Raw genomic sequence first — 57671 nt, 5'->3', positions numbered from 1 at the left:
ATTTCATCCATGGTCAGTATTTTGGAAGTTCCAATTTCTGCCATGATGGATAAACTGAAGTGGAGCCGTAAAAAAGCTGTTTCAATTATCGGTGGTGGTAGTGCTTTGGTGTCAATCGTACTCTTTTCCAGTGTTAACTCGATTAAATTGGTCGATATTATTGACCATTTCATTAATAACATCGGGATTATCGGCGGCGCCTTGCTTTCAATTATTAGTATTGCGTGGTTTAAGCGTTCAGCACTGATTGAAATTAGAAATCATGTCAATGCTATTTCAACGGTGCAATTGGGCAAAGGTTGGGATTTCACTCTAACCGTTATTACATCGTTGATTTTATTGATTACTTTGGGCATGACCATTTATAACTTATTATTAAAAGGTTATGGCGATTATAGTTTAAGTCTACAGTGGTTATTTGGTTGGGGCTGTGTGATGTTCTGTGCAGTAGTGGCCTTTATTTTATCTCGTGTTAAAGACCGCTAGGAGAGAAAAAGATGAATACTTCTGCAATCGTAATGATGGTGATCTCGATGGTGTTTTTGTGGGGTGGATTGGCTTTATCTATTCTACATTTAATGAAAAACCCAGAAGAATTGGATGATGTGTTAGAAGATGTAAAAGATCAGCATACGCTGTAAATCGAAAAAACGATCTCGGTCGTTCTAATAAAATATGCAAATGAAAGTCATTATCATTTATGATAATGACTTTCTTGTTTTTAAAATGGGGCATGTCTATGCAGATCATTTTATCCCATCAGGTTTTGATTGCATTTGCAGTGACCTTCCTTGCTGGATTGTCTACCGTAATTGGGGGTGCATTGGTTCTATTTTTTAAACAGCCGAGTTATCGTGTATTGTCTTTCGGCTTGGCTTTCGCGGCTGGTGCAATGATCTATATTTCATTGACTGAAATTCTGAATAAATCGATTGCTTCATTCAGTCAAGCTTTTGAACCCAAATATGGTTTTGCTTTGGGTACTTTTGCTTTTTTACTTGGAATGATTTTGGTGTTGTTATTGGATCGTTTGATTCCTAATCCACATCAAACACTTGAACCGAAACATGCTGCTAAAATTGAAAAACAGCAATTAAAGCGCACTGCTTTAATGACGCTGTTTGCGATTACTGCTCATAATTTACCTGAAGGCTTGGCGACATTTTTTGCCACGCTAGAAAGTCCGACTTTAGGTGCGCCTTTGGCTATCGCGATTGCTATTCATAATATTCCTGAAGGTATTGCTATCGCTTTACCTGTATACATGGCGACTGGACGTAAAGATTTAGCTTTGGGTGCTAGTTTCATTTCTGCTTTAGCTGAGCCATTCGGTGCAGCGCTTGGCTATTTTATCTTGGCGCCATTTATGAATTTTAGTATTTATGGCGCTGTATTTGGCATCATTGGCGGCGTGATGGTATTTTTGGCTTTAGATGAATTATTGCCAACGGCAAAACGTTATGCTCAAGGGCATGAAACAGTCTATGGATTAGTGGTTGGAATGGCGTCTTTAGCTTTAAGTTTAGTGATTTTTAAGTTGGTTATTTAAGATATAAATTAATGAGCTTTTATTTAAAAAATGCTAATTCTTTTTACAATTAATAAATGCTGCTAATTTTGATAGCACTTATTGATATTTCCTGTTCAACAAATAGTAAGAAACTAAATTGCTAAACCAACTTTACTTTGTTACCACAAGTAAAAAATTCTATTCCTTGAGCTCATGTTCTTATCTGGTTTTGCATCAAATAAATAAGTAAAACAATAACAACATGAAATTGTAATTTCGAGCTAACTTTTCAAAACGAATGGTAATAACACGAAAATGCTTTAAGCGAGAAAGTTAGTGATCAAGAACTATGTTTTGTTTTCTGCTGTTTTAATCTTCATTGAATCATAACAATCATCTTATTACTCCCAGCAACACGGCCCCTTTTGAATGATAGCCTTTATCCGTTCAGATAATCTGCTTCCCGACTAACTCAGCCAACGGACTTATAACTTGATTATCCTAGACCTTGTCTCCTTTTGATTTTCCAATTGCATATCTTTAGCATACCGAGTTCCACTTATGCTGGTGCGCATGAATGTAGCTTCCGTCAATGAAGCTCTATTCTTTCTATAAGAAGTTTCATAGTTTAAAAACTCTTTAATAGTCTTTTACTTTTTCAAAATTAAAACGATCGTAGGCCGGCTACCCTGAGTAAAGGTCCTCAGGAATACCACGCTAAGATGTGCCTATCAGAACTTTCCACAAAATAGCTTCCATAATATTTTGTTTTGTTACGTCGTGAATGATAGCAGTCATAAAATTGCATGCTTTATTGGATCTGTATCCAAATTTAATCTGTTATCACTTCACGTAGAATATCCGAAAACTAAGATGTTTAAATTGAATTGATGAGAACAATAAAAAATGCACATCAAATAAGGGCATATACTCGCCCATATCTTTAATTTTACCCTCGTAAAACTACTATAAACACTCTCTAATTGTTAAATTAAACTTATTAATGAATAATTATTATTTTTTTGTCAAAACTTAAAATATTTTTTTAAAAATATAAAATCTAGATGGTGTTTTTCAATAAAACTGTGATCGAATACATATTTTTTAGAACACAGAAAAATATGATAGAAAAAATTGATTTTTTCCATACTATTATTTTTATAAAAAAAGTTGTTAAAAATCATTTGTTTCTATCGATATGTGATGCTTGTCTCGTTATTTAATTTATATGCAATTTTTTTAAACCATTATGCATTTTATTGATAATGAATAAATTACAAAAGTAAAGGCTATTTTTGATCATTTTTGATTGTTTTTTTCTTTTTTTGTTGTCAAAATGTATTTAATTAGTACAAAAGTAAGTCAAAACTTATGATTATTCAATATCAAAAAAGCCTTTGTTTAGTTTTTCTTTCTATTTCTGCATTTACTTTAGCGAATAGTACTTATGCAAACACTCAACCTTTAAATGCCCAAATGAAAGTGTTTCAGATAGAGCTAAAACAGAAAAAAGAATTAAAAGCAACCGATCAAATTAAACCAAATACATTACTCGAATACAAAGTGGAATATTCAAATGTATCTGTTAATACTTTAAAAAATTTGAAATTAAATTTGCCTCTTCCAGAGCATGTCACTTACATCGGACAAAGTTTACCAAAGGATGTTTATGCTTCTGTAGATGGTAAGAACTTTGCTAAAGCACCATTAACTCGTATTGAAAATGGAAAAAAGATCAATATTCCGCTACGTGAGTATCGAGCTCTACAGTGGAATGTGGTGGAGCTAAACCCAAAACAAAAAACTGTGGTTTCAGCTCAAGTTCGTGTTAACGCTCCTGAATAATTTTTTAAATAGTCTTTAATAGGCTTCTCGTGGGTTTTTTATGAAAAATAATTTTCAATTAAGTAAAGTTGCTGCATCACTTGCAGTAATTGGTGGGGTATCGCTATTCAGTGGTCAGATAATGGCTGCTGTACCTTTAGCGGGTACTAATATTAGTAACGTTGCTACTGCATCTTATACTGATAATACTGGTACTGAGCGTGTTGTTACGTCGAATGAAGTCAAAACTCTGGTTGCACAAGTGGGTAGTTTTACACTTGAAGCCAACCGTAGTGCACAGACTACGCCAAATGGACAAGTCACTTTCTCACATATTTTAACCAATACAGGTAATGGTACAGATAAATTTGCCATTACACTTAGTGATGTAGATGATGCAACGACAACATTTGATTTTGAAAATGGTAAGTTTGCAATTTATATTGACCGCAATAAAGATGGCGTTGCTGACAGTAAAATTGCTTTAACGACATCGGATCGAATTGAACTGGCTGCGGGTGAATCTGTTGGTTTGGTTGTAGTAGCAACGACACCTAGTACTGCAGTAGCCAACCAGTTAGATAAGCTGCAAGTATCTGCTACTGCACAATCTACAACATTATATGATGCGTCAGCTTTAACTAAAACAAATATTGACACTACGACTATTACAACGGGTGCGGTGATGCAAATTACCAAAGCCGCAAGTGTAAGCGTGACTCAAGCAGGTCAAGAAGTTGAATATACTTTAACCTTCAAAAATACGGGTAATGCTTCAGCAACCAATGTTGCAATCTTTGACGTATTACCAGCTACTGTTCAATTTGTTGCTGGTTCTGCACGTTATAATGGTAGTTCTGTCGCTTTAACTGATGCAAAAGATGTTGCAGATAAATTTGAAGTCAGTGGAAATAAATTCCTTTTTAACATTGATAGTGTTGCTGCAAATACCTCGGGCAAGTTGACTTTTAAAGTTAAAGTGTTAGATACAACAAGTGCTGGCGATATTAAAAATACAGCGTATGTTGATCCTGATGGTAAAACTGGACCTTCAGGTGGTCCAAATATTCCATTAATTATTACGGATGTTCCTGATACAGCACCTATTGATCCGACTACTGTTCCATCGAATCCATCGATTGTAACTGTGACCGGAAAATATGATGGTTCAATCAATGACTCTGTATTAAATAGTTTTAAAGATGGAACAATTCCTGGTGCACCTATTGATGACCGTATAACTTTAGCAGGTAAGCAAGGTGTACCAGTTGTATTTGGTGATAGTGCAACTGAAGGGGACATGATTGTTGTACATAACCGTGGTAATACAACCGACTCTTATACCTTATCTGTAGATAAAACCAATTTACCAGCAGGAAGTATTGTTGAAATACTAAAAGTTGATGGTAAAACTCCTGTAACTTCAAATAATACTGGTCCGATTGCAGCTGGTGCATACGAAAAGTATATCGTTCGCGTGACTTTCCAGAATGGTGCAGTGGTTAGTAATAATCAAATTATTTTAACCAGCACTTCTGATGCGAACAAAGGAACGGATAGGCTCACTTTAGTTGTTTCAAGTTTACTCGCCAATGCCGTGGATTTGGTGAGCAAAACCCCAACTGCAGATCTTGGTATAGGTGCTGGTACATCTACACCGGTAAGTAGTGCAACTACTCCGCCAGCAACCCCAACTACTTTCGATATTACAATCAAAAATACTGGCAATATTCCAGATAACTATATCATTACTGTTCCTAATATTCCGACTGGCTGGATCGCAGAAGTCTATGAAAAGGACGTGAGTGGTAACTGTACAGCAACCAAAGTTACAAACTCTGGAAATGTTGCGAATGGGGCTGCAAAAAGTTTCTGTTTAATTGTGACTCCACCTGCTGGAACGCCTGCAGATACAGTGACTGGAAAAGATATTAAAGTCGAAATTTCTTCACCTGCTACAGGGACGAATGATGATATTACCTTTAATGTGAAAGTTGCAGAACAACGCCAGTTAACCTTCAGTCCAGATCGTCAAGGTCAGGTTGCACCAGGTGGTACTTTGGTATACAGCCATACCTTAACCAATACAGGTAATGTACTTGAAGGTGAGACAAAGTATCCAATTGAAATTAATTGGTCTTCTACGTTACTGGGCATGAATACTTCAGTTTATGTTGATCTCAATAAAAACGGTACGATTGATGCTAATGAATTGGTGACTGGCGCAACTGTAGCAGCACGAAATGCTTCTTTAACCGCTTTATTGGCACAAACCAATGGTGCAGGTTTATCACAAAATGAATCAGTGACTATCTTGGTTAAAGTCGAAGCTCCTGCGACTGCGACTGCGGGTGAGTCGGATACAACCATTGTGACCTTTAAGCCAACTGGTACTAATAAGCCTGCTGATATAATCGTTACTGACCGTACTGTGATCAATTTGGGTCAAGTTCGTTTGGTAAAAACTCAGGCTGTAGCAGAGTGTGCAACGGTTCCAACGGTTTATGGCACTACTGATTTACAGGCAAAACCTGGACAATGTGTGTACTACAAAATTGTAGCAACCAATGATGGTAATGCGAATGCAACCAATGTTGTGATTGCCGATATGGTACCAAGTTACACTCAATTGTATTCAGGTTCTTTGAAACCTGCTGCTGCAACACAAACAAATGGTCAGGTAAGTTATACCGTTAATACCTTGACTCCAGCAACATCAGCAACTTTAGAGTTTGCTGTGAAAGTTGATAATTAATAAGTTGTAATTTTTACTGATCCTTTTTTAAGGATCAGTTTTTATATTTTTTGTTTTGGGTTGGGGTTATGTCAAATAAAAAAGTCATGAATATAAAGATAGATACTTTATCTGTATCTGCTTTTGCTTCTGCTTTGTTTTTTGCACAACAAAGTCATGCTGCAATGCCTGCCGCTGGACAAATGATTCAGAATATTGCTTATGCGAGTTATGAAGTCAGTGATTCAAACGATGGGCAATTGTTAAAGACGACCCAATCCAATGCAGTAAATATAGAAATTGCAAAATTTTATGGTCTTGAATTATTTCCAAGCCAACTTCAACAAGTAGAAGCAGGTTCTAAAGTTATTTGGTTAAATCAAGTAACTAATACCAGTAATACAGATGCATGGTTTGATTTTAAAACCAGCAATGTTAAAGATTTAACAAATATAAAAATTTATTTTGATATGAATCAGAATGGTGTTTTTGACATTTCTGATGTTTTACTAGAACAGGGTATATCTTTACAACCCAACCAAACTATACATTTATGGGTGGTTGCGGATACATCATCTCAAACAACTGACCAAGCTAAGCTTGAATTACCTTTAACGGCCGAAATTCGAGAAGAATCCCAAATACAGAAAACTGTAAAAGATCTTGTTCAGGTTTTTCAACCAAAATTAAAAATAGAAAAAGCAGTCGATCAAGACCTCATTACTAGTAACAACTTATCTCAAATATTAAATTATACTTTTACCGTGACCAACTCTAGTTCTTTAGCGATATCTCCTGCGAAAGTTACAGTAGATGGGCAGCAGGAATCTTGGGTCATTGTGGAAGACTTATTACCTGCGAACACAATCTTTGAAAATATTCAAATAATAGACCATTCTTCTTCAGCTGTGATTTTACATAGATTAAGTGAAGGTCAATATTCTACCCAACTACCGAGTGATAAAACTCAAATTGGTTATGCTGTAGTTGCTTATAAACAACCTTTTGCGGGCGGGCAAAAAAGTCATATTAAATTGACGGTAAAAACTCAACCAACTATTAGTTATAGTACTGTGATGAACGAAGCTTATGTATTACATCAAGCTGGTCAGACTGCGCAAAAGACCCTCTCTAATAAAGTACAAACCAAAGTAGTTGGTAAGCCAATTTTAAATAGTACCACGGAAAATTTTCAACAGAATTTATATACGGGTAAAGTGAATGAACCGGTATATATTAAAACGAATGCTGCTGTTTGTAATGCTCATCGTTTCAACAAAGAGCAAGTACGTGTAAAGATTATTTCAAAGTTAACGGGTGATATTGTTTATGTTTCCGCACTCGAAAGTGGTGAAAATACAGGTATATTTCAATTTAGTTTAGATACTGAAGAAAACTCAGTGAAAAACTTAAATGATAAGGTTTTGCAAACTTTAAAACGCGATCAGGTGACGATAAATTTAGTTGAATGTCTAGATGCACAGGGCCAAGCAACCACAGCTATTCCAGACATTGAAACACAAATATTAATCGATCCTTATGGTATTGTTTTTGATGCTAAAACACAAAAGCCAGTCTCAGGGGCAACGGTTATATTGGTGGATGAAAATGATCAACCTGTGGGCAACAATGTGGCTTTTGACATTGATCGTGTGACAGGTGAATTACGTTCAATTCCTGCGAAACAAGTAACTGGGATAACAGGAGAATTCATTTATCCTCAAGTTATTCAAGGTAATTATAAGCTCTTGGTTGATACTTCGACTATCTCTGCGAAGCAATATAATTTTGTCAGTGACCAAGTAATATATCCGATCAGTTCATTTAATAATCTGGCAGTAGATTCACAATATTCATATGGCGGTGTATTTACATTAGCCTCGAATAGTCCTGCTTTGAATATTGATATTCCGATTGACCCTATAAGCAGTCAGTCGGGTTTAATGGTTCAAAAAACCGCACGTGATAGCACCGTTGAATTAGGGGATTTTACCAACTACAGTATTACTGTGCTTAATCAAAGTGATGTATTGGTTCGAGATGTAAAATTACAGGATACTTTACCTAGGGGCTTTAGTTATGTGGCCAATACTATGCGGATTGATGGTAAGCCTGTCGCAGATCCTGAAGGTGGAAAAGGTCCTTATTTAACACTAGGCTTAGGTGATTTAGCAGTAAGTTCTAGTGCAAAAATTGAATATCGAGTTTTAGTTGGGCCAAATGCTTTAAATGGCGATGGTATTAATCGAGCAAAAGCAATCGATCAAACGGGTTTAAGTTCCAATGAAGCACAAGCAAAAGTAAAAGTGCGCCCTGGGGTATTTAGTTCTGATGCTTTTGTAGTCGGAAAGGTTTATACCGATTGTAATCGTAACGGTATGCAAGATAAAGGCGAACTTGGCGTGCCCGGTGTTCGTTTATACATGGAAGATGGAAGTTATGTCATTACTGATCGAGAAGGTAAGTATGATTTTTATGGGATTTCACCTAAAACGCATGTACTGAAATTAGACCGTACTACCTTACCTGCGGGTGTAGAATTAATTAGCCAGTCAAATCGAAATGCGGGTGATCCATCGAGTCGTTTTGTTGATGTAAAACGTGGTGAGTTACATCGTGCAGATTTTGCAATCGCAGATCAGGCTGGAGCATGTTCAGCACCTTTAAATGAGGTGGTAAAACAGCGTCAGGACAAAATTAATACTCAAAATCTGAACCTTGAAAAAGCAATTAATAAGCAACTTTCAATTGATGCACCTTCTTATCTTCAAACCAGTGTCCGATCAGAAAATACCAATGGCTGCTTAGCCAATGATAATGATCAGAATTGTCTACTGAATCAAAATAGTACAGACACTCTTAAACAGAAACAATTGCTCATTGATCCAGTCAAACCAACAGTATTGATAAATCTGGAAGACTACTTAAAACGTAGTGATAGTAATGCCTTAGAAATATTAAATTTAAAAGATGGACAAGTTTTACCCTTTGCTCAAACTAGTATTCAGGTTCAAGGTGCAGCAGGAGCGACACAACGAATCTGGGTCAATGATCAACCTGTAGATGAAAAACGCCGTGGTAAATTGGCAGTACTTGCCGAAGAAAAAAAGCAAGGTATTGAGTATGTAGGTATTGAGCTTAAAACAGGTAAAAATAACATTCGTGTTGAACAGCTAGATTTTGCAGGAAATGTAAGGGATAGCCAACAATTAGATATTATTGTTCCGGATGAAATTGATCAGCTTAAGGTTGAACAGAGTCTTGGCAAAGTTATGGCCAATGGGCGTGACATTTTACAATTGGTGGTTCAATTACAGGACAAACAAGGTATTAAAGTTGCTACACGCACTGCAGTCACTTTAGAAAGTGATTTGGGGATAATTGATCTTCAGGATTTGAATCCGAATGAACCCGGTATTCAAACGTTCATCGATGGTGGTGAAATGATTGTGCCAATCATTGCACCAAATGTACCGGGTCGTGGAAAGTTACGTGTAAGTAGTGGATTGTTAAAACAAGAAGTAAATATTCAATTTGAAGCTGACCTACGTCCATTAATTGCTGTTGGTTTAATTGAAGGAAGTATTAATTTTAATAATTTTGACAATAATAAGTTACATAGTGTTAATCGTAATGATGGTTTTGAAGATGAATTAAATCAAATTGCAAACTGGGGCGATAGTACTTCTTTAACTGGGCGTGCAGCTATGTTCCTTAAAGGTAAAGTCAAAGGTGATTATCTTTTGACTCTTGCTTATGATTCGAATAAAAGTGCTAAACAAAGACTATTTCGTGATATTCAACCCGATGAATATTATCCAGTTTATGGTGATGCTGCGGCCAAAGGATTTGATGCACAATCAACCAGTAAGTTATATGTTCGTTTAGATAAAGGTCGTTCTTATGCTGTGTATGGCGATTATATTACCCGTACAGAAAAGGATGAAGGTTTAGCATTAGGCCAATATAATCGTTCTTTGACAGGGATTAAAGTTGGGCATGAGGGAGATAAATTACAGGCTTCAGCATTTGCTGCCGAAACTAAATCTCGCCAAATTGTTACAGAAAATCGTGCCATGGGAATTACTGGGCCTTATAGTTTAGGTGCAATTTCAAATGATCAAATTTTAGAAAATAGTGAAAAAGTTGAAATTTTAACCCGTGATCGCAATAACCCTGGGTTAATTATTTCCAAGCAAGCACTCACACGTTTCTCAGATTATGAAATTGATACCTTCAGCAACAGCATTTATTTAAAACAAGCAGTATCAAGTGTTGATCCAGATCTTAATCCAAATTTTATTCGTATTACTGTAGAAGCAGATGAAATTGGTGAAGAATATCAGGTAGGGGGCTTAAGCTTTAGCTATGCCATGCAAAGCCATTTAAAAATTGGTGGATCTTTTGTCCAAAGTAATGACCCTTTACAAGAAGAACAAATTGCCAGCTTAAATACGGTCATAAAAGTGGGGCAATATGGCAAATTGATTGCAGAAGTAGCGCAGTCAAAAAATACCGATTCTACAGCAGACCAAATTACACAAATTAGTACTGACTCAAGCAGTCATAAAAATGAAGGCACAGCCGCACGTATTGAATTTGAATATGCACCTGCTTTTGCTAATGTACGTGCTTATCACCAACAAGCAGAAGAAGGTTTTCAAAATGATGCCGCTACAATTAGTGCAGGTCGTACAGAAAGTGGTCTAAAAGCCTCAGTACCGATTGCGAAAGTTGGTCTGGCGCGCGTTGAGGCCATTCGTACAGAAGATCAAAATAACGAGGGAGTACGTACGGGCTTTTCTGCAAGCCTTGAGCGTAATTTTTTCAAAATATTGGCAGTAGAGGTTGGGTTGCGTCATTATGATGAAACTATTGCAGCAGCAACTTTAGCAACTGAGAATGTAGGGCCTTATAACGGAACAACTGCTCGTATAAAGTTCACAGGGAATTTACCTTGGAAGGGTGCTAGCACATTTATTGAATATGAGCAGGATGTCGCTGATTCAGAAAAACAAGTTTTAGCATTAGGTGGTACTGTTAAAGTTTTACCAAATACTGAAGTTTATGCCCGACATGAAGTAATTTCGGCTATAGATGGTTTGTATTCAATGAATAATACACAAGAAACCAATAGCACGATTTTTGGTATTTCTAGTAATTACATGAAAGATGGTTCTGCATTTAGTGAGTATCGTGTTGCAGACGGTATGAGTAATCGTGAAGCAGAAGCAGCATTAGGTTTGCGTAATCGTTGGCAAATAAAACCACGCGTGTATTTAAATACGAGTTTCGAGCGTATTCAAAGCTTGTCTCAAAATACTGAAAATGTAAGCCAAGATTCAACTGCAGCAAGTCTAGGCATTGAATATCTTGTGCATGAAAATTGGAAAGCGATGACACGTTTAGAGGGTCGCCGTTCAGATACGTCAGACACTATGATCAATACTATTGGTTATGCTTATAAGTTGTCGGATGATGCCACTGTATTAACTAAAAACACACTCAATTTTATAGACAATAAAACACAAGATCAGGGTGATCATTTCCGTAACCGTTTTCAGTTAGGTCTTGCTTGGCGTGATTTTGATGAAACCAAACTGGATGTATTATCAAAAATAGAATATTACTATGAAAATAATGCAACCGATTTGGAAGCAGAATTTCAACGTGAGGCTTATGTAACCTCTATTCATACCAATTACCATCCTCAGCGTAAATTAACATTATCTGGTCAGTATGCTGCGAAATGGTCAAAATTGGATGAATATCAAATAAGCAGTGATGCATTAACCCAACTTTTAAGTGGTCGTGTGATTTATGACATAAATGAACGTTGGGATATGAGTGTTCAAGCAGGTTCTTTATGGGCAAATCGCGGAGCAGGTACACGCTATTTGATGGGAGCTGAGCTTGGGTATTTATTGGCGACTAATCTTTGGGTTTCAGCAGGTTACAATTTCCTAGGTTATCAAGATGATGAGTTGGCAAATACCAGCTCGACAGGTGAGGGTGCGTATTTAAGATTTAGATTTAAGTTTGATGAGGATCTGTTTGGTGGTCGTTCAGCAAAAACAAACTTTGCTTTAGAGCCAGAACAGGGACGATAGAATATGAGATTACGTACATTGTTAATCGCCAGTGTCTTCATGGTAAATACTGTGGTTTATGCCAATAGTGCTGAACAAGTAAGTTTACGCAAGCAGATACATATATTATCTGAAACATTAAATCATTCTTCATTTCCAGATCATTTAAGTCAATATCATGCCTACAAAGCGAAAATGTGGCTGAATTATGCAGAAAATGAAATATCTGAACACAGTTTATCTGGTGCTGGAAAAGAAGCGGTTCAATATGCGCAAGTGCTTGTAGATGGCTTACAGAATAATCAAAGTTTAAGTTTAACCACACCGATATTAAGTACGTCACAAGTGATGCGCCGTGATTTATGGGAACATATTGAATATTTAAAACAACATGGTGCAATTGAAAAAGCACCAGAAACTTTAGCCCATGCTGAAATTATGTTAGTTTGGGCGGCGGCTGAATATTGCGAGTTAGGTTGGCGCCATTCGAATGAATTGTTTAAATCTGCACAAAATTCTTTATATCAGGTGATGCAAGCGACAGGATTAACAAAAAAAAATGTTGAGTTAAAAAAACAATTACCATCATTATCACAGTTAAATCGACAAGGTTGTACGGGAGTAAATGCAGAATTTTGGCCTCTAATTAAAATTCAGCCAGATACACCTACTCAGCATTTAACGCTAAAAAATGTAGTACATTTTGCCTTTGATCAGGCTGAGTTAAGTTCAGAGAGTCAGAAAGTTTTGAAACAATTGATTCCTATATTAAAATTATATCCAGAAATGAATATTATGTTATTAGGCTATACAGATGATCGTGCAAGCCAGTTTTATAATTTACAACTTGCACAGCGTCGTATTCAATCTGTACAGCATTATCTGCTTGCGCAAGGAATTGCAAAAGAGCGAATTCAATCTGAAGCAAAAGGTGCGAAAGATTTGCAGACGGACATAAAACCCCAATTAGCATCTGCCAAAAGCCGCCGAGTCGTGTTGCAGCTAAGTGAGCTCGAGCAAATTCAAGTGACTTTAGAACCACAGTGGCAGGACTTACAGCCAGAATTTAGCCAGAAAAAACTGAAGGTGAACTAAAGTGATAAAACGATATTTAGGTCATATTCTGGCATCTTCAGTTTTATGGACAAGCGCTATATCTCCACTCTATGCGGCAGATACAGCAGCAGATACGGCAAAAGTCAAAATTCAGCGGAGTTTTGTCAATTTAGGTTTTAATCAACCGGCTCTTTCATCTAATAATACTACTGATCAATTTGCGGAAACAGCCGTTGAGGGCTGGTTAACAACGCATCCTAATCCTAAACTTATTGAGATTTGGCGTGGTAGAGGTGCTGCATCTACAAGTTATAGTAACTGGAGTACGATTAATAACTCTCCCAGTGCCAATCAGTATGCAGAGTTAAACGCAAGTGCTCAATCTGCTCTTTACCAAAATGTGTGTCTATTTAAAGATGAGGAATTTATCTGGAACTTTAGACATGCCGCACGTTCTAGTACAAATGAGCAGGCAACATTCTATATTGGAAAAGTTTCGGCCGATCGTTTCAGTTTTTCAAAAGATCAAACAATAGGAACCAGTCAGTCAGTTTCTAATCTATTTGAATGGAAATTTGCCAATCCCAATGGAAATAAGGCCAAGGTCAATGTACAGAGTGGTATCTATCAATTTATTTTTGATGCAACACGCTATGGGAGTAACGCAACTCTCGGAAATTTCATTGATGATATAAGTTTAAGCTTAAAGCCAGCAGTCGAGTTTAGTGCTGACTCTGGTCGTTTTTATGAAGGAAGTGAGACAACAGGTCAGAATTATTCAGTTCCATTTAATATTGTTGGACAAATTTTAAGTAGCGCTGATATGCCTACATTACAATTTAAAATTGAATACCCAACGGCTTATACACAAACAAAAGCTGTTTATGGCACTCACTATCGACTGTATAAGCGGATTGGTTCGAATCTAGTTGAGTTAAACTCATCCGATGGTTTAGTGACTTCAAATGCCAATAAAGTGACCTTTAATTACACTCCAGTCTACAACTCCAATTTGGACTATACCAAAGGAGTTCAAGTGAATGACTTGGTGATTAAAATTTTGGGTAATACTCAGACCAATGGGGATGTCACACTACCTTTTTCTTTTGCATTGGATGCCACTAGCAAAGCAATTGCAACCTCATTAAGTGCCTGTGGAAATGTAAGTGCAGATGTTACATTTGACTTAAAAATTCAAGAAGATGATATAGACTTATCAGTTGTTAAAACATTAACTCCAGAATCTGTCATTCAAAAAGACAGCTTAGTGTCTTATAAATTAGATGTTACGAATAATACTGCAGTACAAGCAGATGGTGTGGTATTACGCGATAATTTTAAAAATTTACTTAGAGTCACAACGGGGGCAGTTGCAAGTCAAACCGCTCTAGTATGTGAAGATTTAACAGATGGTACTAGTAAAGCTTGTCCTGCAATATGGACGGACACAAATGCACTTACTTCACTTTTTACTACGACTTCAGGAAGTGGCTTAAATTTAGGAAATATTCCAGCTTATGCTAAATACAGATTTACGATTAAAAACTTAAAGGTAACAGATACAGACACTAGCATTACAGGATATGTAGAAAATACAGCTATTATTGAATCTACAAAAATGTATGACCTAGATTCTACAAACAATACGTCAACTGTAAAAACGCTTATCGCGACTAAAAGTGATTTATCTAATAATACAACAAGTGCACCTACATCCGATGCCGCCGCAACGGGTGTAGGTATGTTTGTCATTGGAAAAGAGGGTAGAACAGGTACTACGCCGTTGTGGACACAAAAAGCAATTGCAAATACAAAAGTCTATTTTCCTCTAAACATTCAGAATTATGCCAATTTAGCCCAAGACTACCAATTATATGCATCAAGTACAGCAGTTTCGCCAACGTTAAGTTCAGGAGATTATTCAACATTAGTAAAAAGTGGAATTAATCCATTTAGTTCTGGATTAAAAGTTGAATTTTTTGCTCTAGGCAATGCTCAGTGTAAAGTGGGTACATCTGGTGGCCAGCAAATTACACAACTCACTGTGCCTGCCAATACTACTGGAGAAGTCTGTGCTGTGGCTACATTATATGGATCAGCAAATGCAAAACAAGATATTTGGTTTGCAATTGAATCCATGCAGTCTGGTTTAGGGGATGTAATTCGTAATGCTATAACATCTGATCATTTACAACAGCGGTTACTTGAGCTGCTTAATGACCAAACAGCACAGGTCAATGCTGGAGGAACATATGTTTTCTCGCATCGATTACTCAATCGAGGTGTTATAAGCGAACAAAATATAAACTTTAAACTGATACCATTTACTAATGATGGTTTTCTTTATACCTTGTTTGAAGATGTCAATAAAAACGGCATATTAGATGCAGTAGATCGTATGATCTCAAATCAAGCTTTTTCTATTGCAGCAAGTGCAGAACTGGCTTTACTGATTAAAGTTCAAGCACCAGCAATCGCTACTAATGGTATGAGTAGTCAAGTTAAATTAGAAGCAGTACCAGATAATAATGGTCAAAGCATTATTTTGGCAAGTTTAAGTAATACAGATAATATTATTGTCAGTTCAAATCAACTGCACATTCAAAAGATGCAGTACAAGCAAGCCAATTGCACTGCAATGGATAACTCAGCAGTCAAAAATGCAGTTTATTCAATCCAAAACGTAACACTTAAATTGAATGATTGCCTGATCTATAGAATTACAGTGAAAAATATAGGTGATTCTGAGCTGAAAAATGTTTCAGTCAATGACATGTATCCTGCTTATACCATTCCATGGAAACCGAATGCTGTGTTGCCTATGACCAGTACAGGGGACAATGTGCAAGATGATGGGGCAAAAGTAAAAACTATTTTGCCTAGTCTATTGCCTCAAGCAGAGAAATCACTTTATTTTGGGATTAAGATGCAGTAGCCCATAATCAAAAAGGTGGCTTATGAGCCACCTTTTTTATGTTTGAAACTTAAAGTAGAGATTACGCTATTTTTGTTATTCGACAATAATAGAAACCATCACCTTGACCAGCGTGTGGCAACAATTGACGACCATGAATTTGTTCAATGCCCCAATCAGCCTCAATTTTTTGTTCCTGAGCATCGGCATGTTGGGCAAAGAAATCGACCATTTGCTGCTCATTTTCAGCTTTTAAAATTGAGCACGTCACGTAAAGCAGAGTGCCACCCACTTTGAGTTGTTGCCACATATTATCCAAAATTTGTTTTTGCAACTGAACCGTTTTGGCAATATCACCCGACTGACGCAGTAAACGAATATCTGGATGGCGACGGATCACACCAATGGCGGAACAAGGGGCATCCAAGACAATGCAATCTGCAAGTTCAGATGAACTCCATTTCACCGCATCTGCTGTGACAATTTCCACATGTTTACCATCGAGTACGAGACGTTCCAAATTTTCAGACACACGTTTTAAGCGTTTTTCATCTTGGTCGAGTGCAATCAATTTTTTGGGTTGATATCTTTCTAAAATATGTGCAGTTTTACCGCCTGGGGCTGCACAGGCATCAATCACAAACTTGCCATTCAGATTAGGCAATAAAGTTGCGCAAAGCTGAGCATGCTCATCTTGTACCGAAAAACCGCCCGCTTCAAAACCGGGAAGGCTTGGAATATGCAGACTTTCATCCATCACAATGCCGACCTCAGAAATGTCGCAACGATGTGCGTCGATGCCTTCATCTTCTAAAATGTCGAGATATTCATCTCGGCTGACTTGACGGGTATTTACGCGCAAAGTGAGTGGCGCCACTTGTTTAAGTTCATAACTTAAAGCATCAAAGTTTTCGCCCCAATCCTTTTTTAAGCGTTTTGATAACCAACTTGGTAAATTTGAGGCTTGTTCAAGCACATCATAGAACTGCTCAGTTTCACGTGTTGCGCGGCGCAAAATGGCATTGACCACACCACTTAAGCTTTCCATGCCCAATTGTTTTGCGGCTTCAACTGTTTCAGAAATAGCGGCATGAGCGGCAACACGAGTACATAATAATTGGTATAAACCAACGTATAAACAAGTTTCAACCACTTGATTTTCCAGTGGTTTAGCCAGTAAAGGTAAGGTTAGTTGTTTAAGCGCATGCCATTGGCGTAAACAACCCAGCACTAATTCATGATACAACGCACGGTCTTTATCAGAAACAATAGACATATGCTGCTGAAGAACTGATGCCAGAGATTGACCATTTTGGACAGCCAATAACGTTTTCACAACCTGAGCACGTAAGTTGAGGTTTTTACCTGAGGCGTGGGGAGATTGCTTCATTATAAAATTTGTCCAATAGTCAATTTTTGGGTTTGTAAAATTTGTACAGCATTCAGTGGTTTGCCACCTGGCCATTGTAATGCAGTTAGTATAATGATGCTTTGATTTGCACAGGCCACATGTACTCCATGTTGATCAATCGCGATAATTTCACCAATTTGAGCATTTGCTGCTATTTGATTGGATAACTCAGAATTCCAAACTCTTAAATTATTTTGCGCATCGAGAACAATAAAAGCCACTGGCCAAGGATTAAACGCACGAATATTACGGTCTATTTGCATGGCCTCGATAGACCAGTCAATTTGAGCTTCGGCTTTAGATAATTTATGTGCATAAACAGTCAGGGTTTCATCTTGAACTTCACGTTTTGCCAAATAATTGAGCAGCGTTTGTTCAGACTCTAAAACGGTCACAATTGCGCTTGCACCTTGAAGGGCTAATTTGTTATGTAAGCGTGCAGAAGTATCATTTGCTTCAATCGGACACCGGGTTTTATACATCATGTCGCCTGTATCTAAACCTGCAGCCATCTTCATAATGGTTACACCCGTTTCGATATCACCTGTAGCAATCGCGCGTTGGATGGGCGCCGCGCCGCGCCAGCGTGGAAGCAGTGAACCATGAATATTTAAACAGCCATATTGAGGCGTATCTAAAATCACTTGCGGTAAAATTAAACCATAAGCTGCAACGACCATCACATCTGCAGCAAGGGCTGCCAATTCTTGTTGTGCTGCAACCCCTTCCTCAGTCGAGGATTTAAAATGTAAGGGTTGATAAACTGCAATATTGTTCGCTAAAGCCAACTGTTTAACCGCGGATGCGTGAAGTTTTTGCCCCCGACCTGCTTTGCGGTCAGGTTGAGTATATACCGCTACAATTTCATGTTCAGTTTTTAACAGCGCCTCTAAAGCAACTGCAGCAAATTCAGGCGTGCCTGCAAAGATGATTTTCAAAAATGAAATTCCAAATAAACTTAAGTTATTATAAGCCAAAAGTACACAGAGACCTACGATGCTGTAAGCAAACTGATAAGCAACTGAAATTAAAAAAGGATTGGATTTTTAAGGAATTTTTTATAGAGATTAATTTCTAAAATAATAAAATAAAGTAATGCAAAATTAAAAAATTATTCATGAAAGTTTTGTATTTAATTTGATGGGATAGCGTTATATTAGTTCCCAATTTCATTTTTTATGACACCAGTCGAAATCTGAATAGACCTTACTGAGCTGATTAGACAACGCATCTGATTCAATACCCAAGCCCGAGTAAGATGAATTATTTTCGACTGCTTTAGTCTTATCTATCCGTCATATTCAGCCAGAATGAATCCTAGAATTCATTTCAAGCACATACTTTGTTGGAAATACACAATGCCTGACTATCGTTCAAAAACATCGACACACGGAAGAAATATGGCTGGTGCACGCGGCCTATGGCGTGCAACAGGAATGAAAGATGAAGATTTTGGTAAGCCCATTATTGCCGTGGTCAATTCATTTACACAGTTCGTACCCGGTCATGTGCATTTAAAAGACTTGGGTCAACTGGTCGCAAGACAAATTGAAGCATCAGGCGGTGTAGCTAAAGAATTTAATACGATTGCGGTCGATGATGGGATTGCAATGGGTCATGACGGGATGCTGTATTCATTGCCTTCACGTGACCTGATTGCTGACTCGGTTGAATACATGGTGAATGCGCATTGTGCTGATGCGATGGTGTGCATTTCTAACTGTGACAAAATTACCCCAGGCATGTTAATGACCGCTATGCGCCTAAACATTCCCGTGGTGTTTGTTTCTGGCGGCCCAATGGAAGCAGGTAAAGTCAAAATCCGAGGCAATGAAAAAGCCATCGATTTGGTTGATGCTATGATTGTGGCGGCAGATGATAGTTTTAGCGATGAAGAAGTGGCTGAATATGAGCGTTCAGCCTGCCCAACCTGTGGTTCATGTTCAGGTATGTTTACTGCAAATTCAATGAACTGTTTGACTGAAGCTTTAGGCTTATCACTGCCAGGCAATGGTTCGACTTTGGCAACGCATGCTAACCGTAAGAAATTGTTTGAGCGTGCGGGACAATTGATTGTTGAACTTACAAAACGTCATTATGAACAAAACGATTACAGCGTTTTACCACGTTCAATTGCCACCAAAGCCGCCTTTGAAAATGCCATGACTTTGGATATTTCAATGGGTGGTTCAACCAATACTGTTTTACATTTATTGGCAGCTGCACATGAAGCAGAAGTTGATTTCACCATGACTGATATTGACCGTCTGTCTCGTCAAGTACCAGTATTGTGTAAAGTTGCACCTGCAAAACAAGATGTACATATGGAAGATATCCACCGTGCTGGGGGAATTATGTCCATTTTAGGTGAGCTTGATCGTGCAGGCTTGCTCGATACTTCTGTACCGACCGTACATGAAAAAACACTCAAAGATGCCTTAGATAAATGGGATATCATCCGCACGGAAGATGAAGAAGTTTATCAATTTTTCCGTTCAGCACCCGGCGGTGTACCCACCCAGACAGCTTTCTCACAAGACCGTTACTATGCCCGTCTAGATGGCGATCGTGATAATGGCGTGATTCGTAATTTCGCCAATGCCTTTTCGCAAGATGGCGGTTTGGCTGTACTTTACGGCAACATCGCTCTCGAAGGTTGTATTGTAAAAACTGCGGGTGTGGATGATTCTATTTTAAAATTCAACGGCACAGCACGTGTATTTGAAAGCCAAGATGCTGCGGTAGAGAGTATTTTGGGTGGTGGTATTCAAGCGGGTGATGTGGTAGTGATTCGTTATGAAGGTCCACGCGGCGGGCCAGGCATGCAAGAAATGCTCTATCCAACCAGTTACTTAAAATCGAAAGGTTTAGGTAAAGATTGTGCATTACTCACCGATGGTCGTTTCTCAGGCGGTTCATCAGGCTTATCGATTGGTCATGTATCACCAGAAGCTGCGGAAGGTGGTGCAATTGGTTTGGTTGAAGATGGAGATCTCATCGAAATTGATATTCCGAACCGTACTATTCATTTGGCGGTTGATGAAGCAACGATGGCAGCACGTCGTGCAGTGCAAGAAGCCAAAGGTTGGCAGCCTGCGGAAGTACGTCCACGTAAGGTTTCTAAAGCCTTAAAAGCCTATGCCATGCACACCACCAGTGCTTCAAAAGGTGCGGTACGTGAACTTTAATGTATCTTTTCTTTGATAGATAAAAAAAGCACTCCATTTGGGGTGCTTTTTTAATATTTTTAGAAAATATCACGATCACATCGTGCTTTGAAATTTTAAAATGGCAATGCGTAGATGATCTTTGACTTTTGAGAGAGCAAAAGTAACACAAATCTTTCGTTGCCCTCATGCAGCGTCCTTGCTGCATGAGGGCAACAGCGACATCCATATCGCTAGATCATGTGATTAAATTTCAGTGAAATAGGTCTAAAAGATAAATTTACTTAAGCTGCGTTAGACGTTTACATATCAACTGCTTTCTATACAATCAAAATATGAATAAATTGCCAAGATGTAGGGTTTAAATCCTCATCATCGCCAAGGAAGAAAATAATGAGTAAAGACAATATCCGCGAACATTCAGCGCCTGTTTATGAAGGCATAGAAAATGCTCCAGCACGTTCTATGATGCGCGCCACTGGCTTTAAAGATGCTGATTTTGAACGCGCCTTTATTGGCATTGCTTCGACATGGGCCAATGTCACGCCTTGCAATATGCATATTGATGGCTTGGCACGTGAAACTGAGAAAGGCGTGAATGCAGCAGGCGGTAAAGGCATTATCTTTAACACCATTACCATTTCTGATGGAATTTCCAATGGCACAGAGGGCATGAAATATTCACTGGTGTCACGTGAAATCATTGCTGATTCCATTGAAGCCGTGGTGGGCTGTCAGGCTTATGATGGGGTGATTGCGATTGGCGGTTGTGATAAAAACATGCCGGGTTGCATTATGGGCTTGGCACGTTTAAACCGTCCGGGTTTATTTATTTATGGTGGAACCATTAAACCGGGCGCAGGCCATACCGATATGATCTCTGTGTTTGAAGCTGTTGGTCAGCATGCCAAAGGTGAAATCAGCGCCATTCAAGTCAAGCAAATTGAAGAAGTGGCATTACCGGGTCCTGGGTCTTGTGGGGGAATGTATACTGCAAATTCAATGGCATCTGCGATAGAAGCACTTGGTATGAGCTTACCAGGTTCATCGGCGCAAGAAGCGGTGTCTGACGAGAAGTTACTCGATTGTAATCGTGCGGGTGAAGCAGTCATGAATTTGTTACGTTTGGATATCAAACCACGCGACATTATGACCAAAGCGGCTTTTGAGAACTCGATTAAAGTGCTGATTGCACTGGGTGGTTCGACCAATGGTGTACTGCATATGCTCGCGATGGCGCATACCGCAGGCGTTGAACTGTCATTGGATGATTTTGTGCGAATTGGTCAGGACATTCCCGTGGTGGCAGATGTGCGCCCATCGGGTCAATATCTCATGTCAGAATTGATTGCTATTGGAGGGATTCAACCGCTCATGAAACGTATGTTAAATGCGGGTATGTTGGATGGTTCATGTTTAACCGTGACTGGTAAAACGCTGGCAGAAAACTTGGCCGATGTGGAAGATTACCCTGAAGGGCAGCAGATTATTTTGCCGTTTAATGCCCCGATTAAAAAAGATTCGCATCTGGTGATATTAAAAGGCAATTTATCCCCTACAGGTGCTGTCGCTAAAATTACCGGTAAAGAAGGTTTGTATTTTGAAGGTCCAGCTCGTGTATTTGAAGGCGAAATTGGTGCCATGCGTGGGATATTGGATGGAGAAGTACAAGAAGGTGATGTCGTTGTGATTCGCGGTGAAGGTCCGAAAGGCGGGCCAGGTATGCCAGAAATGCTGAAACCCACTTCTGCTATTATTGGGAAGGGTTTGGGTAAATCGGTCGCATTGTTAACAGATGGCCGTTTCTCTGGCGGTAGTCATGGTTTTGTGATTGGTCATGTCACCCCAGAAGCTTATGAAGGCGGGCCAATTGGTTTAGTGAAAAATGGCGATAAAATTTCCATTAATGCCGAAACCCGCGAAATGACCTTACATATTTCTGATCAAGATATGGCTGCACGTAAAGCGGCTTGGATCAAACCACAGCCTAATTATCGCTATGGCGCATTGGCAAAGTTTGCTAAATTGACCACAGGGGCCGAAAAAGGGGCGGTTACAGACCTAAATTTAGATGTATAATTGATCATTCTCTAACAAATTGTTATAAACCCTTGTAGCACTACAAGGGTTTTTTTCGAGGCCAATCTCATGTCACTGTTACGCCGTTGGTTTGACCCCCTTCGATCGCGTTGGTTTTATCAAAAACCGAGTCGTCAAGCGGTACTATCTACGGAACAGGGTTTAAGTATTCATTTACGTTTAGATGATGTCTACAGCTATTTGGCAGCACAGCAGTTACCCGAGCTTGAAGAAATTTTAAGTGATGAACTGAAACCATTAAAAGTGATTATTTCAAGCCAAACAGCCGAACCGCCAAATCATATGACTGCGCTTGAGTGGCAACATTATTGTTTAAATGATGCAAAAATTTTATCCAAACAGCACCGCTTTAGCTTTCATGAAACGCCAGAACAACCGCCCTTAGAAGCGATACAACAAGCTGAAATTGTTTTGCGTCATACCCCTTTGCGTGGGCAAGATTTTTTGTATTTGTTAGAAGACGTGTTTCATATGCTGTGGCAAAAGCAGTATGGCAAATTACGGACTTTACACGCCATGGCCAGTCGGCATCATCATGTGCAAAATTTTCCAGAACGTATTTTTAATGATGACGCGATATTGGCGAGCTATTTTGAATTTGGCGAGCGTAAGTATCAGGCTGTTGATGACTTATTACGTTTGACCCGCCGTTTAAAACAGCAAAAATTACTGACCGGAAATCCGATTTTTTTAATTAATCATATTGATTGGCGCGAGCATCTAATCAGTGATGCCGAAGAACTCAATAAAATCCAAGCGCTTGATCCAGAGCTAGATTTATATATTGCACTTGAAGACCCCGTTTCATGGTTGCTGCTGGCTTATATTAAAGAAGAGCTGGCGAATTATTATAATATTCAGCTGAATGTTTATCCTTTGTCCTACCAAGGACGTGATCTTTTTGATTGGGGCTTGGCGACACGGTTGTCAAAACGGACACAGGTCAAATTTACCCCATTCTGCCGCCCTACCCAGCAGGCGACTCATGCAATGGCGACCTTGTTTTACAGCGTGCCGAAAGCACAACGAATTGAGACTATGCATGACATTTTGCAGGCTGTTTGGACGCAAGGAAAGGATCTTTCCTTTCAATCACATTTTAATCAAATCAAACAAAATTTAAATATTGATACATTAATGACTGAAGATATTGCTGCCAAACTCAAACAAAATGACATACTTTGTGAAATGAAATCACAACCTGATTTTCCCGTGCTTGAGCTTCGGATTGATGGTCAAAGTTATGTCTTCAATAGCTTGTATCGAGTTTGGATGATTGAAAGTATTTTTTCTAATGTGTTAGAAGAACAATATAAAAGTGAAAATGATGATAACCACAATGAACAAAGAAAAATGTGAGTCTTTAGAGCAAGCACGTGAAAAGATTGATGCGATTGATACTGCACTGATTGAAATGATCGCAACACGTCAATTTTACGTCGATCAGGCAGTGCGTTTTAAGAAAAGTATACAAGATGTACAATCTCCAGAGCGTGTTGAGCAAATCATTCAAAAAGTTCGTGCACAAGCGGTTGAATTAGGTATAGATCCAGATTTGGTCGAACAATTATACCGTGCAATGATTCAGCAGTTTATTCAACGTGAATTAAAAGAAATTAGACCTTAATACGTATTGATCAGGCACTCAAAATTATAAAAAACACTTTAAAAATATCTGATTAAAAGAGATTAAAAAGCGCCTCATCATTTTATTCTTTCGCCGATGTGCGCAGTAAGTGTTTCCATTTAAATGAAACCATTTTTGAGAAAAAGCATAAATCACTTTTTTAAAACTAGCCTCAATTTTTGATTGAGGCTCAATCCGGAAAACAATGATTTTATAATCTGCCTACTTGACCTAGCATGAGTTTCACGGTTGAACGAGTGTAGTCGATGATTGGTTTTATAATAGGCGTATTTGCGCTGGCAGGGATGATTAAAGGTACGATTGGACTGGGTCTGCCTGCAGTCTCTATGGGCTTGTTGACCATTTTTATCACGCCATTTCAAGCAGCCACCTTACTCATAGTACCTTCAATGGTGACCAATATTTGGCAACTCTTTGCCGAAGGACATGTGCTGAAATTAGTGCGTCGTTTTTGGCCGTTATTATTGGGGATTATTGTTGGTTCGGTCTGGAGTATTTTTCCAACTTTGGCTCATGGTGAATTTAAAAGTGAAGCATTACTGGGTGCTATGCTTGCACTCTATGGACTCTACGGTTTATTCGCTCAAAATATGCCAAATTTGGGCGCCTATGAAAAATGGTTATCGCCCATAGTGGGATATTTAGGGGGTGCTTTAACCGTTGCAACAGGCGTGGTGGTGATTCCAGTGGTGCCTTTCTTACAATCATTACATCTAAAACGTGATGAATTGGTACAATCCTTAGGTTTGGCTTTTACTGTTTCAACGCTGTGTCTGGCGGTATTTCTACAGCAAAATCCAATTGGAAATATTTCTGTTGACTATAAAATGTCATTGATTGCCTTATTCCCAGCCCTGCTTGGGATGTGGCTTGGAACTAAAATTCGTTATCGTATTTCTGAACAAAAATTTCGCAAAGTTTTCTTTTTCGGTCTGGTTGTTTTCGGCAGTTATATGTTAATCCATCAGTTTGGGATCATTTAAAGCTTAAATTGAGCAAGTGCGCTTAAATTCAAAATGATAATTTAGACTTTTTTGAAAGTAAGAACTGACTAAAATGCTGATAAGAAACGGGCAAATCATTAAAATTTTTGGCTGCCAATAACAGCTTACGGTTTGCCCATGCACCTGTTAATTCAATATGGTGCAAGGGATAATCAGAACTCAAACGTGTAGCTGCGCGTTTGGGCATAATCGCAATACCAACACCATTGGCGACGACTTGGGCAATGGCTGCAAAATTGGGTAAACGTAAACGGTAATTAATATTGCAACCTAATATTTTGGCTTGAGTTTCAATTGATTGTTGTAAAGAGTGATATTGCATTAAACCGACAAATGGATAATGCAAAATATCGACCAATTGCAGTGCAGACTGATGTTTAAGTTCATGATCGATTGGACTAATCAGCACCAAAGGGTCATCTAAAAAAGGCAAAGTGTGTAAATGATCAGAATTAAAAAAACTTGAAATCATGCCCAGTTGTGCTGTGCCTTTGTCTAAAGCCTGAATAATGTCATTGCTTTCTGCTTCTTTTAAATCTATCTGTACGTGAGGGTTTTCAAGTAAATATTGAGGCAATAAAAAAGGTAGATATTCACTTTGTGCAGATGAATTGCACCACAGTATTATCTTTGAATGCAGTCCTTTTTGATAAACTGCCATCACCTGTTGCAATTGATGCCCTTGTTGAATTAAAGCTAAAGCGTGTTCTGCAAAAGTTTGTCCTGCAATACTCAGTTTAACCCCAGAAGAATGACGGATAAATAAAGTCACGGCAAACTGATGTTCGAGTTTCTTGATTCGTTCACTGGCAGCCTGTAAAGAAATGGCAGAGCGTTCAGCACCTTTGGTCAAACTGCCAGTATCGACAATATTTAAGAACAGTTGCAGATCAAAAAAGTCGAGACGCATGGAAGATATCATTGCCATAAAATGTCTTTCATCATACTAAAATTTTTTAAATATAAGCCAAAAAAAAGCAGCCAGTCGGCTGCTTAAAAATGACGTTTATATTTATGATGGATCGGCCAGACTAAAGAACCAATTAAGAATGAGCGCAGCAAAAGTTGCAGTGCCAATTCCTCCCAAATTAAAGCCTCCAAATTGCAAAGCAAAGTCACCTGTACCTAAAATAATGGTTACCGCAGCCACCATTAAATTTTTATTTTTTGAAAAATCGACTTTATTTTCGATCCAAATTTTTGCTCCCGCAATGGTAATTAAGCCAAACACCACAATCGATGCACCGGTTAAAATTGCAGTGGGAATGGTGTGGATAATCGCGCCAAACTTAGGCGACAAACCCAGAAAAATTGCGAAGACACCCGCAAAGACAAAAATAATTGTAGAGTAGACGCGTGTTACTGCCATGACACCAATATTTTCACCATAGGTGGTCATGCCTGGTGCACCGACACCACCGGATAAAGTCGTGGCAATACCATCAGCAACAAAAGCTTTACCAATCTGTGGATCCAAATTTTCACCTGTCATGGCACTGACTGCTTTGATATGACCCAAATTTTCTGCCACTAAAATGAGCGCAATCGGTGCAATAATTAACATGGCATTAAAATCAAATACAGGCGAATGAAAAGTCGGTAAGCCTAACCAAGCAGCTTGTTGAATGGGGGTGAAATTAATTGCCGTTCCATAACCCATCACATTTGAAACGATGTAATAGATGAGATAAGCCAATAATAGGCCCACCAATAACAACAGTCGTTGCAGTAAACCTTTGGTAAAGACCGCAATCGAACCCATACACATCACTGTAACCAGTGACATCCACATATTAAAGTTATTGCCAGCGACTCCTTTGACGGTGACAGGGGCAAGATTTAAACCAATAATCATCACCACTGCGCCAGTGACGACTGGCGGCATGAGTTTTTCAATCCAGTTTGTCCCTGTTGCCATGACAATAAAACCAAAGATGGCATACAGCACACCACAAGCCATAATACCGCCTGCTGCCAAAGCCAGATTGGCATTCGGCGCACCTGTACCAGAAGCTGCGTAACCTGTGGCTGCAATCACCACACCAATAAAGGCAAAACTTGAACCTAAATAACTCGGAACACGACCACCTGTGATCAGGAAAAATAAAATGGTACAAATCCCTGACATTAAAATAGCCAGATTGGGATCGAAACCCATTAAGAAAGGGGCAAGGACGGTTGCACCAAACATGGCAAATGCATGTTGTATCCCCAAAACCACACTTTGGGCAGGCGGAAGATATTCGTTTGTACCTACAGGGCGTGCGTCAATACTGCCTTCATAGGGGCGCCATTTCGGAAACCAACTGGACATAAAATGAGCACTCAAATCGTAAATTGTGCACATCATACTCCTGTTTTTAGAGAATTTAATCTAGATCAATTTAATTTTATTCAAATTAATAGTATGAATTTATTTATTATTTTACCAATTGGTAAAAATTTAATGATTTAAAATGAATGTGAAATCAGCCTATTAATGTAAAGTTAAATCAGGTTTAGCATTCATAACCATTTTTTATTTTACTGATAAATAATAGTCTATTGAGCTTACGAGTTTGAACAAAAAAAGAGCATATTCACATATGCTCTTTTGAACGAAAATTCAAAAACTAACCCGTATTACGAAGCCCCGCCGCGATGCCGGCAATACTGACCATTAAGGCATGATCGACAGGGGTATGCTCTGCCTGACATTCTGCCAAATAGCGCCGACGACGTTTCATCAGTTCAGCTTGTAATAAATGCAGCGGCAACAAGTAGGGTTTACGCACTTTCATGGACTGATCCAAGACCTCATTGCTGCTGAGCAATTGCGATTCACCTTTTAAAACCAATAAGGTTTGCACGGCATCTTTTAAGCGTTGACGCAGTTGTTCACCCAATATTTTTAAATCTTCATCATCAGTTAAATGTGATTCGTAATATAAGGCCACATGACTATCTGATTTTGAGAGTACCATTTCCAACATATCAATTAAGGTTTGGAAATAGGGCCATTGTTGTAACATTTCATCCAGTAAAGGCTTTTGTCCTTGATCCAGCATTTGATTAATTGCCGCTCCAGTCCCGAGCCATGCAGGTAGCATTAAACGAATTTGTGTCCAAGCAAATACCCAAGGAATTGCACGTAAAGACTCAATCCCACCGCTCACTTTACGTTTTGCGGGACGTGAACCTAACGGTAACATTTGTAATTCAAGTTCAGGCGTGACGGTACGTAAATATTTCACAAAATGTGGATTTTCACGCACGGTTTGACGATACACCTGTACTGATAAATCGGTCATGCTGTGCATCAGCTGACGCCATTCCTCTTTTGGTACAGGTGGCGGCAACAAGGTCGCCTCTAAAGTGGCTGCGGTATAAATTTCTAAGTTTTGCAGTGCAATACCTTCAAGTCCGAACTTAAAGCGAATCATTTCGCCTTGTTCAGTCACTCGAATAGCACCCGAAATAGAACCTGGGGGTTGCGAGAATAAAGCCTGTTGGGTGGGTGCACCACCACGGCTAATTGAACCACCACGACCATGAAACAACGTCAATTGCACCGCGTGTTTTTTTGCCACAGTAGTCAGTTCTTCCTGTGCACGATATTGCGCCCAGTTGGCCGACATAAAGCCTGCATCTTTTGCCGAGTCAGAATAACCAATCATCACTTCATGTTTAGCCTGAATATGCTGTTTATACCAATGCATATTGAACAAGGTATTCATGGTGTCAGCTGCACCATCTAAATCTTTCAGGGTTTCAAATAATGGAACCACACGCAAAGCATGTTGAATGCCTGCTTCTTTTTGCAACAGTAAAACAGCCAGAACGTCACTTGGATACTCCGCCATGGAAATAATATAGGCCCCCAAGCTTTCTTTCGGCTGTTCGGCCAAAGTACGCATGGTCGCGAACACTTCTTGTACATCGGGATGTTCAATCAGACTTTGTTTTGGTTCATTCAAATGTTTCGGTAGTAATGGACGTTTGCTTTGTAGTTCCTGCAATAAGAAGTTTTGGCGTGCTTGTTCAGTCCATGTTTCAAAGTTGCCTAAGCCTAAATATTCAGTGATCGCGGAAATGGCTTGGCGATGACGACCCGATTCCTGACGAATATCCAGTTTGAGCAATTCAATCCCAAAGCAATTGACCCGATGGATGAAATCGAGCAGTTTGCCATTTGCAATGTCGGTTAAATGACAAGCGATGAGCGAGCGATAACACAACAACAAAGGCTGTAATAATTCATCTTTGCTTTTGATGACCGCACTGTCATCGGCATCGAGCCCTTGTAGTTTTTGGGTTAGCCAATGTCGTGTGGCTTTTAAACGCTCACGAGTATCACGTAAATATTCACGATAAGGTTCAGCATGTGCATGTCCAAGCGCATCCGTCAGTTCTTGACTACAATTTTGAATCGACAATTCCCAGCGTAAATCTTCGATATCACGTAAGTACAAATCTGCTGCTTTCCACCGTGACAACCACAGTACTTCTTGAGTAATACTATGGGTGACATTGGGATTGCCATCACGGTCACCGCCCATCCATGAGGCAAAACGTACTGGCGCAATGCTTAAGGGTAACCGCTGACCACAATGATCTTCGACCATTTCATTGAGTTCGCGGATGAATTTGGGTACGGCATTCCACAGCGTTTGTTCTATAGTGGTAAAGCCCCATTTGGCTTCATCGACAGGCGTTGGGCGATGTTGACGAATCTCGTCCGTTTGCCAAGCGGAACAAACCAGTTGTTTTAATTCTTGCAAAATTGTTTTGCGTTCACGCGGTGTCAGTTTTTGTTGATCGGCTTTAAATAGACAGTCATTAATATCATCATATTTTTGAATTAAGGTACGACGGCTGACTTCGGTTGGATGTGCAGTCAGAACCAGCTCAATATTCAGTTCACAAATTTGCTGGAATAAGGTATTGGCTGAAATATCATGGTCTTTAAATTTTTGAAAAAGATGATCGAGTGGATTAGGGGACGGTCCCTGTTCATCAAACTCGCTTTTGCGACGATTACGTACCACATTATACTGTTCAGCAATGTTGGCAAAGTTCAGAAAATGGGTAAATGCACGCGTTAATGGCAGAATTTCATCATCTTCAAGGGTTAAAAATAATTGTTCAAGTTGTTTTTCTGCTTCGATTTGACCATCGCGCGCGCCTTTAGAAAGGGCACGAATCTGTTCAACCTGATTAAACAAATCTTGTCCTGCATGCTCCTTTAGGGTTTCACCCAATAAGTTTCCGAGTAGACGCACGTCTTCACGCAGTGGAGCATCAATTTGTTGAATCATTTTTTTACTCTCCCATTCTTGTTATTTCGACTATATCGCGAAATACCTACATTCCTAGTAGGGGCATACAAAAGTATGTAAAGTTTTGCCGAATTAAACAGCAATCATATCTCTATGAAGTATGCCTGAAGCTTGAGCAATGCATTATTTAGAATCTTAATAGCGGGAGAGAGGACTATATTTCATCAGGAATAGATCGATACTGTTTAAAACAATTTGTCGCTTTTCCTCTTGATTTGGAACTGCACGAATTCCAAGCAGTACTTCATGATGACGCATACCGAGTAACAAAGATAAAATCAGCAAGTTTAGCGTTTTTAAATTTTCATCCCGAATAAAGCCAAGATCAATCGCTTGCTGAAAAAAGTTTTCCCAAACTGCATTCATTCGCAGATGTGAGGCATTGTAAAATTGTTCGGCCAATGGACTTTGTTCAGCCGCCAGCTCCAGTAATAATAATTCTAATTTTATGGCCTCTGGTAAATTTATAACATTTAGAGCCAATTCACAGGCATGTATAAATTCTTTTTTAAAATCACTATTGGCGTCTAGTTTTAAGGTACGTGCTCGGATGGATTCTTCACAGGTTTGTTCAATCGCACAGACAAACAAATTGGCTTTATCTTGAAAATGATTATAAATGGTCAGTTTAGTCACAGCTGCTTCTTGAGCAATCTGATTCATGCTTGAACCGTGATACCCACATTTTAAAAAAATACATTTTGCCGCAGTTAAAATTTGCTGACGTTTTTCTAAATCTTTCGGACGACCGAGTTGTGTTTGCACAATTTTTTCCAAAAAAATGAAAAAGGTCATTGATTTGACCCTAGAATTATAATTAATGTACCACTAGGTATATTAATTAAAAAATAAACAATTTAAGATACATCTTATTTTGCCTTAAAAATCATTTTTAAATAAGAGCGAACTTCATGAGCACAATTCAGACTCTCGTGACCAGCATGGTGATCATTTGCAGTATAACCTTAACAGGATGCAGCAAAGATGTAGCTGAAACGGAACATATTCCCTTTGTCATGGTCGCTCAACCTGAGACCACGCACAATGAACAAAAAAGTTATGCAGGTGATGTACAGGCACGTCAACAGACGGCTTTGGCATTTCGGGTCGGTGGACAAATTATTGAACGCTACGTTGATGTCGGTGATCAAGTTAAAGTGGGACAAGTTTTAGCGAAACTCGATGTAAAAGATGCACAGTTACAGCTTAATGCTGCTCAGGCTCAACTGGAAAGTGCACAATCTACATCTAAAAATGCTGAAGCAGAGCTGAAACGTTTTAAACAATTATTGCCCATGAATGCGGTGAGTCGTTCGCAATATGATGCAGTTGAAAACCAATATAAATCGGCAATGTCAGGCTTAAAACAAGCACAATCGAATTATGACGTTAGCCGAAACCAGACGGGTTATAACCAGTTGCTGGCCAATAAGAATGGGGTCATTACTGCACGTAATATTGAAGTGGGGCAGGTGGTTGCTGCTGGACAGGCAGTGTATCAAATTGCGATTGCCGGTGATCGTGAAGTGGTCATTGGGGTACCTGAACAAGCCATTGCAGACATTAAAGTCGGTCAAACTGCATGGGTGACTTTATGGAGCAAACCGCAAGACAAATTTTCCGCTTATGTGCGTGAAATCTCACCTGCAGCAGATCAGTCGCGCACCTTCAGTGTAAAAGTTGCCTTACGTGAAGGAAATTCTGCCATTCAACTAGGACAAAGTGCGCGAGTGTTTTTTAATCATACTGAACAGAACGTGTTGAGCGTACCTTTATCCAGTGTATCTGCAATAGAAAAACAGGCCTATGTTTGGGTGGTTAAACCTGATCAAAGTATTCATAAAGTTTTTGTCAGTTTAGGTGCTTATGGCCGTGACAGTGTGCCTGTGTTATCCGGCTTAAAAGCGACAGATTATGTGGTGATTGGTGGCGTGCATTTATTGCGTGAAAAACAAAAAATTCAGCCAATTGACCGAGAAAATCGTGCCGTAAACATTCAGGCAGGAGCACCTTCATGAAGCCAACGATTAAATCGGCCATGAATTTTAACGTATCTGAGTGGGCACTTAAAAATAAAGGTTTGATCCTTTATTTCATGTTGCTTTTAGGCATTGTTGGTATCGTATCCTATTCCAAATTGGCGCAAAGCGAAGATCCGCCATTTACCTTTAAAGTCATGGTGATTCAAACATATTGGCCCGGTGCAACGGCTGAAGAGGTTTCATTACAGGTCACGGACCGTATTGAAAAAGAACTGATGAGCACAGGCAAATATGAACGGATTATGGCCTACTCGCGTCCAGGTGAGTCGATGGTTACTTTTGTTGCCAAAGATTCTTTACCTGCGAGTCAAATTCCGGATGTCTGGTATCAAGTCCGAAAAAAAGTCGGTGATATTCAGCAGCAATTGCCTACAGGTGTTCAAGGTCCATTTTTCAACGATGAATTTGGCGATACTTTCGGTAATATTTATGTGCTGACTGGACATGATTTTAGCTACGATGTTTTAAAGGAATATGCAGACCGTTTACAACTCCAACTTCAACGGGTAAAAGATGTCGGTAAGGTCAATTTGGTCGGGTTACAAGACCAAAAAATCTGGATTGAATTGTCCAATACCAAAGCTGCGCAATTGGGTATTCCTGTAACGGCCATCCAACAAGCGCTGCAACAACAAAATACTGTGGCCAGCGCAGGTTTCTTTGAAACAGGTACGGACCGTATACAAATGCGGGTCAGTGGACAGCTTAAAAGTGTCGATGAACTAAAGCAAATGCCACTTTTGGTGGCAGGCAAAACCATTCAATTGGGCGATGTGGCTGAAATTTATCGTGGCTTTAGTGAACCTGCTCAACCCCGTATGCGTTTTATGGGTGAAAATGGTATTGGTATTGCAGTTTCCATGCGTAAAGGTGGCGATATTCTGGCCTTAGGTAAAAACCTCGAAACCGAATTTGCACAATTACAACAGTCTTTGCCTTTAGGCATGCAGCTGAAAAAAGTATCTGATCAGCCTGTGGCTGTGAAACGTAGTGTCAATGAGTTTATGAAGGTTTTGGCTGAAGCCGTCATTATTGTTTTACTGGTTAGCTTTTTTTCTTTAGGTTTTCGTACTGGATTGGTGGTGGCATTTTCAATTCCACTGGTGCTCGCCATGACTTTTGCAGGCATGCATCTGTTTGATGTGGGGCTGCATAAAATTTCCTTGGGTGCACTCATTTTAGCCTTAGGCCTACTGGTCGATGATGCGATTATTGCCATTGAAATGATGGCGATTAAAATGGAACAGGGTTATAGCCGCTTAGAAGCTGCTGGTTTTGCATGGAAGACCACCGCATTTCCCATGTTGACGGGAACCTTAATTACCGCTGCTGGATTTTTACCAATTGCTACTGCAGCTTCCAGTACAGGGGAATATACCCGTTCTATTTTCCAAGTGGTGACTATCGCACTGATTGTGTCATGGTTTGCAGCGGTGCTGTTTGTGCCTTATCTAGGGGATAAATTGCTGCCCGATTTTAACAACTTGTCCCAAAAAGCCCCTTGGTATCAAAGGCTTTGGGCGCGTTTACGTAAACAGCCTGCTCCGCAACCTGTTGTGCATCATGCAGGCGAAGCCCATGACCCGTATCAAACTCCGTTTTATCGAAAATTTAGCAGTTGGGTCGATTTTTGTTTGACCTATCGTAAGACTGTGATTGGGACTACGATAGGTATTTTTGTGTTGTCGGTTCTCATGTTTAAACTGGTACCCCAACAGTTTTTTCCTCCGTCAAACCGTGCAGAAATTTTGGTCGATTTAAAACTGGAAGAAGGTGCATCGTTAACTTCGACTGAAAATGCGGTAAAAAAAGTGGAGAAATTCTTATCAACCCAAGAAGGTATTGAAAATTATGTGGCCTATGTAGGTACGGGTTCAACCCGTTTTTATCTGCCACTCGATCAGCAATTGCCTCAAGCCAGTTTTGCTCAATTTGTGGTTTTGGCTTCATCCTTAGATGACCGTGATGAAATTAGTCATTCTTTAGATCAGCAAATTCGTCAATTATTGCCTGATGTACGTACACGCGTCTCACTGTTAGAAAATGGTCCGCCTGTGGGTTATCCACTGCAATATCGTATTTCAGGTGAAGACTTACATTCTGTCCGCGAGTGGGCACAAAAAGTGGCTGCCGTGGTGGGGGATAATCCCAATACCAGCAATGTGCATTTAGATTGGGGTGAACCAAGCAAAGTCATTCGTTTGAAAATCGATCAGGATCGTGCCCGTCAATTAGGGGTATCGAGTGTAGATTTAGCCAATTTTTTAAATAGTTCGATTAGTGGCGCAACCATCAATCAGTATCGTGAAAAACGCGAACTCATTGAAATTCGTCTACGCGGAGACCAAACTGAGCGTTTGGAAGTGGCGTCATTGTCCAGTTTAGCCGTACCTACCGCAAATGGTAAATCTGTACCCTTGGCACAAATTGCCCAGATTGAATATGGTTTTGAGGATGGTTTAATTTGGCATCGTAATCGTTTGCCGACTATCACGGTTCGGGCAGATATTCGCAGCAAATTACAACCTGCGAGCGTGGTCGATGAGCTGGATGAAAAAATACAGCAACTACGCGCGACATTGCCAAGTGGATATTTGGTCGAGGTGGGCGGAACAGTGGAAGAGTCTGCACGTGGACAAAACTCGGTTAATGCAGGCATGCCGTTCTTTTTGGCGGTGGTCATGACATTATTAATGATTCAATTAAAGAGTATGTCACGTGCCACGATTGTTTTATTAACTGCACCCTTGGGCTTAATTGGAGTCGTGTTCTTTTTATTATTGTTCAATAAACCCTTCGGTTTTGTAGCAATGCTCGGTACTATTGCACTTTCGGGCATGATCATGCGTAATTCATTGATTTTAATCGATCAGATTGAACAAGATATTCAAGCTGGTCAGGATTCGTGGTCAGCCATTATTGATGCGACAACGCGTCGTTGTCGTCCAATTGTACTGACTGCATTGGCTGCGGTTCTCGCCATGATTCCATTATCACGAAGTATTTTCTTTGGGCCGATGGCCGTGGCGATTATGGGGGGATTAATTGTGGCAACGCTATTAACCCTGTTCTTCTTGCCCGCTTTATATGCACAATGGTTTAAAGTGAAAAAAAATACGCATCCAGTATAATTTTTTATCAATAAAAGGTGCGAAATATTGAAAATTTCAATATAGTAGCATCTTATATTTTTATACATTTCTATAAAGTAATTTACTACATATTAAAAAACTAACCATGTAGTAAATGGGGTTTAGATGCACATGAAGCAAGACAACTTAATCCGACTTCGCCGTTCCATTGCGATTTCCTATGTCTTCATGTTTCTAGCTTTGTTTACTGTGATTGGTGGTGCATTTGCTTATTGGTATGCACGAAAAATCACGCAAACAGAGAATGCCGAAGTATGGTTACAAGCCCAAGCTTTATGGATTATGCGAAATGTGGCTATTTATTCTATTTTGATCTGTTTTGCTGCACTTTGGTTTATTCCATTGATTTTTTTCTACTGGAATAGCGCGCTCTGGGTCACTGCTTGTATGGTGATGGGTGTGGTATTTACTCTGATTGCCTTTTTGTTTTTACTCAATGCTTGGCTGAAAGGCCTCTCTCGTTTTTTTAAAAACAAAGCTGTTTTTTAAAAGAACTGCACTTTTTTTCTTAACTGCCCTTGAAAAATTTGGTTTGACCCCCAATTTCAGACCACAGTTAAGTATTATCAAAATTCCGTGAGGAGCATCGCCAGACATGGCTAAACGTGATTATTATGAGGTTTTGGGCGTCGCTAAAACCGCTAGTGATGATGAAATTAAAAAAGCCTACCGTAAGTTGGCGATGAAATATCATCCAGATCGTAACCCAGACAACCCAGAAGCTGAAGATAAATTTAAGCAAGCTGCTGAAGCTTATGAAATTTTATCGGATAGCGAAAAACGCAGCATGTATGATCGAATGGGGCATAGCGCCTTTGAAGGTGGTATGGGCGGCGGTGGCGGCTTTGGCGGTGGTTTTAGTGCAGAAGATATCTTTAGCCAGTTTGGTGATATTTTCGGTGGCGCTTTCGGTGGGGGCGGTGGACGCGGTCAACAACGTGCGCGTCGTGGATCAGACCTTCGCTATGTTATGGAATTAACGCTTGAAGAAGCGGTCAAAGGCATTAAAAAAACCATTACCTTTACGGCACCAGCACCGTGCGATAGCTGTGATGGCAAAGGTTCAAAAACACCAAATGATGTCCAAACCTGTAAAACTTGCCATGGCGCAGGTCAAGTGCGTATGCAGCAAGGTTTCTTTTCGGTACAGCAAACCTGTAGCACTTGTCGTGGGCAAGGTAAAATCATTAAGAATCCATGTAATACATGTCATGGTTCAGGTGTAAAAGACCGTCAGCAAACGCTTGAAGTGACTATTCCTGCAGGCGTAGACAATGGCGATCGCGTTCGTTTAACGGGCAAAGGCGAAGCCATTGGCGATGGTCAGTCAGGCGATTTGTATGTTGAAGTCGTGGTACGTGAACACGAGATCTTCCAGCGTGATGGTGCGGATCTCTATATGGATGTGCCTGTCAGCATTGCCGATGCTGCTTTGGGTAAAGAAATTCAGATTCCAACCTTAGATGGTCGTGTCAGTTTAAAAATTCCTGAAGGGACTCAAACGGGTAAAATGTTCCGCTTACGAGGTAAAGGTGTTAAACCTGTGCGTACCAGTATGCAAGGTGATTTACTCTGCCGCGTTGTAGTTGAAACACCCGTGCATTTAACTGCCCGTCAACGTGAGTTGCTGAAAGAGTTGCAAGAAACGATGGATGGTGAAGACAGCAAATCATCACCGAAGAAAAAATCATTTTTTGGTTTGTTTGATTAATTCAAACCGCGAGATGTAAAAAAGGGTGGTCTAAAGACCGCCCTTTTTTTATGCTTATTTTTTAAATTTATGCTTATATTTTAAATAGCACTAGAAGAATGATCTTGAAGGATCAGTACTTCATGTCTGTTTACTCAAAGATCGGTGCATCAATTTCTTTTACATCGACTACATTATTTTCAGGTTCAGTTGGCTGTTCAGTCGAACTTGGCATAGTTTGTTGAAGCGGTTTGTTTTCAAGCATCATCGTGGTGGACGGCGTAACTGTGGTACGAATCTGGACCTTAGATAAACTTTCCAAGGTATCGCCTGCTTGTAATGCAGGTTCTGCCCAGACATTCGTCATGAAAGCTACAGTGAAAAGACCCATTAAGAATTTGTGAAGATGCATGTTGATTCCCTGATCATGATTTTTTGCATTGGTGTTGCGTAGTTTGCGCAGTGATGTTTACAGAGATATGAAAATAGATCCTCTTCCAGCATTATTTTTAAGGTTTTGTTTTCTAGGATGACTTCAGTTTTAAGAGCGCTTCATCATGCGCATATTTGCCCCTGATCATCTATGATAAAGCCACAAAATACAGTTTTTCGTTAAACTTTTTTCAAGTAGAAACTTAGTCTCGCTACAGAGTTTTGCTATAGTAAGCACAATTTAGAATCAACATTAGGAATATGTTATGTCAGCAGCTCCACGCATTGGTGTATTGGGTGCAGGCGGTCGTATGGGACGCATCCTCATTCAAGCCGTTCAAGAAGCGGGTTATCAGCTTGCAGCTGCCGTTGAGCGTCCTGAAAGTAGCTTAATTGGTGCTGATGCGGGAGAAATTGCAGGGATTGGAACTGTGGGTGTCAAGGTTGTGGGGAGCTTGCAAGATATATTAAAAGATTGTGATGTCATTATTGATTTTACGGCGCCTGTAGCGACCCAGCAGCATTTAAAATTATGCCGAGAAGCTGGCGTTGCGATTGTCATTGGTACGACTGGCATGAACGACGAACAAAAAGCTTTTTTAAATGAAAGCGCAGCACAAACGCCAGTCGTTTATGCAGCTAACTATTCTGTTGGGGTAAATGTGTCTATTAAGCTGTTAGAGCTGGCGGCTAAAGTTTTTGGTGATACAGTCGATATCGAAGTGATTGAAGCCCATCACCGTCATAAAGTAGATGCACCATCGGGCACCGCATTGATGATGGGTGATGCCATTGCCGATACTTTGGGACGCGATTTAAAAGAGGTGGCTGTATATAGCCGTGAAGGTCATACTGGACCGCGTGATCGTCAAACCATTGGTTTTCAAACCATTCGTGGGGGCGATATTGTGGGTGAGCATACTGCTATGTTTATTGGTGATGGCGAACGTGTTGAAATTACCCATAAAGCCACCAATCGAATGAATTTTGCATCAGGTGCGGTGCGTGCTGCGGCTTGGGTGGTTGGACGAGATGCAGGAAAATATGACATGAAAGATGTACTGGGATTTAATGATATTCAGCTTTAAAATAGTTAAATAGAATGGATAACGCCTCCACCCAATTAAAATAAGAAGTTCAATGGAATGAAAAAAGTGATCTTGATGGTCTGTGCCGTAGCTATGTTTGCTACAGCACAGGCAAAAACGGCCGAGCAGACCTTGAGTATTAATAAAAATAATATCAAAGTGTGGACTTATCAAAACAGTCAAAACCCAGTGTTTTCTTACAGAGCTGAAACGGTATATGACACGTCTATAGAAAAAGCCGTCAGTTTGGTTTTAGATGTAGAGAATGCTGTCAAATGGGTACCCTACATGGGCAGTGTGAAAGTACTGTCTCGGGATGATAAAAAAGGTGAATTTTTGCTCTATATGGTGCTAGATTTTCCTTTTCCGCTAAAAGATCGTGATTTAGTGGTGCAAGGTAAAATACAAAAAAATGCCCAAGGCATCATTAGTATTAAAAATAAAGCGATTGATAAAGGCTATGCAAAAAATCCGAATTATGTCCGTTTGAACGATTATCAAGGCGATTGGACTTTTCAGAAACTGGCCAATAATAAAGTCAAAGTTTCGACCTATGGTTATGCCAATCCAGAAGGCTCTATTCCCTTAAAATTCGTTAATTTGTTTGTGGAACAGCAGCCTTATCAGATGTTGCAAAAAATGAAGACAGAGCTTGGGAAAAGTTCAAGTGTTCCTGTTTTACCGGAAGCCTTACGTTAGATTACGCCTGAAAAAGTCTGCAAAGGTGGACTTTTAAAATTGTTATACTCGGGGAAAGATAGCACTTCATCTCTCATTTTTTAGGCTTTATGATGGGAGAGACGACAGTTGTTTCGCCAAATTTTTGATATTCAGCTGAACACATTTTAAAAGTATGTATTTGCATAAAATATGCTTTAGATCATTGTAGGGTGATTAAAAAAGTCTATGAATTTGCATGAAATATGATCGGTTAGACGTTGATATATGGGATAAAGATGAAGTCGACAATTGAAGAGTTACATGCGTTTGTTACCATTGTCGATACTGGTTCTATTGTGATGGCGGCGGAACGTTTAGAGCAAACCACTTCAGGCGTAAGTCGTGCCTTAAAGCGTCTTGAAAATAAATTAAATGTCACTTTGCTTGAGCGCACCACCAGAAAACTCAAACTTACCCAAGAAGGGCAGTTATTTCTTGCAAAAGCCCGTAAAATTTTAAACGATTTAACTGAAGCTGAAGATGGGTTATTAAAAGCCGATGCGGATACTTCAGGTCTAATACGAATTGATTCTGCTACACCTTTTGTGCTGCATGTGATTGTGCCGTTGATGCATGAGTTTATGCAGCTCTATCCTAATATTGAAATTGAACTCAACAATCATGATCAGGTAATTGATTTACTTGAATATAAAACTGATTTAGCGATTCGTTTCGGTGAGTTACATGATTCTAGTTTACATGCCAAATTGCTGTGTCGGAGCCGCCTATATATCGTGGCGAGTCCTGATTACTTGGCACAATATGGAACGCCACATTCTTCAGCAGAGTTATACAGCCATACATTATTGGGTTTTAGCCAACCGACGCACTTAAATACTTGGCCACTTAAGTTTAAGGGCGAAGATTTTATCGCCCATCCGAAAATTAAAGCATCCAATGGTGAAACTGTTCGCCAGTTGGCTTTACAAGGTGTGGGGATGACTTGCTTATCACGTTTTTTGGTCGAAGACGATTTACGTGCAGGGCGTTTGGTGGCTTTATTTGAAGAGCAGATTCGTATTGATTATCAACATATCCATGCTGTTTATTATCGACAAGAACATTTACCCAAACGTGTACGGTTATTTATCGAATTTATGACCCAGAAATTGTCCAAATATCTTTAAGTGATTTAAATACTTCATCTTTAAAAACTCTGCCAAACGATGCATCGCTTGGCAGATAAAAGGTCTTAAACATACATAAGTTAAGATTTAAATAAAATCAGCTTTTAATACAATGCGGTAACGCGCTTTGCCTGAGTGTAAATGTAGAAGGGCTTGATTCAATTGTGACATTGGAAACACTTCAATTTGCGGTGCAATATTTTTACGAGCTGCAAATTTTAATAATTGGCGTAAAGCAGCAGGTGAACCTGTAGGCGAACCCGTGACCGATTTAGAACCGCCAATTAAGCTGCCTGTATTAATTTTTAAAGGTTCAAGTACTAAGCCCAACATATGAAGGGTGCCGTGCGGTGCAAGGGTCTGAATAAACGAGGCCCAATTCAACGTTACGTTGACTGTACTGAGCAATAAATCAAATTTTCCATATTGTGCTTTAATCGCACCAGTATCACGACTATTGACGATATGGTCAGCTCCCATTGCCTTGAGTTCATCACTTTTATCTAAACTGGAAGTAAAAGCGGTAATCTCACAGCCCCATGCTTTTAATAACTTAATCGCCATATGACCTAAACCACCAATTCCAATCACACCAACATGATGTGTAGCCTGAATTTGATGTTGTAAAAGCGGATCAAATACAGTAATTCCACCACACAGTAATGGACCAGCACTCTCTGGATCTAAATTTTCTGGTAGGGGGATAATCCATTGCCAGCCAGCGCGAACTTTATCTGCAAAACCACCTGCATGACCTACAATCGTTGCCGTAGAGCCACCGGTACACAGCACTTGTTGTCCTGAAACACAGGGATCACAAGCTTGGCAACTTTCTGCCGTCCAACCTAGGCCAACACGTTGACCCACTGTTAAGCCTTTTGCTTCGCTCCCCAGTTGAGTAATCGTACCGATAATTTCATGGCCTGCCACCACAGGATAAACCGAAGAATTCCATTCATTATTAATAACGGAAACATCCGAATGACATAATCCACAATATTCAACTTTGAGCTCGACTTGATGCGGCTGTAGTTCTCCTGCATCAAATTGATAAGGCTCGAGTTCTGCACCTGCTTGCATGGCTGCGTAGGCATGAATGATATTATTACTCATAAGAGAATCCTTTTATTATCGTTGTAAATTATGTCACTGTTTTAAATGCACAATGGTTTTCATGATCATCGACCATGCCCACGGCTTGCATAAAAGCATAACAAGTGGTTGGACCGATGAATTTAAAACCATGTTTCTTTAAGGCTTTTGACAGTGCGACGCTGGTTGGTGTTTGAGCAGGTGCATGGCGATAGTCCGCCACATCGTTACGTAAAGGATGTTGTTCAACAAAATTCCATAGCCATTCAACCACATTAATATGATCTTGCTTTAATTTTTGCCATGCTTGGGCATTGTCACGAATGGCTTTGAGTTTAGCTCTATGTCGAATCAGACCAACATCTTGTAGTTTAAGTTCGAGTTGATCATCTTTCAATAGAGCCAATTCTGCAATTGGATATTGAAAAAAGTGTTGCCGATAGCACGCACGTTTTTTCAGTACCGTAATCCAAGAGAGGCCTGCCTGCTGTCCTTCTAAACACAACATTTCAAATAAATGTGCTTCATCACGACTGGGTTTGCCCCATTCATGGTCATGATAATCGAGATAAAGCGGATCGTTGGAGCACCAACCACAACGTTGAATCGACATGTTTGCTGCTCCTGAAATTGTTTTAAAGTTTAAATTCGGCCCATTGGTCGTGTTGATTATCCCAATAATAAAGCTCGGCTTGCGGAAGTTGGCTAAATTGGATCCATTTATCTTCGCCCGTTTTTTCAGCAAAACCAGTACTGATTAAAAGTGCTTCTTCAGTAATTTCCATCACCCAACCTTGATGGCTTTGTCCAGCCAAGACAATTTTCTGCTGATTACCCGATTCGGCAAACTCAACAAGACGGTTGATTAATGCTTCTGACATGAATAGTTCCTAAAATTTAACGTAAAAAAGGATAGGGATTGACCGCACCACGACCTTTACCATTTAAGTAAATGCCATAGTGTAAGTGTGGCGCAGTATGTCGTGCATTGCCAGTGTTGCCAACATAACCAATCAGCTCACCTTTTTTGACATAATCTCCGACCGTTAAGCCACGTTTATGCTCATCAAGATGAGCGTAATAATGCCAACTGCCACCCGGTCCCATGATCCAAATGACTTTACCACCCAAATTGTTATTGCGTAAGTCAGCAATTAGCCCTTCTGTGGCACTCATTACTTTTGTTCCACGTGGAGCCATAATATCAATGCCTTCATGAAGACGACCATGACTACGCGAGGCTGCCCAAGTATCACGTAATTGTTTGGCTTTTATATGTTGTACTGGTATAGGCAGGGAAGATTTAAGCTGCATATTTTTAAGTTTTTGTACTTGAGATGCAGGCAAGACGACAGATACAGGTTTTTTTGGGCTAGAAGTACATGCTGCAAGCCATAAAATGCTAAAACTCAAGAACAAAATATAAATTAAACGTCGCACGAATCATCCTTTTTGTTTTTTAGAGCCTAAAAGTGTTCCGTATTCCCGTGTCTGACTATGTCATAAAGTTATAGCTGAGATCAATTTTTTCATGGCAGTGGGAATCCCCATTTCTGTTGCAAGCTGTGTCGTTAACCACGTTCCATTCAGTTCAATGGCAAGATGTTCTTGCTGGTCAGGTTCTACTTCAAAGCAAATGGCTGCAAGCTGCCAAGTAAAATGAGTAAAACTGTGACTAATTTGAACATTATGCACAACGTGCTTGAGGCCCAAAGACTGACATAATGGTTCGAGTTCAGCTGGATTTTCAATAATGGGTAAACACCACAATCCCCCCCATAAACCACTATGCGGGCGCTGTAGCCACAACCATTGTTCAGCACATTGTATGACGACAACCTGAGCAGATTTTACAGGGACAGCTTTTTTGGGTTTTTTAAACGGTAATTCAGTTTCTCGTCCCTGTTGATGTGCTTTGCAGTGCGATTGCATTGGACAATATAAACACAAGGGTTTTTTGGGGGTACATACCGTCGCCCCTAAGTCCATAATGGCTTGGGTGTAGTCATGATTACGTTCAACGGGACATAGTTTTTCTGCAATTTGCCACATGGCACGCTCATGCACAGGTTTGGACAAGTCATCTTCAATGGCAAAGAAACGTGCTAAAACACGTTTGACATTACCATCCATAATGACGCCATATTGACGTAAACCCAATGACATTAACGCCCCTGCAGTTGACGGGCCAATGCCAGGGAGCTCAATCCATTGTGCCAAGGTGGTGGGGAAATGCCCGTGTTGTGTCACTATGCCGGCTGCTTTATGTAAATTACGTGCACGTGCGTAATAGCCAAGTCCTGCCCAATACGGTGCAACATCGTCCCAACTGGCCTGACCCAAATCTTCTACAGTCGGAAATCTGGCAATAAAGCGTTCAAAATATTGCAATACTGTTTTCACTTGGGTTTGCTGCAACATGATTTCAGATACCCAAACCTGATAGGGATTATCGGTCACTTGCCACGGTAAATCATGACGACCGTATACATCAAACCAAGCCAGTAGGGCATCGGAAAAAGAAAATGATGACATGCGCACTGAGTATAAAAAATAGATGAAGAGTATAACGAAAAATAGGGGGCGTCAGCGTTGAAAAGCACAATAAAAAATGAAACTGATATTGTGCCGAGCTACATTTTATCTATAAGTAGACCTAAATTTCGCACTGATTTATTTTTTTAAATATTTGAAAGCATCTGCTTGGGAGATGTCTGAGTTCTTTTATTTTAAACTGATGATTTTTAGCATATATATTAAAGCTATAAGAAAAAACCAATATCAGCGACAGCTTAGTTTTAAACAGCTTTAAGAGTAGTCGTTAAAAAAGACAGTAGAAGAATGAGTAAGGTGTGGCATCCATGCCACAGCCGTACATCCTAAATCATGTACTCAGATTTGAAAGCAATAGTGCAGGATGATAATAATACCGTTATTCACTCATCATGCCCCAGCGTTCATCGAGCTTTAAAGTTTGCTTTTCATAACGCGGAATAATATGAATATGTAAATGTTCAGAAGCTTCGCCAAATACAGTGCCATCGTTAAAGCCGATATGGAAACCTGAAGGTTGGTGGCGCAATTGAAGTTCATTACGGGCAAGTTCAAGTAATGACATTAAGCTTTTGCGTTCTTTATCGGTCACTTCAAAAAAAGAACTGATGTGACGCAGTGGAACAATCACTGAATGACCTTTAGATAACGCAGTAGGCTCAGGTAAAATTACCCCAAAATCATTTTTATCAATAATGTCATATTCATCAAAGTTGCAATATGCGCAATTTTTTTCACTCATGATGATCTCCTCTTTTGTTAAAATATTATCTTGAATCATAATATCAGCCAATGCTGAAAAAAATAAAAATACTTAAACGGTCTGTTCTTCAGTTAGGCAATGTTCTAGTAATTCATACATCGCCGCTAAACCCTGTTGCTCAGCTTCAATGTTATAACCCAAATCGACGCCATTGGCTTTGGCACGTTCGTCTGCAAGCGGGTTGCTAAAACCATGTTTAGCATCCTCAAAAACAATTACATCATGTTTAACTTGAGCGGCAAACATTTCCTCTTTAAAGTTGGCGACATCATCTAAAGTGACCATACTGTCTAGCTCGCCGTGTAGCACCAATATTTCAGCTTTGATAACACCAACTTGAGCAGGTGCCTTCGGTGTTAGGGTGCCATGAAAAGTGACGACTGCATGTAAAGGTGCGCCTGAGCGTGCCAAATCAAGCACCACTTTGCCACCATAACAAAAGCCTACAGCAGCCAGTTTATCTGGATTTACTTCTTCTTGGGCAGCTAATATCTCTAAACCTGCGGACGCACGGGTCACAATCGTTTCAGGATTATCAAAAGTTTGCATCATCCATTCACTGGCTTGTGGAACCTGAGTGGTCACTTTTTTGTCACCATACATATCAATCGCTAAAGCTGCATAACCTTGCTCTGCTAATTCTCGTGCGCGTTGTTCTGTATATTCATTTCTTCCCCACCACTCTGGCGCCACAATTACACCTGCGACAGGATGTTGCGATTCTGGTGCGGCGAAATATCCGACTAAAGAAGTGCCATCTGCCGCAGTGTAATGAATCTCGCGTGTTTTAATGGTGAAAGCCATAGCATTAATTCCTGTGGTAAATGCAAAAATATCAAAATGAATGAGATTGTATAATTGAAAGTTTAAAGTGATTGTACAAGAGGCTTCTATTTTAATAACATAGGATGATGCATAAATTGCAACAATTTTTGCACAGATGAACTTGAGAGTTAAATCAATAAATTAGACGTCTAAAATGAAATGAACTGATTTTAGATTTACAACGAAAGACTTTTCAATTTAGACAATGAATAACATGAAAATTAAAAAAATATTTTAAAAATAAGGGGAAGCAGCAAACAAGGCTATTTTCTTTGCTGCTTTAAACCAAGACAATTTATTTGCTTGGGTTCGGTAAAATTTCAAGCAGTTCGACATCAAAAATTAAGGTGCTGTTTGGTTCAATCACATCACCTGAACCAATTTGACCATAACCCAGTTTGGCTGGAATAAAGAAACGATATTGGCTTCCTTCTTTCATTAATTGTAAGCCTTCGGTCCAGCCTTGAATCACTTGACTCACTTGAAAATTAGCAGGTTGATCTCGAGCAATCGAACTATCAAAAACAGTGCCGTCAATTAAACGCCCTTCATAATTTACTTTCACCAGTGCGCTTGCTTTAGGTGATTTACCACTGCCTTGTTTAAGGATCTGATACTGCAAGCCTGATGAGGTCGTTTGGATGCCCGATTTTTTGGCATTATTGGCCATAAAAGCTGCACCGATCAGCGCATTTGCTTCAGCTTTTTGTTTGAGTTCGATGAGTTGTTTCGCATCACTACGTTTTTTATGTTGGGTCAAAACACTTGCCATCTGTTCATCAGTTAGGGTGGAAGGATTACCCTGAGCTGCTGTTTTAAGCCCCAATATAAAGGCATCTAAATCTAATTCTTTCACCGATTCAGCGTTACTACGGCCCATCAAGTAGCCAAAGCTGTAGCCGACCTGTTCATTTAAACTACTGGTTGTGTTTACCGTTTTTGCAAAACTAACCGTGCTACATAAGCATAAACTAAGCAATATTATCGATGTTTTCATTTTTGTCTCGAGATAAATAAGGAGAGCAAAAGCTCTCCTTGAATTTTTTATTTTACTTTGATCAGTTCAACATCAAAAATCAGAGTACTGTTAGCAGGAATCATGCCTGGAACACCTTGTTCACCGTAGCCGAGTTGAGAAGGAATATAAAACGTGGCTTTGCCTCCTTCTTTCATCAACTGTAAACCTTCAGTCCAACCTGGAATCACCTGATTGAGCGGGAATTCAATCGGTTCACCACGTTCAATTGAGCTGTCAAAAACCTTACCATCAACCAATTGACCCTTGTAATGTACGGTCACCATAGAGGTTGCTATCGGCTGTTTACCCGTTCCTTCCTTGGTCATTTTATACTGTAAACCAGAGGCAGTCGTTTTTATACCTGCTTTTTTTGCATTATCTGTTAAGAATGAATCACTGGCTGTTTGAACTTGTTCTGCTTGCTGAACCTGTTTTTGTTGCATTTCTTTTTGGAATTGTTCATATGCTTTTTGCAATTCTTCTTCGCTATAAGCAGGTTTACTTCGTGCATGGCCTTCGCGGACACCTGTCACAAAACTATTAATATTGAGTTCCGGTGGTGTTTGATGTGCAACCTCATAGCCCAGCGCATAGCTAATTTTCTCAACAGCAGATGCATTTTTTGAGGCTTTCGATGTCACAGTTGCAGGGTTCTGCGTGGCATAGTAAATAGGTACAAGTGCAGCACCGCCTAGAACAACTGCGACAGCGATGGGTAAGGCTTTACTCATAGATTTTCCCAAATTCATTTTATATAAAAAAGTTGCATTAATTTTAGCAGACTTTTCTAAACAACATCTGTCAAGTGCACTGTATTGTTTAGAAACTCAATATATTCTGATCAAGCCTATTATTCTATAACTGGCTGAATAGTTAAAACATTTTTAATACAATAAAATGACCAATTTTAAATGTGTATGCACAGGCTTTGTTGCATAAAGATCTAAAAATTAATATTTCCCCTTACCCCATAAGTTTAAGGCACAACTCGGGTATTGGGCCGGCCTAACGCAGTGAAAATATTCAATACTGCAATTCGGGCATGAACTTCATTTATTTGACGATCAAAATCTCGTGAGATTAGCCTTTCTCCAAGTCTCTTAATACAAAGCATCTTTGTCTCAACCAAGCTTCGCCAATGATAGCCACTCCATTTTTTCCATACTTTCACACCCACTTTTTTAACGAGGCTTACCGTCTCATTGCGTGCCTGTGCATAAGGCTCTAATGATTTCCAAGTCTGCGCATTTTTACGTGGCGGAATAATGGGAGTAGCGCCACGTCGAATAATGCTTTTATAACATTGCTTCGTATCGTAAGCACCATCTCCATAGACTGTCACAATTTGCTCAGACTCAGGAATCTGATCAATTAAACTCGGTAGAACCTCTGAGTCCCCAACACTGTTGCTCGTGACTTCAACTGCACGTATTTGCAAGGTTTCAGCATCAATACCGATATTTATTTTACGCCATTGTCTTCGATATTCTACCTTATGCTTTTTACGTTTCCATTCACCTTCATCTAATATTTTGATACCAGTGCTATCGACTAAAAGATGTAGTCCTTGCTGGCTTTTCTGGTGAGGAATTTGGATATCAATAGTCTTCTGACGTCTGCTTAATGTGGAATAATCAGGTGCCGGCCATGATAAACCAGTGAGCTGAATCAAGCTCTCAACAAACCCCGTAACTTGCCGTAATGGAAGTTGTAAAAGGACTTTAATCATAAGACAACATTGGATTGCTGCATCAGAATATATACGATTACGGCCATGCTTCCCTTGTGGTGGCATAATCCATTTCAAGTCTTTACTGAACCAAATATCAATGCGCCCACGTCTTTTAAGAGCTTTGTTGTATTCAGGCCAGTTGAGGGTTTTATAACGAGGTTTTGGAGTATCTTTCATCCTAGCATTATTGGGCCATTAACCATTTATGCAACAAAGCCGTATGCACATGAAATGATTGTCCATACATTAGGTTAAGTTTTTTTAATTTCCGAAACGTTTTATTTTTATATCAGTGTGTTGAATATTGAGGGACTATTGAAGTTTTAAAATCAAAAGTATTAAAAAAATCAAGTCAGTATAAATACTGGCTTGATTGAATCAGAGGAGCTGAAAATTAATGTTAAAATTTAATCATTGTCTTTATTTGCAGTATAAGCATAAGCATAGTTATAACCATAACCGTAGCTACTGCCTGTGGTGCGTTGAATATCATTCAAAATAACGCCTGTGACTTTTACGCCTGCTTGTTCAAAACGATTGACCGTTAATTCCAGTTCTTTAATTTGAGTTTGAGCATGACGTGCAATTACCAAATTGACGCCAGCATATTGCGACACAATAATACCGTCCGTAACCGCTAAAATAGGCGGTGTATCAATCAGAATATGATCGTATTGGCTAGATAAATGTTGCAGCATTTCTGCAAACTTGCTCGTACCCAAAAGTTCTGATGGATTTACAGGACTTTTACCACGCGACATACTGCTGAGGTTTTTGACATCAGTATCACGGATAATCTGATCTAAACCTTGTTGATTGCTTAAGTACTCGGATAAACCAGGTTGTGCATCGTGATTAAAATATTTATGCATATAACCGCGACGCATATCAGCATCAATTAGTAATACGCGTTTATCGTTCTGCGCCAAAATAGTTGCTAAGTTAATCGAGATGAAAGATTTACCCAATTCTGGAGCAGGGCCTGAAATCATAATGATGTTGTTTTTTGCGGTACTTAAGGCAAAATGAATCGCAGTACGCATACTTCGTAAGCTTTCAATCGCAATATCATCACTATTTTTAACTGCAAGAATAGGAATATTCTTTTTCTTTTTGAGTAGCTTAATACGGTTTTCTTGAATAGGTGAGCGCGGAACTGTGGCATATACAGGCAAGTCTAGTTCATTTTCAATTTGACTTGAATCTTTAATGCCAGAGCGCAGCATATTACGCATTAATGCCAATAATGTTCCTAAGAATGCACCTAAAAATAGAGCTAAAATTAAAATTTGCAATTTTTTTGGTGCAATCGGTGTAATCGGCAGTACTGCAGTATCCACAATGCGGACATTGCCGATTTCACCCGCTTTAGCGATACGTAATTGTTGATAAGAATTAAGCAAAGCTGTATACAGCTGAGTTTTCACTTCAACTTCACGGTACAGTTGTAAATAGCGACGTTGTAAATCTGGAAGTTGTTTCAGTGTTCCATTTAAGTCACCAATTTTTTTATTGATGGCAGTCAGTTGCGCATTCATCTGCTGCATCACGGGATGTTCGGCCGTATATTTTGCTGCCGCTTCTGCCAGTCTTTGCTCAATTTCTATCTTAGATGTTTCCAAGGTAATGCTTTGTGTTAAATAAAGTTCTGATTCTTTGGTCACATCTACAGTATTGAACTGTTGACGAAATTTATTAAATTCACGCTCTGCAACATCAAGCTGTTGTTTAAGTTCAGGCAATTGTTCATCTAAAAATTTCAGAGTTTGTGCTGTTTCGGCAGAACGACGCTCAATATTTTGTTGGCTATAGGCCACTAAAATTGCATTCAGTACCTGAGTGATATGTTGTTTATCTTCACCTTGATAATTTAAACCTAAAATACCCGTCAATTTGCCTTTTTCAGCCACAGAATAATTAGAAGTAATCGAATTCATGGCTGCGGGTAATGACATTTTCTGAATATGATACGTATCTTTGAGTGTGCTTTGCGTATAGATAGCGACTTTCCATGTGCCATATTCACTATTTAACTGGCTAGCCTGATTGATTGGGGCAGTTAAAACGATTTGGTTTGTAGTACTATCTGTGAGCGTAAATTGCTTATCTTTAAATTTGAGTAATAAGTTTTTATCTAAATAATAACTGGGTATTTCGAACTGGCGAACATCAAAAGATTTTGCATCATCTTTAAATACAATAAATTTTGGATTATAACTGGTCTGGTAATCATGCGGACTAAGTAAGCGGTCAAAAAAACCATTTTCAGTACCAGAAATCTTTAGATCTAAATTTAAGGTTTTAATCACTGAACCCAGTACTAAACGTGATTTCAAAATTTCAATTTCAGCTTGGGCTGGCTGCTTTTGTTCTACCATACTAGACAGATCACCCAGTAAAGCAGCAGAGGCCCCCTTATTTTCTTCAACCTGTACGAGTGCATCAACAGCGTAAGTATTGGGTGTAATTCTTAAATACAGTAATGCGCAAACTAAACTTAAAATCATGCACAGGGCAATCAGTTTCCATTGAGTGATCAGTGAAAAAAAGAGTTGTTTTAAATCAATGGTATCTTCAGTGTTGCTATTTTGGCTCATAATTTTTGCTATCAAAAAGTTAAATATATTTTTTCCAATCAGTCACACATGCTTGTATTAACTGACTGGTTTCATCGAATACAGTTTGTTCATGTCGATATGGGTCAGACACATTTTTACTTTGCCAGTGACCCAATCGAAACGTTTTTCCTTTAGCAAAAGGCCAAGTCTGTTCTATATGTTTTTGTTGATTTTGACTCATAACTAAAACTAAGTCTGCCTTTTTAATCAACTCGCTATTCAGCTTTTTGGCAACATGTGGCTGCATGTCAATACCAAGACGCTGCATACACAGGATTGCTTTTTGATCTGCAGCATGTCCAGTTAAACCAGAAATACCTGCAGACTCAATATGCAAATTTGGATATTGCTGCTTTAATAAATACTCTGCCATGGGACTGCGACAAATATTCCCGATACAAACCACCAGAATATTTTGAATATTCATAGTCTTAGTTGCTCAAATTATTAGCGGTGTTAAGAAGACCTGAAAAAGGAACAACTTGATTAATGACACGTTGCCAGCGCGCCAGACCAGAAGCATCGACATAGACAATATCATTACTTCGCATTTTAAACTGATTGGCCAAGCCAAAGTCACCAATACTGGTTAAGTCAAGATGATAAACTTCTGTACCATCATCATTCGGGTTGCTACGCACTACATAGATTTTACTGCGACTTGCTGAAAGGGGGTTTAAACCTAAACTTTCACCCAATACATCGCTCAAACTCATACCTTGATCACGCATTGGTAATGATTGGTTTCTACCTGACTCACCCATGACATAAATTTTTTGATTTTCTCTTGAATTGATATATAACGTGTCATTGGGTTGAATGAGTAAATTATGTAAAGAAAGACCAGCTTTTTCTAATTCAATGCTGTTGAGGTTATAGGTACGCCCCTGACGAACCAAGGTAATGGCAGTGTTATCACCTTTTTCATTTATCCCACCCGCAAGACCTAAAGCAGTATAAACACTGATGGGTTGGTCACTTAAAAAGAACTGACCACCACGTGTAACACTACCCTGTACAGAAAAGCGTTGTCCTTGATAAGAAACAACACGTGCAATCACATCGGGAGTCTTTAAGTAACGCGCCAGTTGACTGCGTAGCTCTTGATTGACTTGAGAAAGTGATTTTCCCGCAGCTTTGTAACGACCGATCATGGGAAATTGAATATAGCCACTTTGGTCAATTTGATAACCATTTGCTTGGGCCGATTGTTCACTACTTACAGAGCTGCTCATAAGTGTAATATCTGGATAAGCCCATAAATAAATTGATAAAATATCACCTGCACTTAACTTATAGTTTTTATGGGATGTCTGAAATAAATGAGCATAATTTTGTTGAATATTGATTTGCGCAGGTTGTAGCGCAGGAATGGATTCTCGAGTTAACTTCACTACATTGACTGCAGTGCCGAGTTCGGTTTGGTAAACACCTTCATTAGGTAAATCATAAGTTTGCAGCCCCGATGTAACAGCACAGCCTGTAGTTGTTACAGTGAGTGCACAAAGTAGAAAATATGGGTAATATCTCACTCGAAATCCTGTTTTATAAAAATAATCTAATTTTAAATTGCGACTATTTTACCTGCTTATACATAAAATAATAATAACAAATTGTTGCTTTTATTTTATAATCCATCAAATGCTCTTTATTGGCTAATATTCTAATTCCTTATAAGGTTTGAATGTAATTTTATGTGGATTTATTTTAATATAATTATTAATACAAATTCATTTTTAAGATAAAACTTGTCTTAGTTTTTATTGTATGTTTTTAACTATATATAATTTTAATTTTTTTGTGTCATTTTTGTTTTATTTATATAAATCATAGTTGGGGAGTTTTAGTTTGATGTTCTAATGATTATATATAGATTTTATTTGTCAGGGTTTGTATGGAAATTGAACAGTTTCTGTTGCTTTTTTTTAAACACAAAAGATCTTTGATTAAATATTTTGGTCATTAAAAATTGTTATTGTTTCTGCTATATTAGCTTCGGCTAAATTGGCCCCATTTTATTAATACATAAATAAACAAGATAAGGCTGTAGAATGTTGCAACTCTCGGAACTTAAAATTGCAGTAATTGGACTTGGCTATGTGGGACTTCCCTTAGCTGTTGAATTTGGAAAAAAAGTACCTGTGGTCGGGTTCGATATCTATCAAAAACGCATTGATGAGCTGAAAAGTGGTCAAGACCATACTTTGGAGGTTTCTCCTGAAGAGCTGGAACAAGCTCAATACTTAAGTTATTCGGCTAATTTAGACGATCTCAAAGATTGTAATTTTTTTATTGTGACTGTGCCTACGCCTATTGATGAGTTTAAGCAACCCGATTTAACACCGCTCGTTAAAGCCTCGGAAAGTATTGGTAAAGTATTAAGTGCCAATAATATTGTTGTATATGAGTCTACAGTATACCCAGGCGCAACAGAAGAAACGTGTATTCCCGTACTTGAAAAAGTATCAGGCTTAAAATTTAATCAGGATTTTTATGCTGGGTATAGTCCAGAACGGATTAATCCGGGTGATAAATTACACCGTGTAACCAATATTTTAAAAATCACATCAGGTTCTACTCCCGAAGTCGCTGACTTTGTAGATCAAGTTTATAATTTGGTGATTGAGGCAGGCACGCATAAAGCATCTAGTATAAAAGTTGCTGAAGCAGCGAAGGTAATTGAAAACACCCAGCGTGATGTCAATATTGCTTTAATTAATGAGCTTGCCATTATCTTTAATAAAATGGGTATTGATACCGAAGCTGTTTTAAAAGCCGCAGGCACCAAATGGAATTTTTTACCGTTCCGCCCTGGTTTAGTTGGCGGGCATTGTATTGGGGTGGATCCGTACTATTTAACCCATAAAGCACAAGCTATTGGCTATCATCCCGAAATTATTTTAGCAGGTCGTCGTTTAAATGACTCAATGGGTGCTTATGTTGTTACTCAGCTTGTAAAAAGTATGATTCAGAAAAAAATTCAAGTTGAAGGTGCAAAAGTTCTTGTTTTAGGTTTAAGTTTTAAAGAAGATTGTCCAGATATTCGCAATACCAAAATCATTGACATTGTACATGAGTTAAAAGAATACCATATGGATGTTGATATCTATGACCCTTGGGTAGATGTTACAGAGGCACAGCATGAGTATGGTGTTACGCCAGTACAGAATGTAGAAGCAAATAGCTATGATGCGGTAATTTTAGCAGTGGCTCATCATCAATTTAAAGATATGGGTGTAGATGCAATTCGTGCGTTGGGTAAATCAAGTCATGTCTTATACGACTTGAAATATGTACTTGATGCCACTGAATCTGATATTCGTCTTTAATTGTTAAAATAAGGAATAAGTAAGTATGGGCCAATATGAAACGGTATGTAAGCAATTAAAACAAGCACCTAAAACTTGGTTAGTCACAGGTGTGGCTGGTTTTATTGGCTCTAACTTATTAGAGACTTTATTAAAATTAGACCAAAAAGTAATAGGTTTAGATAACTTTGCAACTGGTCATCAGTACAACCTAGATGAAGTACAAGGTTTAGTTTCTGTCGAGCAATGGGCAAAATTTAAATTTATGGAAGGTGATATTCGGAAGTTTGAAGATTGCCAAAAAGCTTGTGCTGGTGTGGATTATGTTTTGCATCAGGCAGCTTTAGGTTCTGTACCACGTTCAATTGCAGACCCACTGACGACGAATGCAACCAATATCAGTGGGTTTTTAAATATGCTTACAGCTGCCCGTGATGCAGAAGTGTCTAGCTTTAGTTATGCTGCAAGTAGTTCTACTTATGGTGATCACCCAGCATTGCCAAAAGTGGAAGAAAATATAGGTAGTCCACTTTCGCCATATGCAGTCACAAAGTATGTAAATGAGCTTTATGCTGAAGTATTTGCACGTACCTACGGTTTTAAAGCGATTGGTTTACGTTACTTTAATGTATTTGGAAAGCGACAAGATCCAAATGGCGCATATGCAGCGGTTATTCCAAAATGGACAGCGGCCATCATTGCGGGTGACGATGTGTTTATTAATGGTGATGGTGAAACTAGTCGTGACTTCTGTTTTATTGAAAACACTGTACAGGCCAACATTTTAGCTGCAACGGCAACTGATGATGCAAAAAATCAAGTTTATAATGTGGCTGTAGGTGATCGTACGACTTTAAGTGTTTTATTTAATGCGATTAAAAGTGCTTTAAATGAAAATAGCGTGATTTATACCAAAGAACCTGTATACCGTGAGTTTCGCACTGGGGATGTACGTCACTCTCAGGCTAGTATTGAAAAGATCCAAACATCTTTAGGTTATGATCCAAAATTTAAAATTGGTGCGGGAATTCAAGTTGTTATGCAATGGTATGTTAAAAATCTGACATGAGCATGCAAACGCTTGTTGCAAAATATAAATCGATTGGACTAATTACATCCAGTTTATTAATAGGTGCGATAATTACATTTATCGCACTTCCTTTTTTAACACGTCTTTATTCTATTCATGATTTTGGTCACTATGGTGTGGCACTTGCTGTAGTTAGTGTACTTTCAACGATTTCCAATTTACGTTTAGATCAAGCTCAACTTATTGCAGATGATGTTGATCAAAAAAGTTTGATTTTTGAAGGCACTGTTTTTTCATTGATTTTTTGCGTGTTTGCTTCAGCAGGTTTGATCATTTTTTTTGATTGGATGACTATACTAGCTATTTGTTTTGGAGTGTTAGCCAATAGTTTAGTTCAAAGTGTTTATAATTATAAATTTGCACATGAGGCAGAGTTTTTCTGCGCATGCTTAAATATTTTTAGAAGCTTAATTGTAGTTTTAATGCAGTTGGGTTTACCAATATTTTTGAGCATTAGTTTAGTAAATAGTTATGCTATTAGCTCAGTTGTGATGATTTTGACTATATTGGTATATATTGTGATAAATCAGTTATATCAAGTGAGTTGGAAGAGCTACAAAAACTATAAAGATTTTATTTTTGCCAATACTCCGCACGCATTATTAAACAGCTTTTCACACAATTTACCTTACTATATTGTATTGCATTTTGTTGGGTATCAAGCAGTTGGTTTTTATTCAATTGTTGAACGTACCTTGCGTATGCCAATTAATTTAATCTCACAAACTGTTCGACAATTTTTTATTCGTAAGTTTAAAAATCAAGAGACTCCACGTGAAGCGTTAAAAAGTACTATCTTTTTAAGTTTAGTCTCTTTGCCTTTTTTTGCAATTTTCTTTGTTCTGCCTGAATCTATCTATCTGTTGATTTTTGGGCAAGAATGGGTAGGAATTTCACTTTATTTTAAAATTTTAGCTTTGGGTTATTGGGCAGTATTTTGTAACCCGCCCAGTTCAGCATATTTAATTGCAAAACGAAATAGCCAAGTGTTGTTTAGGCTTCAAATCGCTGAACTTGCGATCAAATTTATTATTTTTGGTCTGTTGTATTTGTATATAAGTAATAAGCTTTATATGTTAATTGCATTACCTATTTCGTTGATTTTTTACAATGTTTCCATTTTTTATGTCGTATGGAGAGATCCAAAGTGATTTTTTTTAAATTTTTTAAATTGTTCAATTGGTTCTCTGCATTTTGCCGAAAAATCATCTATAACTGCGCATTTGGTAGTCAATTTAAATACTTTGGAAAACGTACAAAGCTAGAAATTACTGGGAAGGTAAAAATTGGTAAAAATGTTTATATTGGTGATGATGCAACGATCATTGTTGAAAAAGGCGCATTACTTACTATAGGCGATAATAGTTTTATTGGTGAAAGTTGTTATATAAAGTGCTTTGGTGGGGCAATTGAAATAGGACATGATGTTAGTATTAACTCTAAGTCTTTTATTAATGGTTGTGGTGGCGTTAAAATAGGAAATAATACTCGTATTGGTACTCAAACTATTATTATTTCAAGTAATCATAACTTTGATAAAATAAATATATTAATGAGGGAGCAAGGTATTAGTAAGAAAGGAATTTACATAGGTGAAAATATTTGGTTGGGAGCCCGTACAACAGTTATAGATGGTGCTTATATTT

45 protein-coding genes (2 of these 45 running past the window's edge) are annotated in these 57671 nt (G+C 39.0%); 25 read left to right on the top strand and 20 right to left on the bottom strand.

Annotation, left to right across the window (positions count from 1 at the left end; genetic code table 11):
* From GA0116959_RS09285 to GA0116959_RS09250, 8 genes are all read left to right on the top strand, one after another.
* A protein-coding gene (locus GA0116959_RS09285) for a sodium-dependent transporter (RefSeq protein ID WP_092720457.1) crosses the window boundary here: on the top strand, positions 1-486 show its end. Its footprint begins 993 nt before the window's first position; the window shows 486 of its 1479 coding nt (coding positions 994-1479); the start codon falls outside the window, past its left edge; the stop codon is at positions 484-486.
* Between the two features lie 11 nt (positions 487-497).
* Positions 498-641, top strand: a complete 144-nt coding sequence (locus tag GA0116959_RS09280) for a methionine/alanine import family NSS transporter small subunit (protein ID WP_005012345.1) — start codon at positions 498-500, stop codon at positions 639-641.
* 98 nt (positions 642-739) lie between these two features.
* Entirely contained in the window at positions 740-1549 is an 810-nt protein-coding gene (gene zupT, locus GA0116959_RS09275; protein WP_092720455.1) for a zinc transporter ZupT, read from the top strand.
* Between the two features lie 1332 nt (positions 1550-2881).
* Complete coding sequence (locus GA0116959_RS09270; RefSeq protein ID WP_244878586.1) at positions 2882-3355, top strand: hypothetical protein; 474 nt, start codon at positions 2882-2884, stop codon at positions 3353-3355.
* A 40-nt stretch (positions 3356-3395) separates the two neighbouring features.
* Entirely contained in the window at positions 3396-6089 is a 2694-nt protein-coding gene (locus GA0116959_RS09265; protein ID WP_092720454.1) for a DUF7619 domain-containing protein, read from the top strand.
* Between the two features lie 68 nt (positions 6090-6157).
* Positions 6158-12178, top strand: a complete 6021-nt coding sequence (locus GA0116959_RS09260) for an SdrD B-like domain-containing protein (protein ID WP_092720452.1) — start codon at positions 6158-6160, stop codon at positions 12176-12178.
* 3 nt (positions 12179-12181) lie between these two features.
* A complete protein-coding gene (locus GA0116959_RS09255; protein ID WP_092720450.1) occupies positions 12182-13252 on the top strand; it encodes an OmpA family protein in 1071 nt (356 codons plus the stop codon).
* A gap of 1 nt (position 13253) precedes the next feature.
* Complete coding sequence (locus GA0116959_RS09250) at positions 13254-16148, top strand: DUF11 domain-containing protein (protein ID WP_092720447.1); 2895 nt, start codon at positions 13254-13256, stop codon at positions 16146-16148.
* Between the two features lie 61 nt (positions 16149-16209).
* Here the strand turns inward: GA0116959_RS09250 and rsmB are convergent, their stop codons facing one another.
* Positions 16210-17517 (bottom strand): 16S rRNA (cytosine(967)-C(5))-methyltransferase RsmB, encoded by a 1308-nt coding sequence (gene rsmB, locus GA0116959_RS09245; protein ID WP_092720445.1) that lies wholly within the window; start codon positions 17515-17517, stop codon positions 16210-16212.
* Positions 17517-18476: a methionyl-tRNA formyltransferase gene (gene fmt, locus GA0116959_RS09240; RefSeq protein ID WP_092720442.1), complete on the bottom strand. Its 960-nt coding sequence runs from the start codon at positions 18474-18476 to the stop codon at positions 17517-17519. The genes rsmB and fmt overlap by 1 nt, the downstream gene beginning before the upstream one ends.
* A 420-nt stretch (positions 18477-18896) precedes the next feature.
* On the opposite strand from fmt, the gene ilvD (GA0116959_RS09235) reads away from it, so the two are divergent.
* The 5 genes from ilvD (GA0116959_RS09235) (at position 18897) to GA0116959_RS09215 (ending at position 25436) form a co-directional block, all read left to right on the top strand.
* Entirely contained in the window at positions 18897-20726 is a 1830-nt protein-coding gene (gene ilvD, locus GA0116959_RS09235; RefSeq protein ID WP_092720440.1) for a dihydroxy-acid dehydratase, read from the top strand.
* Between the two features lie 372 nt (positions 20727-21098).
* Positions 21099-22784: a dihydroxy-acid dehydratase gene (ilvD, locus tag GA0116959_RS09230; RefSeq protein WP_053579133.1), complete on the top strand. Its 1686-nt coding sequence runs from the start codon at positions 21099-21101 to the stop codon at positions 22782-22784.
* 69 nt (positions 22785-22853) lie between these two features.
* A complete protein-coding gene (locus GA0116959_RS09225; RefSeq protein WP_092720438.1) occupies positions 22854-24164 on the top strand; it encodes a hypothetical protein in 1311 nt (436 codons plus the stop codon).
* Entirely contained in the window at positions 24145-24432 is a 288-nt protein-coding gene (locus GA0116959_RS09220) for a chorismate mutase (protein WP_092720436.1), read from the top strand. The genes GA0116959_RS09225 and GA0116959_RS09220 overlap by 20 nt, the downstream gene beginning before the upstream one ends.
* Positions 24433-24698: 266 nt before the next feature.
* Positions 24699-25436, top strand: a complete 738-nt coding sequence (locus GA0116959_RS09215) for a sulfite exporter TauE/SafE family protein (RefSeq protein ID WP_092720435.1) — start codon at positions 24699-24701, stop codon at positions 25434-25436.
* 28 nt (positions 25437-25464) lie between these two features.
* Here GA0116959_RS09215 and GA0116959_RS09210 read toward each other — a convergent pair whose 3' ends face one another.
* Together GA0116959_RS09210 and GA0116959_RS09205 are read right to left on the bottom strand one after the other, a co-directional pair.
* Positions 25465-26367, bottom strand: coding sequence for a LysR family transcriptional regulator (locus GA0116959_RS09210; protein WP_092720433.1), 903 nt, complete (start codon positions 26365-26367; stop codon positions 25465-25467).
* Between the two features lie 102 nt (positions 26368-26469).
* The gene (locus GA0116959_RS09205) at positions 26470-27771 is read right to left on the bottom strand and encodes a solute carrier family 23 protein (RefSeq protein WP_053579128.1); all 1302 of its coding nucleotides are present in this window, start codon (positions 27769-27771) and stop codon (positions 26470-26472) included.
* Positions 27772-27774: 3 nt separating this feature from the next.
* On the opposite strand from GA0116959_RS09205, the gene GA0116959_RS14265 reads away from it, so the two are divergent.
* A complete protein-coding gene (locus GA0116959_RS14265; protein ID WP_171256897.1) occupies positions 27775-27912 on the top strand; it encodes a hypothetical protein in 138 nt (45 codons plus the stop codon).
* Positions 27913-28069: 157 nt separating this feature from the next.
* Here the strand turns inward: GA0116959_RS14265 and ppc are convergent, their stop codons facing one another.
* Both ppc and GA0116959_RS09195 read right to left on the bottom strand, forming a co-directional pair.
* Positions 28070-30754 carry a phosphoenolpyruvate carboxylase gene (gene ppc, locus GA0116959_RS09200; protein WP_092720432.1) on the bottom strand — a complete coding sequence of 895 codons (2685 nt, stop codon included), beginning with the start codon at positions 30752-30754 and terminating at the stop codon, positions 28070-28072.
* Between the two features lie 156 nt (positions 30755-30910).
* Positions 30911-31540, bottom strand: a complete 630-nt coding sequence (locus GA0116959_RS09195) for a TetR/AcrR family transcriptional regulator (RefSeq protein ID WP_092720475.1) — start codon at positions 31538-31540, stop codon at positions 30911-30913.
* Positions 31541-31686: 146 nt separating this feature from the next.
* On the opposite strand from GA0116959_RS09195, the gene GA0116959_RS09190 reads away from it, so the two are divergent.
* The 4 genes from GA0116959_RS09190 (at position 31687) to dnaJ (ending at position 37680) form a co-directional block, all read left to right on the top strand.
* A complete protein-coding gene (locus GA0116959_RS09190) occupies positions 31687-32793 on the top strand; it encodes an efflux RND transporter periplasmic adaptor subunit (protein ID WP_092720430.1) in 1107 nt (368 codons plus the stop codon).
* Between the two features lie 20 nt (positions 32794-32813).
* The gene (locus GA0116959_RS09185) at positions 32814-35948 is read left to right on the top strand and encodes an efflux RND transporter permease subunit (RefSeq protein ID WP_092720473.1); all 3135 of its coding nucleotides are present in this window, start codon (positions 32814-32816) and stop codon (positions 35946-35948) included.
* A 132-nt stretch (positions 35949-36080) separates the two neighbouring features.
* Positions 36081-36458, top strand: coding sequence for a hypothetical protein (locus GA0116959_RS09180; protein ID WP_092720471.1), 378 nt, complete (start codon positions 36081-36083; stop codon positions 36456-36458).
* A 106-nt stretch (positions 36459-36564) separates the two neighbouring features.
* Positions 36565-37680, top strand: a complete 1116-nt coding sequence (dnaJ, locus tag GA0116959_RS09175) for a molecular chaperone DnaJ (RefSeq protein ID WP_053579125.1) — start codon at positions 36565-36567, stop codon at positions 37678-37680.
* A 130-nt stretch (positions 37681-37810) separates the two neighbouring features.
* Here the strand turns inward: dnaJ and GA0116959_RS09170 are convergent, their stop codons facing one another.
* A complete protein-coding gene (locus tag GA0116959_RS09170) occupies positions 37811-38071 on the bottom strand; it encodes a hypothetical protein (protein WP_092720428.1) in 261 nt (86 codons plus the stop codon).
* Between the two features lie 286 nt (positions 38072-38357).
* On the opposite strand from GA0116959_RS09170, the gene dapB reads away from it, so the two are divergent.
* From dapB to GA0116959_RS09155, 3 genes are all read left to right on the top strand, one after another.
* Positions 38358-39179, top strand: a complete 822-nt coding sequence (dapB, locus tag GA0116959_RS09165; RefSeq protein WP_092720426.1) for a 4-hydroxy-tetrahydrodipicolinate reductase — start codon at positions 38358-38360, stop codon at positions 39177-39179.
* Positions 39180-39236: 57 nt separating this feature from the next.
* Positions 39237-39878: an START domain-containing protein gene (locus tag GA0116959_RS09160; RefSeq protein ID WP_053579122.1), complete on the top strand. Its 642-nt coding sequence runs from the start codon at positions 39237-39239 to the stop codon at positions 39876-39878.
* A 257-nt stretch (positions 39879-40135) separates the two neighbouring features.
* Entirely contained in the window at positions 40136-41026 is an 891-nt protein-coding gene (locus GA0116959_RS09155; protein ID WP_092720424.1) for a LysR family transcriptional regulator, read from the top strand.
* 87 nt (positions 41027-41113) lie between these two features.
* Here GA0116959_RS09155 and ahr read toward each other — a convergent pair whose 3' ends face one another.
* The 13 genes from ahr to GA0116959_RS09090 all read right to left on the bottom strand — a co-directional run bounded on the left by ahr (position 41114) and on the right by GA0116959_RS09090 (position 53159).
* Positions 41114-42139, bottom strand: a complete 1026-nt coding sequence (gene ahr, locus GA0116959_RS09150) for an NADPH-dependent aldehyde reductase Ahr (RefSeq protein WP_092720422.1) — start codon at positions 42137-42139, stop codon at positions 41114-41116.
* Positions 42140-42167: 28 nt separating this feature from the next.
* Entirely contained in the window at positions 42168-42731 is a 564-nt protein-coding gene (locus GA0116959_RS09145) for a DNA-3-methyladenine glycosylase I (protein ID WP_092720420.1), read from the bottom strand.
* A gap of 22 nt (positions 42732-42753) precedes the next feature.
* Entirely contained in the window at positions 42754-42999 is a 246-nt protein-coding gene (locus GA0116959_RS09140; protein WP_053579118.1) for a hypothetical protein, read from the bottom strand.
* Positions 43000-43015: 16 nt separating this feature from the next.
* On the bottom strand, positions 43016-43558 hold the full coding sequence (locus GA0116959_RS09135) for a M23 family metallopeptidase (protein WP_092720418.1): 543 nt from the start codon (positions 43556-43558) through the stop codon (positions 43016-43018).
* A gap of 60 nt (positions 43559-43618) precedes the next feature.
* Complete coding sequence (gene mutY, locus GA0116959_RS09130) at positions 43619-44653, bottom strand: A/G-specific adenine glycosylase (protein WP_092720416.1); 1035 nt, start codon at positions 44651-44653, stop codon at positions 43619-43621.
* Positions 44654-45050: 397 nt separating this feature from the next.
* Complete coding sequence (locus tag GA0116959_RS09125) at positions 45051-45413, bottom strand: HIT family protein (RefSeq protein WP_092720415.1); 363 nt, start codon at positions 45411-45413, stop codon at positions 45051-45053.
* 72 nt (positions 45414-45485) lie between these two features.
* The gene (locus GA0116959_RS09120) at positions 45486-46238 is read right to left on the bottom strand and encodes a dienelactone hydrolase family protein (protein WP_092720413.1); all 753 of its coding nucleotides are present in this window, start codon (positions 46236-46238) and stop codon (positions 45486-45488) included.
* A gap of 316 nt (positions 46239-46554) precedes the next feature.
* Positions 46555-47256 carry a BamJ family beta-barrel-assembly machinery protein gene (bamJ, locus tag GA0116959_RS09115; RefSeq protein WP_092720411.1) on the bottom strand — a complete coding sequence of 234 codons (702 nt, stop codon included), beginning with the start codon at positions 47254-47256 and terminating at the stop codon, positions 46555-46557.
* 47 nt (positions 47257-47303) lie between these two features.
* The gene (bamJ, locus tag GA0116959_RS09110; RefSeq protein WP_092720410.1) at positions 47304-48008 is read right to left on the bottom strand and encodes a BamJ family beta-barrel-assembly machinery protein; all 705 of its coding nucleotides are present in this window, start codon (positions 48006-48008) and stop codon (positions 47304-47306) included.
* A 245-nt stretch (positions 48009-48253) separates the two neighbouring features.
* Positions 48254-49186 (bottom strand): IS5 family transposase, encoded by a 933-nt coding sequence (locus GA0116959_RS09105; RefSeq protein WP_092720408.1) that lies wholly within the window; start codon positions 49184-49186, stop codon positions 48254-48256.
* A gap of 230 nt (positions 49187-49416) precedes the next feature.
* Positions 49417-51606, bottom strand: coding sequence for a polysaccharide biosynthesis tyrosine autokinase (locus GA0116959_RS09100; protein ID WP_092720404.1), 2190 nt, complete (start codon positions 51604-51606; stop codon positions 49417-49419).
* Between the two features lie 19 nt (positions 51607-51625).
* Positions 51626-52054, bottom strand: a complete 429-nt coding sequence (locus GA0116959_RS09095) for a low molecular weight protein-tyrosine-phosphatase (RefSeq protein WP_092720363.1) — start codon at positions 52052-52054, stop codon at positions 51626-51628.
* Between the two features lie 4 nt (positions 52055-52058).
* Positions 52059-53159 carry a polysaccharide biosynthesis/export family protein gene (locus GA0116959_RS09090; protein ID WP_092720361.1) on the bottom strand — a complete coding sequence of 367 codons (1101 nt, stop codon included), beginning with the start codon at positions 53157-53159 and terminating at the stop codon, positions 52059-52061.
* Positions 53160-53678: 519 nt separating this feature from the next.
* On the opposite strand from GA0116959_RS09090, the gene tviB reads away from it, so the two are divergent.
* The 4 genes in view from tviB to GA0116959_RS09070 are tightly spaced (at most 25 nt apart) and all read left to right on the top strand, a layout consistent with a single transcriptional unit that may run on beyond the window.
* Positions 53679-54956, top strand: a complete 1278-nt coding sequence (gene tviB / locus GA0116959_RS09085; RefSeq protein ID WP_092720360.1) for a Vi polysaccharide biosynthesis UDP-N-acetylglucosamine C-6 dehydrogenase TviB — start codon at positions 53679-53681, stop codon at positions 54954-54956.
* Positions 54957-54981: 25 nt separating this feature from the next.
* Entirely contained in the window at positions 54982-56004 is a 1023-nt protein-coding gene (locus GA0116959_RS09080) for an NAD-dependent epimerase/dehydratase family protein (RefSeq protein WP_092720358.1), read from the top strand.
* Between the two features lie 2 nt (positions 56005-56006).
* Positions 56007-57176, top strand: coding sequence for a lipopolysaccharide biosynthesis protein (locus tag GA0116959_RS09075; RefSeq protein WP_244878585.1), 1170 nt, complete (start codon positions 56007-56009; stop codon positions 57174-57176).
* Positions 57173-57671, top strand: the 5' portion of a protein-coding gene (locus tag GA0116959_RS09070) for an acyltransferase (RefSeq protein ID WP_244878584.1). Its footprint extends 98 nt past the window's final position; 499 of the gene's 597 nt are visible here — the first part of the coding sequence; its start codon is at positions 57173-57175; its stop codon lies beyond the right edge, outside the window. The genes GA0116959_RS09075 and GA0116959_RS09070 overlap by 4 nt, the downstream gene beginning before the upstream one ends.

The sequence above is a fragment of the Acinetobacter albensis genome (assembly GCF_900095025.1).
GTDB classification, from domain to species: Bacteria; Pseudomonadota; Gammaproteobacteria; order Pseudomonadales; family Moraxellaceae; genus Acinetobacter; species Acinetobacter albensis.
Note: the sequence above shows the minus strand (reverse complement) of the source record. Positions and strands in the feature narration are given on the sequence as shown.

What these genes read in the sequence shown, in the direction of transcription:
- GA0116959_RS09280 (WP_005012345.1), top strand. Translation starts at nt 498, where the DNA reads ATGAATACTTCTGCAATCGTAATGATGGTGATCTCGATGGTGTTTTTG.
- zupT (WP_092720455.1), top strand. Translation starts at nt 740, where the DNA reads ATGCAGATCATTTTATCCCATCAGGTTTTGATTGCATTTGCAGTGACC.
- GA0116959_RS09270 (WP_244878586.1), top strand. Translation starts at nt 2,882, where the DNA reads ATGATTATTCAATATCAAAAAAGCCTTTGTTTAGTTTTTCTTTCTATT.
- GA0116959_RS09265 (WP_092720454.1), top strand. Translation starts at nt 3,396, where the DNA reads ATGAAAAATAATTTTCAATTAAGTAAAGTTGCTGCATCACTTGCAGTA.
- GA0116959_RS09260 (WP_092720452.1), top strand. Translation starts at nt 6,158, where the DNA reads ATGTCAAATAAAAAAGTCATGAATATAAAGATAGATACTTTATCTGTA.
- GA0116959_RS09255 (WP_092720450.1), top strand. Translation starts at nt 12,182, where the DNA reads ATGAGATTACGTACATTGTTAATCGCCAGTGTCTTCATGGTAAATACT.
- rsmB (WP_092720445.1), bottom strand. Translation starts at nt 17,517, where the DNA reads ATGAAGCAATCTCCCCACGCCTCAGGTAAAAACCTCAACTTACGTGCT.
- ilvD (WP_092720440.1), top strand. Translation starts at nt 18,897, where the DNA reads ATGCCTGACTATCGTTCAAAAACATCGACACACGGAAGAAATATGGCT.
- ilvD (WP_053579133.1), top strand. Translation starts at nt 21,099, where the DNA reads ATGAGTAAAGACAATATCCGCGAACATTCAGCGCCTGTTTATGAAGGC.
- GA0116959_RS09225 (WP_092720438.1), top strand. Translation starts at nt 22,854, where the DNA reads ATGTCACTGTTACGCCGTTGGTTTGACCCCCTTCGATCGCGTTGGTTT.
- GA0116959_RS09220 (WP_092720436.1), top strand. Translation starts at nt 24,145, where the DNA reads ATGAACAAAGAAAAATGTGAGTCTTTAGAGCAAGCACGTGAAAAGATT.
- GA0116959_RS09215 (WP_092720435.1), top strand. Translation starts at nt 24,699, where the DNA reads ATGATTGGTTTTATAATAGGCGTATTTGCGCTGGCAGGGATGATTAAA.
- GA0116959_RS09210 (WP_092720433.1), bottom strand. Translation starts at nt 26,367, where the DNA reads ATGCGTCTCGACTTTTTTGATCTGCAACTGTTCTTAAATATTGTCGAT.
- GA0116959_RS09205 (WP_053579128.1), bottom strand. Translation starts at nt 27,771, where the DNA reads ATGTCCAGTTGGTTTCCGAAATGGCGCCCCTATGAAGGCAGTATTGAC.
- GA0116959_RS14265 (WP_171256897.1), top strand. Translation starts at nt 27,775, where the DNA reads ATGAGCACTCAAATCGTAAATTGTGCACATCATACTCCTGTTTTTAGA.
- ppc (WP_092720432.1), bottom strand. Translation starts at nt 30,754, where the DNA reads ATGATTCAACAAATTGATGCTCCACTGCGTGAAGACGTGCGTCTACTC.
- GA0116959_RS09190 (WP_092720430.1), top strand. Translation starts at nt 31,687, where the DNA reads ATGAGCACAATTCAGACTCTCGTGACCAGCATGGTGATCATTTGCAGT.
- GA0116959_RS09185 (WP_092720473.1), top strand. Translation starts at nt 32,814, where the DNA reads ATGAATTTTAACGTATCTGAGTGGGCACTTAAAAATAAAGGTTTGATC.
- GA0116959_RS09180 (WP_092720471.1), top strand. Translation starts at nt 36,081, where the DNA reads ATGAAGCAAGACAACTTAATCCGACTTCGCCGTTCCATTGCGATTTCC.
- dnaJ (WP_053579125.1), top strand. Translation starts at nt 36,565, where the DNA reads ATGGCTAAACGTGATTATTATGAGGTTTTGGGCGTCGCTAAAACCGCT.
- GA0116959_RS09170 (WP_092720428.1), bottom strand. Translation starts at nt 38,071, where the DNA reads ATGCATCTTCACAAATTCTTAATGGGTCTTTTCACTGTAGCTTTCATG.
- dapB (WP_092720426.1), top strand. Translation starts at nt 38,358, where the DNA reads ATGTCAGCAGCTCCACGCATTGGTGTATTGGGTGCAGGCGGTCGTATG.
- GA0116959_RS09160 (WP_053579122.1), top strand. Translation starts at nt 39,237, where the DNA reads ATGAAAAAAGTGATCTTGATGGTCTGTGCCGTAGCTATGTTTGCTACA.
- GA0116959_RS09155 (WP_092720424.1), top strand. Translation starts at nt 40,136, where the DNA reads ATGAAGTCGACAATTGAAGAGTTACATGCGTTTGTTACCATTGTCGAT.
- ahr (WP_092720422.1), bottom strand. Translation starts at nt 42,139, where the DNA reads ATGAGTAATAATATCATTCATGCCTACGCAGCCATGCAAGCAGGTGCA.
- GA0116959_RS09145 (WP_092720420.1), bottom strand. Translation starts at nt 42,731, where the DNA reads ATGTCGATTCAACGTTGTGGTTGGTGCTCCAACGATCCGCTTTATCTC.
- GA0116959_RS09140 (WP_053579118.1), bottom strand. Translation starts at nt 42,999, where the DNA reads ATGTCAGAAGCATTAATCAACCGTCTTGTTGAGTTTGCCGAATCGGGT.
- mutY (WP_092720416.1), bottom strand. Translation starts at nt 44,653, where the DNA reads ATGTCATCATTTTCTTTTTCCGATGCCCTACTGGCTTGGTTTGATGTA.
- GA0116959_RS09125 (WP_092720415.1), bottom strand. Translation starts at nt 45,413, where the DNA reads ATGAGTGAAAAAAATTGCGCATATTGCAACTTTGATGAATATGACATT.
- GA0116959_RS09120 (WP_092720413.1), bottom strand. Translation starts at nt 46,238, where the DNA reads ATGGCTTTCACCATTAAAACACGCGAGATTCATTACACTGCGGCAGAT.
- bamJ (WP_092720411.1), bottom strand. Translation starts at nt 47,256, where the DNA reads ATGAAAACATCGATAATATTGCTTAGTTTATGCTTATGTAGCACGGTT.
- bamJ (WP_092720410.1), bottom strand. Translation starts at nt 48,008, where the DNA reads ATGAGTAAAGCCTTACCCATCGCTGTCGCAGTTGTTCTAGGCGGTGCT.
- GA0116959_RS09105 (WP_092720408.1), bottom strand. Translation starts at nt 49,186, where the DNA reads ATGAAAGATACTCCAAAACCTCGTTATAAAACCCTCAACTGGCCTGAA.
- GA0116959_RS09100 (WP_092720404.1), bottom strand. Translation starts at nt 51,606, where the DNA reads ATGAGCCAAAATAGCAACACTGAAGATACCATTGATTTAAAACAACTC.
- GA0116959_RS09095 (WP_092720363.1), bottom strand. Translation starts at nt 52,054, where the DNA reads ATGAATATTCAAAATATTCTGGTGGTTTGTATCGGGAATATTTGTCGC.
- tviB (WP_092720360.1), top strand. Translation starts at nt 53,679, where the DNA reads ATGTTGCAACTCTCGGAACTTAAAATTGCAGTAATTGGACTTGGCTAT.
- GA0116959_RS09080 (WP_092720358.1), top strand. Translation starts at nt 54,982, where the DNA reads ATGGGCCAATATGAAACGGTATGTAAGCAATTAAAACAAGCACCTAAA.
- GA0116959_RS09075 (WP_244878585.1), top strand. Translation starts at nt 56,007, where the DNA reads ATGCAAACGCTTGTTGCAAAATATAAATCGATTGGACTAATTACATCC.